The sequence below is a fragment of the Microvirga terricola genome (assembly GCF_011777495.1).
GTDB lineage: Bacteria > Pseudomonadota > Alphaproteobacteria > Rhizobiales > Beijerinckiaceae > Microvirga > Microvirga terricola.
Genome location: NZ_JAATJS010000007.1, coordinates 56,142 through 113,812, shown reverse-complemented (window position 1 = coordinate 113,812; position 57,671 = coordinate 56,142). Strand labels below are relative to the sequence as shown.

Sequence of the window (57,671 nt, the reverse complement as noted above, 5' to 3'; positions counted from 1 at the left end):
CCCGCTGTCGCTCGTCGGCGTGTGCTTCGTTCTGTTCGTCTTAGGGTACTCGATCAACCTGTTGACGCTCCTCGCGATGGTGCTCGCCATCGGCCTCGTGGTCGACGACGCCATCGTCGTGGTGGAGAACATTCACCGCCACATCGAAGAGGGGCTCAAGCCCGTGGATGCGGCTGTCGTCGGCATGAAGGAAATCTTCGTGCCTATCGTCTCCATGACGATCACGCTGGCGGCGGTCTATGCGCCTATCGGGTTCACGCAGGGGTTGACGGGCACGCTGTTCCGCGAGTTCGCATTCACCCTTGCGGGCTCGGTGATCATCTCGGGCATCATTGCCGTGACGCTTTCGCCGATGATGTCGTCGAAGCTTCTGAAGCCGCACGAGCATGGCGGGCAGAAGGGCTTTGCTGGGTTCGTCGACCGGACGTTCACGCGCCTGGAGAACTGGTATGGGCGCAGGCTTTCCGGCTCGCTTGATTACCGGCCAGTCACGCTCGTGATCGTTTTTGCGCTGCTCGCGACGACGGCCTTCATGTTCACGAAGACGTCCTCCGAACTTGCGCCGGAAGAAGATCAGGGCGCCTATCTCGGCATCCTCAACGCGCCGCAATATGCGACGGCTGACTATACACAGGCCTTCTCGTCTCAGTTCACCGGCGCGGCCGAAACGATTCCGGAAATCGAGGACTCGTTCTTGATTGTCGGCATCGATGGCGGTGGTGGCGGTTTCTTCGGCTTCAAGCTTAAAGAATGGAGCGAGCGAAAGAAGAAGGGTGCAGTCACGAAGCAGGAGATTCAGAACCTGCTGAACCAAAATGCCGGCTTGCAGGCTTTCGCGTTTGCGCCTCCATCCCTGCCCGGCGCGGGTGGCGGTCTGCCGATCCAATATGTCCTGCGTACGATCGGCGATCCCTCCCAGGCCTATGAGGTGGCCGAACAGGTCAAGCAGAAGGCGATGCAGTCCGGCAAGTTCATCATCGTCCAGAACTCGGTGTCCTATCAGACGCCGCGCGCGCGCATCATCGTCGACCGCGACCGTGCGGCAGCGCTCGGTGTTCCGGTCAGCGAGATCGGCAACACGCTCGGCGCGCTGGTGGGTGGCGCTCCCATCTCGAAATTCGACCGCGACAACCGCAGCTATGACGTCGTTAGCCAGGTGCGTCAGGCGGATCGCCTGAACCCGGAGCGTCTCGGCGAGTACTATGTGCGCGCTGCCGACGGGTCGATGGTGCCGCTCTCCGCGTTGGTACGCATCGCCACCGATGCGGCCCCGGCCTCCATCGAGCAGTTCAACCAGCTGAACGCGGCCACGCTGTCCGCTCTGCCGCTGCCTGGTGTGACGACCTCGGAGGGACTCAAGACCCTTCGTGACGCGGCGAAGCAGATCATGCCGCAGGGCTTCTACGAGGATTACGCCGGTCAGTCGCGACTGGAAGTGCAGGAGGGGAGCTCCATCGCGCTTGCCTTCGGTCTCGCGGTCATCGTGATTTATTTGGTGCTGGCGGCGCAATTCGAGAGCTTCCGCGATCCGTTCATCATCATGATGTCGGTGCCGCTCTCGATGTTCGGCGCTGTGATGTTCCTGAATATCGGGCTGGCGACGCTCAACATCTACACGGAGGTCGGGCTCATCACCCTCGTCGGGCTCATCACCAAGCACGGCATTCTCATGGTGGAGTTCGCCAACGAGCTGAAGGAGAAGCGCGGCATCAAGAGGCGCGAGGCCATTCAGGAAGCGGCCCGTGTTCGTCTGCGCCCGATCCTCATGACCACTGCGGCCATGGTGCTAGGCGTTGCTCCGCTCCTCTACGCCAGCGGCGCGGGCGCGGCAGCGCGGTTCTCCATGGGCCTCGTCATCGCTGCCGGTATGTCTGTCGGCACGGTCTTCACGCTCTTCGTGGTGCCGATGTTCTACACCTACTTCTCGCGGGAAACCGAGCGGGCGAAGCTCCCGGCGGAAGCAGCCACGCCGCACCGGGCTCTTGCAGCCGAGTAAAGAAAAAGGCCGGGCAATGCCCGGCCTTTTTCATGTCTTGCAGATGGGGCGGTTCGCCGCTTACCGGGCGAGCTCGCCCTCGACTTCCATGAAGGGCGACAGGTTCTTGAAGCCGGCCTGCTCAGCGGCCTTCTTGACGGCTTCCGCAACCTCGGCCGAGTGCACTTCCACGGTCTGGCCGGTCTTGGTGCAGACGAACATGATCTTCATCGCGTTCACTTCCGGCTGGCCGTGCGAGACGATGTAGGAGTTCTGCGTCGCCAGCCGGTGAACCAGGCCGGCATCCCGCAGGAAGTCGAGCGCCCGATAGATCGTGACGGGGGCCAGCCGCTTCTTGTCGCTGCTCAGCCGGTCGACGAGGTCATAAGCCCCGACCGGGCCGCCGCTCTGGACGAGCTCGCGATAAACCCGCTCGCGAATCGGCGTCAGACGCAGATTGTTCTCGCGGCACAACTCGTCCGCACGACGGAGGAGAACCTCCTCTTCATCCTTCTTAAGGGCCCGGGCGCTCATGAACCTCGCTCCTGTTATTTCAAAACCTACCCGTTTATATAGGTAAAGCGCGGCTTGCACAATGTGGTATCGTTGCAATTTATGCTTGCAGTTGTGCACATTCCGTTGCGTGATGTGGTTGTAGCACGCGCAAGCTGGAGCTAGGGCCGAAATCCTTTGCCGCCATAGGAAAAAAGAATAAGGCCGCGCTTGAAGGTGGCGACCGCCGGCACGCGACCGCTATTTGGAGCAGGCCTCGCAGAGCCCCCGGACTTCGACCGTCACCTTCTTGGGGTTGAAGGCGTGTGCGTCGCTCCAATGGGTCAGACCCTCACTGATTTGCGGGTCCGTGAACTCCTTCACCATCCCGCAGGTCTCGCAGATGGCGAAGGCCGCCATGTCGTGATGGTGGGGGTGCTTGCAGGTCACATAGGCATTGAGGCTCTCGAGCCGGTGGGCCAGCCCCTTCTCGATCAGCTTGTCGAGAGACCGGTAAACCGTCGGCGGCGTGACTGAGCCCTTGGCCCGCATCCTGTCCAGGACCTCGTAGGCCGAGAGGGGATTCCGCGCGGCCGACAGAATCCGGTGAACGCGCTTCTGCGTCTCGTTCAACTCGTCCAGGGCATGATCGTGATGCGTCGCCATCGGGAATCCACCAACTCTTAGGCTGCATATAGTATCTTATACGCCAATTGCGAGAAGTGCGACCGAACATGGCTGTTTGAGCCGCCGAATCCAGCCTATACAGATTCGGCCCCTTTCTTTGCATGTGAGCCCATGACGAAGATTTCCGTCGCTGTTGCCGGTCAGGCCCTTCTTCATGGACCCATCGATGGAGCGGGTGCAGGGGCTCTCCGTGACATCCTGCAGCAGGCGGACGCGGCCTTCGTCAACCTCGAAGCCACGCTCGAAACCGAAGGCGCATGGCCGACCAAGACCAAGACGCTGCATCTGACGAACGCCGGCGGCATCGCTTCGCTGAAGGCGCTCGGCTTTGATGCTTTGGCTCATGCCAACAATCATGCCTTCGATCTCGGTCCTCCCGGAATCGCGCGGACACGATCCGTCGTCGAGAGCGCGGGGCTGCAACTCATCGGCAGCGGCATGAGCCGGGACGAGGCGGCGAAACCTGCCTTCATCCAGGGGCGCGCCGGCACCGTCGCCGTGCTCGCGGTTGATCTCGGGCCGCAACCGGACATCGTCTATGCGTCCGCCGACCGCGCGGGAATCAACCCGCTGCGGATGCGCCGACACGTCGCGGTCCCTCCCGCCCAACATGCGATGTTGCGCGAACTCGTTGCTGCGCTCGGCGACGACAAGCGCGAGGCCGCGCGCGCTGCGGTCGGCTATCGCGTGGATCACGCCAAAGACCTAGAGGTTTTCGGCACAGAAGTGGCGGAGGGCGCTCATATCGAGAGCGGATTTGCGGCCGATCCTGCTGACTTCGCGGCCTTCGATCTGGCTCTCACGGCTGCCCGCGCCCAGGCCGATATCGTTGCCGTCGCGATCCACAATCACCATTGGGACCCGAACTGGAAACAGATGCCGGCCTGGGTCGCGGACTTGTCGCGCAGGCTGATCGATCGCGGCGCCGACCTTATCGCCGGAACCGGCGCGCCCGTGTTGCAGGGCATCAGTTTCTACAAGGGCAAGCCGATTCTCGCGGGCCTCGGCAATCTGATTTTTCACACGCGCAGAAGCGAAACCTATGATCGCCAGGGCGTCGATGTGTGGACGGGCGCTGCTTGCCGCTGCGTGTTCGATACGGCGGAGAACGGCGCGCGAGTCGAAATTCTCCCCGTCGCCGTCGGTCGCCCGGCGCGCCAGGTGGGTGAGGTCGCGCCTGCGCCCGTGCCGTTGGAAGGCGAGGCTGCACGGCACGTTTTCGACGCCATGACAGCCGATCTGTTGGAAGAAGATCGCGCGCGGGTCGTACTGATCGACCCAGCGCGCCGTTAAGCGCTTTTAGCCAGAGGCCGAAGCGACTTGATGAGCGAAGGTTCTGCCGTCGGCAGGATGATGCGGGACGGGTGAGCCGCATCGACGAACACGCTGTTGCGCGCGATCTTCTGCGTCCGTCCCATGCCTTCGGGATCACCGGTATTCGAGTTCACATCGAATTTCGGGAAGTTCGATGAGGAGATGTCCACCCGGATGCGATGCCCTTTGGCAAATAGGTTCGCGGTTGCGAAGGGCTCGATGGTGATCTTGAAGATCTCGCCCGGCACCAGCGGCTCAGGCTTCTCCCAGGACTTGCGATAGCGGCAGCGGAAAATGCCGTCGGTGAGGATCATCGCATAACCGGTCGGATAGTCTTCCGATGGCGGATAGACGTCGATCAGCTTCGCCGTGAAATCCGTATCGAGTGCGTCTGACGACACCCAGAGCTCCGCGGTGATCGGTCCGATCACCGCGAGGTCGCCCTCAAGCGGCGCGGTCTCGAAAGACAATACGTCGCGTCGCGCAGAAAGAGGCAGGCCAGGTTGGTGGCAGCCATAGAACTGCGCCGCCTCGCGCTGGTCAAAGGCGCCGCCTTCAAAGACCGGTTGACCGCTCGTCAGCGCGCCGCCGATGGTCGGCACGGGATCGGATGGGTCGAAATCGTAACTCAGCGGCAAGGCATCCGCTGTAGGCAGTTCCTCGGACAAGCGCCCGCCGCGATTGAGATAGAAGGATTGAGCTGTCGCCTCGGGAAGCGGCCACTGTGTCGTCTCGATCCAGCGGCCGCCGTGATTGAGATGGCCGGTGTCCGTCTTGCGGCCCGTGCCGCCGCCCATGAGGAACAGGCGCACGCGCGGCTCCTCCTCGACCTTGTTGTTGACGCCTTTCAGCCAGTGATCGAACCAACGACGACGGAATTCAAGCCATGTTGGCGTGACGTTGTCTGCGATAGTGGCTTGAGGGCCGAATTCCGCATCGCCGGAACGCGTGGAGTTGCGGTTGCCGTGCAGCCACGGCCCCATGATGAGGGAGAGCGGGCGCTTGCCGCCACGCGAAAATCCTTCGTAATTGTCGAAGGTGGTGCGCACATAGGCGTCATACCAGCTCGACAGGAGCGCAATCGGAACCTCCGGGAAGGTGTCGTAAGAGCCCTCTGCGTAAATGCCGACCTTCTTCCAGAATTCGCCGAAGGTGCCTTGGCGCCATTGTTCGAGCACATAGTTCTCATAATCCGGCACCCAACGGACCGGCGAGCGCCCTTCCGACCACGGCAGAACCGAGAACCATGCCGTGATATCTTCGCCATCGAGCGCATTGCGGACAAGCGGGTCCGCCATCGCCTCGGGGCTTTCCTTTGCATTGTTGTAAGCCCAGGTGAGCTGCTTCAGCTCGAAAGCGCCACCCTGGCGAATGCCGGTACGATACGCGCTGGAGAAGCCGCCTGAGTCCATCACCATGCAGGCAAGGCCGGGCGGATTGAGGCAGGCGAGCGCGGCTTGCGTATGCGCCGCGTAAGAAAGCCCCATCGTTCCGATGCGACCATCGCACCAGGGCTGCTCCACGATCCAGGCGCAGGTGTCGTAGCCGTCGGGGCCTTCGGAGAGGTATTTCGTGAATTCTCCCTCCGAATTGTAGCGGCCCCGGCAATCCTGATAGATCACCACGTAGCCGGCGCGCACGAAATACGAGGCGACTTCCGCGCGCGTCATGGGCTGGCTCATGCCCGGTTCGATTTCCGAGCGTGAGCGTTGCGTCTTGCCGTAGGGCGTCCGTTCCATGATTACCGGCAGCCTCTCGTCGACGGGCTGCCCACCAACTGCGGGTCGGTAGACGTCTGTCGCGAGCGAGATGCCGTCGCGCATCCGAACCATCACGTTGCGATGAACGACGATGTCGTCAGCGAGGATTTCGATCTCGGGAGAGATGGAACGATTCATGGAACGAAGCGCCGCAGAAGTCATTGCGCAATTCCTGCGAGCGTCGCCATCAGATCTTCGCCACGATTGGCGGTGTAGGTGATGTTCTCCTTCGAGGCCCAGTAAACCTTCGGCCAGAAGAGCGGGACGAAGCCGACATCTTCGACGCCGATCTTGGTGGCCTGCTTGAGGAGCGCGATGCGCTTGTCGAGATCGAACTCCGACAAGGCTTCCTTCATCTTGGCGTCGAAGGCGGGGTTCGAATAGCGCGTGCGGTTGAAGGAGCCCGTGCCCGCATCCTTGTCCGGCGTCATCAGGAGATTCCGCAGGCCCGTCGCCGAAGTCGGCGTTGTGTTACCGAGCGAGAAGATGAACGCGCTGAACGACTGCTTGCCTGCCGCGGAAGCATAGACATTGTAGGGCTGCGCCACGACACCGTTCACCTTCAGGCCGCCTTGGGCAAACATCTGGCCGATGGCTTGGGCGCTTGCGGCATCACCCGCGAAGCGGTCGTTGGACGTGTGGATGGTGATGCCGAATCCGTTCGGATATCCGGCATCGGCCAAAAGCTTTTTGGCGCCTGCGACGTCCTGCGCCAGAGGCGGCAGATCGGGATCTGAGCCGCCGACACCCACGGGAACGAGCTGGCCCGCCGCATCGCCCGCGCCATCGAGAAGCCGCTCGACGATCAGTCGGCGGTTGATGAGCTTGGAGAGAGCGAGGCGGACGCGCTGGTCCTTCAACGGATTGGGATTGAGAGTCTTTCCATCCGGCCCGACGATGAACGGAGATTCGTCGCGGCTGCCGTCGAGCGCGAGATAGACGACGCGGGCGGACGCGGTGGAGGTCAGGCGAATACCCTTGGTCTTTCCGAGAGTTCCGACATCATTCGGCGGCACCGCGTCGATGAGATCGACGGAGCCGGAGCGCAGGGCCGCCACGCGGGCGGCGTCATTCGCGATGAACTTGATCGTGACGTTTTCAAACGCCGGCTTCTTGCCCCAGAATTTGTCGTTTCGCACGAGTGTGATGTGATCGCCCGGCACCCATTCCTTGATCTTGTAAGCGCCGGTTCCCACTGCGGCGGAACCGTTGTTGAACGCCTCGATGGTCTTGCCCTCGGCGAGCTTCTTCTGGACGATGTAGACGAGACCGACCTGTTCGATGAAGTCCGGCGCCGGACCCTTGGTCTTGAATTCGATGGTCTGCGGATCGACCGCGCTCATGCTGGCAATGGCGCCGACATTGCCGGTAAAGGGGGCGGGGCTGTTGGGAATGTCTTTCGCGCGGGTGAGCGAAAAGATCACGTCCTCCGGCGTCAGTGGGCTGCCGTCCTGAAAGGTCACGCCTGCGCGTAGCTTGATGCGCCAAGTGGTGGGATCGACATTCGTCCACGATTCAGCGAGCGCGGGGCGAATCTGCAGATTGGGATCGGGCTCGACGAAGCGGTCGAAAATCTGCGCTGCGATATTCTGATTGTTTCCGGTGCGCGAGAAATGTGGATCGAGCGCGGAGGGCTCCGTCGAGCTGCCGACGATGAGATCGGCGGCCTGCGCGGGCGCGAGGCCCAAAAGAGCTGCGATGGAGACGGTGAGGGCGAGCCCCTTGAGAGTGGCGGTTGATGTCATGGCATTCTCCTTCTGGATCAGAGTGCGGCGCTTTTTTCTCGCGGTGCGGCCGTTTGGGCTTCGTTGAGGTGGCAGGCGCTGATGTGGCCCGGCGCGATTTCGCGGAGTTTCGGAGCCTGCTGCCGGCAGCGGTCGAAAGCGTGCGGGCAGCGGGGATGGAAATGGCAGCCGGTCGGCGGATGAAGAGGCGAGGGAATCTCGCCCTTGATCGGCGAGAAGTTGCGTCGCCGATGGGCGATGGTGGGCACCTCTTCTAGGAGCGCAATCGTGTAAGGGTGGTTCGGCTTCTCGAAGAACGTCTCCGCCGGCGCGCTCTCGACGATGCGGCCGAGATACATGATGGCGACGCGGTCGCTGATGTGCTTCACCACGCCGAGATCGTGGCTGATGAAGAGATAGGTCAGACCAAGTTCGCGCTTCAGTTCCATGAACAGATTGATGATCTGCGCCTGGATCGAAACATCGAGCGCAGCGACGGATTCGTCGCAGACGATGAATTGCGGCTTCACCGCCAGCGCTCGAGCGATGCCGATGCGCTGACGCTGGCCGCCGGAGAACTGGTGCGGATAGCGGTTGCGATAGGAAGGATCGAGACCGACGCGCTCCATCAGGGCGGCGACATACGCATCCTTGCCTGAGCGTGGCACAAGACCGTGCGCGACCGGGGCTTCACCGATAATTTCGATGATGCGCTTGCGGGGGTTGAGCGACGACATCGGGTCCTGAAAGATCATCTGGGCCGAAAGCCGTGCCTTGTGAGCCGCCGCAGGATCAAGCTTTCGCCGGTCCTGACCTTGCCACAAAACCTCGCCACCGCTCTGCGGATTGATGCCGGCGAGAACGCGCCCAAGGGTCGACTTGCCGCAGCCGGATTCACCGACGAGGCCGACGACCTCGCCCGGCATGATCTTGAGATCCACATGATCGACCGCATGAACGGTCTGCGCTTCGAGCTTCACGCCGAGGAGGCGCGCGAGGCGCTCGGCATAGTCAAGCTCGCGCACGAACTTCTTTGAAACCTGAACGGCTTCGACGAGCGGGGTCATGCGGCCCTCCGCGCTTGGGGATGGAAACAGCGCCAGGCGACGGCCCCGGCCTCATCGAGCGGCGGTTCGGCCTGGCAGACATCCGTCGCGAAGGCGCAGCGGTGGCGGAAGGCGCAGCCGCTCGGGCGGTGCAGGGGCGAGGGCGCCATGCCGGGAATTGCTTTCAGTTTCGCACCGCGCGGCATGTTCGCCGGGACCGATTGCATGAGCCCGATGGTGTAGGGATGCCGCGGATGGTCGAGAATGTCGTCGGTGGGGCCGATTTCGACGATGCGGCCCGCGTACATCACGGCGATGCGATGGGCCAACCCGGCGACCACGCCGAGATCATGGCTGATCCACACCAGCGCCATACCGAACTGCTTCGTGAGCGTTTGGATCTGCGCCAAGATCTGCGATTGGATCGTCACGTCGAGCGCGGTCGTCGGCTCGTCCGCGATGATGAGATCGGGGCGGTGCAGCAGCGCAATGGCGATGGCTACGCGCTGGCGCATGCCGCCCGAGAATTGATGCGGATAGGATGCAAGGCGTTCATCGGGCGAGGGGATGCCGACCATGCCGAGGGTGTCCCGCGCCCGTTCGCGCGCTTCTTTCCGGCTCACCTTTTCATGAGCCTGCACGGTCTCGATCATCTGGGTTTCGATGCTGAGAACCGGGTTTAGGGTCATCATCGGGTCTTGGAAAATCATGGCGATCTTCCGCCCGCGCAAGGAGCGCATGTCGTGCGCGGGAAGCCCCACGATGTCTTGTCCCTGGAACAGGATGCGCCCACCAGAAACCCGCCCTGGCGGATCGACGAGGCCGAGGATCGAGAAACCGGTGATGGATTTTCCTGAGCCGGACTCGCCGACGAGGCCCAACACCTCACCGCGTTTGACTTCGAAACTGACGCCATCGACGGCTTTGATGATGCCTTTCTCGGTGAAGAAATGGGTTTGGAGTTTCTCGATCTTGAGGGTCGGTTGAGTCATGTGCCGTCCCTCAATGCTGGAGCCTGGGGTTCAGCACTTCGCGCAGGCGATCGCCCACGATGTTGATGCTGAACACGACGGCGACCAGAAGCAGGCCGGGATAGACGCTGATCCAATACTGCCCGGACATCAGCACGCTGTAGCCGTTGGAGATGAGAAGCCCGAGCGAAGGCTCGGTGATCGGCAGTCCGATGCCGAGGAAGCTCAAAGTCGCTTCTGCCGAGATGGCATTCGCCACCTGCAGTGTTGCGATGACGATGAGAGGCGGCAGACAATTGGGCAGAAGATGGCCGAAGAGGATGCGCGCCTTGCTCAGGTCAAGGCAGGTCGCGGCCTCGACATATTCCTTGCTCTTTTCGACCAGCGCCGCGCCGCGCACGGCGCGGGCGAAGAGCGCCCATTGCACGAGAACGAGCGCCACCATCACCTTGCCGACGCCTTGCCCGATGAGCGCGAGCAGCATCAACGCAACGAGAATAGTCGGAAAGCCGAGCATCAGGTCAACGAGGCGCATGATGAGCGTGTCGACGCGTCCGCCGAAATAGGCGGCAATGAGGCCAAGCGACGTCCCGATGCCGAGCGCGACGACACCGCTGACGAGGCCCACTGCAAGGCTCGTACGAAGCCCGTAGAGCATGGCCGAGAGCATGTCACGACCCTGTCCGTCGGTGCCGAGCCAGTAGATGCTGCCGGTCATGCTCTCGGAGCCGGGCGGCAGCTTGGCGTCCATGATGCTGATCTGCATCAAGTCGTAAGGGTTCTGCGGCGCAAGCCACGGGCCGATGGCGGCAAGAATGAGGAGGAGAATGCAGACGATGCCGGCAATCGTCGCCTTCGGGCTTTTCAGAATGCCGTTGAGGGCGCGGACGACGAGGCTGTCCTCTCCGAGCGAGCGAAGCGTCAGGGCGATCATGAGGCGCTCCCGATGCGAATGCGGGGATCGAGGAGGGAATAGAGAATGTCGACGATGAAATTGATCACGATGAACAAGGTCACGACGACGAGGAGGTAGGCAACCACGACCGGGCGGTCGAGCCGCATGATCGCGTCGATCAAAAGCTTGCCCATGCCGGGCCATGCAAAAATCGTCTCGGTGACCACCGCGAAGGCGATGAGCCCACCGAATTCCACACCGACGACAGTGACAATGGGAATCATGATGTTCTTGAGCACGTGAACCGAGACGATGCGCCGTTCGGAAAGGCCCTTGGCACGCGCGAATTTCACGAAGTCGAGCGGCATGGTTTCGCGCACGCCGCTGCGGGTGAGGCGGATGACGAGCGAGATCTTGAAAAGAGCAAGATTGATCGCCGGAAGGATCAAGTGCGACAGACCGGACCAGGTGGCGAGACTGGTGCGGATGCCGAAAATCGTGCCAAGTTCGCCGCGGCCTGTGGAGGGCAGCCAACCAAGCCAGACCGAGAAGATCATGATCAGCATCATGCCTTGCCAGAAGTTTGGCAGACTGAAGCCGAGGATCGAGCCGGTCATGACCGTCTCGTCGAGCGCGGAATTGGGCCGCAGTCCCGCCCAGAGACCAAGGGGAATGCCGATGAGGAGGGAGAGCGCGAGCGCGACGAAGGCCAGCTCCAGCGTCGCCGGCATCCGGTTCAGGATGAGATCGATGGACGGCTGGTTGAACACGAAGGACCGGCCGAGATCGCCGTGCAAGGCATTCCAGAGGAAGGTGCTATATTGTTCCAGAAGCGAGCGGTCGAGGCCGAGGGAGCGAATGGCCTGCTCCCGCTCCGCCAGTGTGGCGTCAGGGGCGATGAGAATGTCGATGGGGTTGCCGATGGCATAGACGCCGGCAAAGACGATGATGGAGGTGATGAAGAGGATCAAAAGGCTTTGGGACAAACGGCGGATGACGAAGACTGTCACAGGCCATCTCCCTGGTCATGGCGTATCATTGACGGCAATTCTCCCCTCTTTGGCCTCAGGTTACGCATCGCTTTGAAATTCGCGCAATAATATGATCAGAGCGGGTAGGGTGATGACATTTTAGAAACCGGCTGAGAGGTCACGGGGACGGAACGCTGCATGAACCTGAAGCAACTTGAAGTCTTGAAGGCCGTCATGGCGGTCGGGTCGACCGTCGGGGCGTCTGCGATCCTGAAGATCTCGCAATCGGCCATCAGCCGGCACCTCACGGCGCTGGAGGCCGATATCGGCTTCGAGTTGTTCATTCGAGACAAGGGGCGCCTGATTCCTCGGCCCGAAGCCCGCGCTCTCGTTCCCGAAGTGGAGGAGCTGACGGAGGTTCTAGCGCGGGTGAAGCGCAAGGCCGCCGATCTCAAGGCGGGAGCCGGCAGCGACACGTTGTTACGGGTCGCCTTTCCTCATAGCATGACGACAACGGTGCTCCCCGGCGTGCTCACGCGCTTCTTCGAGGATCGCCCCCGCGTGGTCGTGGAGGTTCTGCCGGGGCCTTACGGCGCCATCGAGCAGATGGTGCAATCCCGCAGCGCGGATCTCGGCTTCGTGCGCCTACCGACCGAGGACCAGGGATTCGACATTCATCCGCTGCTTCGCGGCGGCACGACTTGCGTGATGGCGAAGGATCACCCGCTCGCGGAAAAAGAGGTCATCGAACTCAAGGACCTCTCAAGCACAGATCTCATTCTTCTCGGGCGGCAGAGGAATGCGAGAAACGAACTTGAGGATGAATTGCGTGCATCACGTGTTCCGCATCGCTGCCGAGTGGAGGTCCACTCGGTCGAAGCGGCTTGTGCTTGCGCGGCGAGTGGCCTCGGCATCGCCATCGTACCGGGCTTGATCGCAAGCTTTTTTCGTTCTCTCCCCATTGCCCTTCGGCCGTTCCGTCCGGCGCACGCTTCCGATTACGGACTCATCACGTTGCCGGGCATGCCACTGTCGCGGACGGCAGAGGCATTCATCGAGATTTTTGTTGATGAGATTCTCGCGAAAGCGGCAGAGACAAGCCGCATAGATGCCGCGGGGATAGAGTGCTGAGGCTCTCTCCGGCGAGCACCTAGAGAAGAGTTCCGCTCAGGATCGCGAGGGCGACGGAGAAGTAGATGACCAAGCCTGTGACATCGACCAAGGTCGCGACGAACGGGGCCGATGCGCTGGCGGGGTCATAACCGATCCGTTGAAGGATAAAGGGAAGCATCGAGCCGGCGAGCGACCCGAATGTGACGATGCCGACGAGCGTTGCCGCGACCGTGAGCGCAATGAGCATCCAGTGTTCGCCATAATCATAGAACCCGAACCATTGCCACAAAGCGATCCGCGTCGCGCCAATGGTGCCGAGGATGGCCCCAAGCGTGACGCCGGTCGGCAGTTCACGAAGGACAACACGCCACCATTCCCGCAGCCGTACCTCCTGCAAGGCAAGCGCACGGATGATGAGCGACGTGGCCTGCGAGCCCGAGTTACCGCCAGAGCTCATGATAAGCGGGATGAACAACGTGAGAACGATGGCTCTTTCCAGTTCGCTCTCGAAATGCTGCATCGCGCTAGCCGTGAGCATCTCACTCAGAAACAGCGCGCAGAGCCAGCCCGCACGTTTCCTGATCATCTCGACGAAACCGATTTGCATATAAGGCTCGGTCAGCGCTTCCATGCCGCCGAATTTCTGTACGTCCTCCGTGCTTTCCTCGACGATGGCGTCGATGATGTCATCCACCGTGACGATGCCGATGACGCGGCCGCGCTCGACGACCGGGACGGCGAGCAGATCGTATTTGGAGATGAGCCGCGCGACATCTTCCTGATCGGCAAGGGGAGAAACGGTCACGGGCCGCCGGGGCGTCGCTACGGAGAGCACCGGCGCATGAGGCTCTCCCGCGATCAGGCGGCGCAGGGACACGGTCTGAACGAGCTTTTGGGTGCGCGGATCGAGAATGTAGATGGCATAGACCGTTTCGCGCGTGCGCTCGACGCGGCGGATATGATCCAACGTCTGCTCCACCGTCCATGTCTTCGGCGCGCTGACGAATTCCGTCGTCATGATGCTGCCGGCCGTACCAGGCGGATAGGTCAGAAGGCGTTTGACGGCTTGCTTCGTTTCAGGGTCGAGGCGCTCGAGCAGCGTAGAACGGCGCGGCTCTTCCATCTGCCGGAAGACACCCGCCACGCGGTCGGCGGACATGCCCATGAGCAGCGCGGTCGCGCGGTCGTCCGGCAGGGCGGCGATCAACTCGTCGGCAGATTCGAGATCCGGCTGGTCGAGAACTTCGATAGCCTGTTCAGTCGGCAAGCCGAGAAGGATTTCAGCCGCCGCCTCGGTCGGCATTCCATTGAGCGCCTCGGCGATGTCGGCGACGTGCTCGTGCGCCAGGCCGGCGGCGTTCACGACAGGGTCGAGAATAACCTCTGCGGGGATTTTGTCTTGCATGGCTCACCTTTTCGATCGCCGTGAACGGCAGATCGTGGCGAGCCGATCAAACGATCAGGCGTCCACGATGAGCCGTGACGGCACGGGCAATCGACTGTGACTGTCGCTTGGCATTGGGTTTTGGGTTCCTATGGGCCGCGCGGTCCCGCCGGTAGGCGAAGCTGTGCGGATAACCGGGCAAATGCTCCTCTCGCGGCGTCGCGTCAAGAGGATTTCGCGGCGAAGGTTGCGTTTGGTACGATCAAATTGCCGTGGCTAGCATTCCGACGACGGCAACGCCCATTATGATGGTGGAAGCCCATCCAAGCGCGAGGAGCCTGCCCCGGACGGCGAAAGGGCCCATGATGTCGCGGCGGACCGACATCAGCATCATCGTTACCATGACGGGGACAGCGATCACGCCGTTGAGAACGGCGCTCCAGTAGAGAGCTTTGATAGGATTAATGGCCGTAAAGTTGATGATCATGCCAACAATCGTTGCGAGAGCAATCGTGCCATAGAAGGCCTTCGCCTCCTGCCACCTGCGTGAGAAGCCAATTGGCCAACGGCGCGCCTCACCTATGGCGTAGGCGGCCGAGCCCGCGAGGACAGGCACCGCAAGAAGTCCCGTCCCCACGATTCCGATGGTGAAGACCCAGAAGGCGAAGGGTCCCGCGACCGGCCGCAACGCTTCGGCTGCCTGCGCGGAGGTCGCGATGTCGGTGATGCCATAAAAATTGAGATTCGCGGCGGAGGTGATGATGATTGCGAGCGCGACAAGATTCGAGAGAGCCATCCCGACCATCGTGTCGATTTCGATTCGATGGAGGGCGCGTTTGCCTTGCTCCGGCGCATCAAGGAGATTCACGCGGCGGGGATATGCGTGGATATCCTCGACCTCCTCGGCGGATTGCCAAAAGAACAGGTAGGGGCTGATCGTGGTGCCAAGAACCGCGACGATGGCGGTCAAATAGTCTGTTGACCAATGCACCTGAGGGATGACGAGATGGGAAGCGAGCTTGCCCCAATCGACTTCGGTCGCGATAAGAGCCGCGAAATAGGCGAATAGCGCGAGCGTGAGCCACTTCAACACGGCAACATAGCGCGTGTATTGCAGGAAGACCTGCATGTAGATGCAGATTCCCGCGAAGAGAATAATGTAGAGTGGGCGTGGTCCGGGCAGGAGCAGATTGAGCGCGGCCGCCATTGCGCCCAGATCTGCGCCGAGGTTGATCGTGTTTGCCACGAGCAGGAGCACCACGACCGCCTGTAGCAGCCAGTTCGGATAGTGGAGCCTCAGGATTCCGGCAAGGCCGTGACCCGTGGTGCGCCCGATGCGAGCGCTAATCATCTGGGCGGCGCTCATCAGGGGATAGCTGAACAGCATCGTCCAACTGAGAGCATAGCCAAATTGGGCGCCGGCCTGGCTGTAGGTCGCAATGCCGCTGGGGTCGTCGTCAGACGCGCCGGTGATCAATCCGGGGCCGAGAATTTTCAGAAGGCGGGGCTTGGTGGGAGGCACAACCGGGCTAAGATCCTCCGGGTCGAAATCGTCGGATAGTGCCATATATGAGCCGTCCCTGGGGCGAGCGTGGCCAATCTGCCATCGTCATAGCATGGCCACTCTCTCCCTCCAGGGGCTCTCGGTCAGTTATCCTCCTCTTCCTCCTCCTCATGCATGCCGGGCATCATCCCATGGCCGGGGTGCATCATCTTGAATTGCATGGCCATTCCCATACCCATTCCGTGCACGAGGACGCGCAGACGTCGCTTCTGGGCGTCATCGAAGGTGGCATAGAGCGGGGTGGCTGCATCGGCGAGCTTTCTCAAAGCATCTGCGCTCTGAGAAAGCCTGTCTGCCAGGGCCTTGATCCGGCGCGGCGCGTCCTCATCGGCAATGCCACCCTCCATCATCAATTTCATGTGCTCGCGGTGGACTTTTGCCAGATTGCGAATGGCGTCCTCCACCGGCGGCCAGAGCTTTTCCTGATCCGGAGTGAGCTTCAGACCAGCGTGAAGAGCGGCAATGCGCGCATCGCGGAACGCATCCATGTCCTCCGGCGAAGGCCGCCCCATCGGACCCATGCCGTCTGGGCGCGTCATGCCCCGCTGCTGCGCGCTCGCCGCTCCGCCCATCGCGAGAAGCGTGCCAGCAAGCAAAGTTCCAACAATCCAGCGTTTCATGGACAATCTCCTTTGACTATGGATTTGCGGCCCGGTCGGGAAATTCATCGTGCCGAAGCGCGTCCGCTCGGCCAAAGCGGCAGTCTAGGGGTGCGCGGTTCTTGGCGAATTGCGGAAGATCAACGCCGCACTATCTCAGCTCCCTTAAGCTGAATTCCGATCCACGAGACGGGTCATGGCCAAGGATGTTGTGATTGGCGTAGCCGGAGAGCCGGGCGAGGAGGATCGAACCCACCTTCCAACCCGCTTCGGTACGTTGGCCCTCGGCTCCGTCGGCGTCGTCTATGGGGATATCGGGACAAGTCCCCTTTACGCTTTGAGAGAAGCCTTGTCCGCGGCGGCAGCGGGCGGCGCGCCAACGTCCGAGATGGTTTACGGCGTCGTGTCGCTGATCCTATGGGCGCTGATCGTGATCGTCACGGCGAAATATGTGCTGTTGATCATGCGCGCCGACAATCACGGCGAGGGTGGCATTCTCTCTCTCATGGCGCTGGCGCAAAGCGCACTCGGACACAGCGTCTTACTGGTGCCGGTTTTAGGCGTTGCGGGCGCTGCACTCTTTTATGGCGACGCTATCATTACACCGGCGATTTCCGTTCTTTCTGCCGTCGAAGGCCTCGATCTCATCACGCCGGCGCTGAAACCTTACATTCTTCCGCTGAGCATCGGGATTTTGGTTGCGCTCTTTCTCGTGCAAAGCAAAGGCACGGCGCGTGTCGCATCCTGGTTCGGGCCGATCATGGTCGGCTGGTTCGTCGTGCTCGCCCTGGGCGGCCTGCTGCGCGTGGTTCAGGATCCGACCATTCTCGCTGCCATCAACCCGATTCACGGATTCCGCTTTCTGGAAAGTCACGGCTCGGCCGGATTAATCGCACTAGGCGCCGTGTTTCTTGCTGTCACAGGCGCAGAAGCACTTTATGCGGATATGGGCCATTTCGGACGCAGGCCAATTCAGGTGGCATGGGTGGCGCTTGTGCTGCCGTCGCTCGCCCTGAACTATCTCGGGCAGGGAGACCTGCTTCTCGCGGAGCCACAGAAGTTGGAGAACCCGTTCTTCCTCCTCTACCCCGACTGGGCTCTCCTGCCGATGGTCGTCCTCGGAACGATTGCAACCGTCATCGCCAGCCAGGCGGTGATTACGGGAGCGTACTCATTGACACAGCAGGCGATCCAGCTTGGCCTTCTACCGCGCATGACGGTGCTGCGGACGTCGGAGACCGAGAAGGGGCAGATCTACATTCCGCGGATCAACTTTCTCCTGCTTCTGGCCGTTCTCATGCTCGTCGTCGTTTTCAAAACATCGAGCGGACTGGCATCAGCCTATGGCATCGCGGTGACCGGGACGATGGTCATCACCACCATCCTCGCCTTCCTCGTGATCTGGCGGGTCTGGGGCTGGTCGCCCGTGATGGCCTCGCTCCTGATCGTGCCGTTTCTTCTCATCGACAGCATCTTCCTTTTGGCAAACGGCCTCAAGATCGTTCAGGGCGGCTGGATTCCGCTTGCTGTCGGCGGCGTGCTCATGACCGTCATGCTCACCTGGCGGCGTGGGGTGAGGCTGCTGGCGGAAAGAGCCAAGCGCGAAGAGGTCCCAACGACGGACTTCATTCGGATGATCGAGGCGCGCCCCGTCGAGCGTGTGCAAGGCACCGCCGTCTTCCTCACATCCGATCCGAGTCATACGCCCAGTGCCTTGCTGCACAATCTCAAGCACAACAAGGTGCTTCATCAGAAAAACGTCATCCTGAGTGTTGTGACCGAGGACACGCCTCGCGTGAACAGGAGCAGGCGCACCGAGGTCGCACGGTTGTCCGATGATTTCCTGCGGATCACCTTGCGGTTCGGGTTCATGGAAGTGCCGAATGTTCCGCGAGCGCTGCCAGCGTGCCGCAAGCAAGGTTTCCAGTTCGATGTGATGAAGACGTCGTTCTTCCTGTCGCGCCGGGCTCTCAGGCCGTCGCTGAAGTCGGAAATGCCGCGCTGGCAGGATCAGCTGTTCATCTGGCTGTCGCGCCGCGCCAGCGATGCGTCCGAGCATTTCGGCATACCGACCGGCCGTGCGGTGGAGGTCGGAACCCAGATCACGATCTGAGCAACCTTTCACGACGCTCCCGGCGGCACGAAGAAGCAGATGATGGTCTTGTTCGCCGTTTCGCAGAGGTGAAATTTTTTGTCCGGTGACGGCTTGGCAATTCCACGCGCGATGATTCGGCCGTCCCAAAGCTGCCAGCCGTTGGGAGTTTCGTCGACCGTCTCCCCCTGGTCCTCGGCCAGTTCCCGGCAATCGCGGTCGCTACAGCATTCGATAGGATACCAACTGTGGGCCATCGCCTGGGGCGCGCTGAGAAAAAGAGTGACGCTTGAGACGATGGCGAGAAACCTTTGCCGTGCCATGGGCTGCTCCAGCACCGAGGTCATAACGCTGGCCATGAACCGTAACCGTTCTGGATGGTCTTCGGTTCCCGACGAACCGCTATAGGTACCTTGACCTTGCTACCGTTGTAAGCCTCATCCGAGGGCAAAGTGATGGAATCCCCGCATGCTCCGACCAAAGCCGGGGCGTGCGATCCGGAGAGGATGATCCGTGCGGCGCTTCGGCACGATGATTGCGATCTTGCTGGCCTTGACCATGGCGGTCTTTCCCGTCCGTGGCGTGAGCGCGGCTGTCGCGATGTCACTTCAGAAAGAGACTGTTGCCGCCGCGGCGCATCATCATGACCATGCCTCGTATGATCGAGACGGTCAGGGTGAGGCTTCTGTCACCAGGGACGTGGGATCCCCCTCGCGCCACACACCGCACCATGCGGCCCCGGCCACTTGCTGCGACATGATCTGCCACGCCATTACGACGACAATGGCGGTCGTGGTCGGCAGATTGACACCCTTTGCCCGCCTGCGCGCGATCCTGAGCGATGAGCAGGTCGAGAGTCATCTCTCGGCGCGGCACGAACGTCCTCCCCGAACGGCTTGATCCAGGCGCGGGCGCGTGAGCCCGCACGAACCGGCGCGCCTTCTCAACAGGCCCGGCCAGACCTTCGCTCAATCGGCGCGACACTTCCGCATATCGGCTTCGAGTAGGCTTTTCGCCCGGAAACGGAACGACATGGCCACTTGCTGCCCTTTGTGCGGCGCATAGCGCCAAAGGCAAAATTCAATGATGAAAACAATAATGGCGGCCGGGCTGGCAGCTATCCTCGGCGCTTGCCTGCCGACCGCGCCGCAACATCTCGCATCTCCTGCCGATCCCACCATCGGCACGCGCAGTATTGTGACGCCACGCGTGACCGCAGGCGTGGTGCCATTCGAGGTCACTGGCCCGAAAGACTGGCATGAGATCAACCGGCAAGTCGCCCCCAAGCCAACCGAATAAAGAAACCCAATGTCTACGTATTCTCTCAACAATCGTGGGGGCACCTCTCCCATGGCGCATCGCCGCTTCCTGCTTGCGGGGGCCGCATTCCTGCCACTGGCGCTTGCAGGGTGCGCCACCTTCTCGCCGGATAACGGCCTGTCGCTTGCACGCGGCATTACCCAGCAGGAGCTCGGCAAGGGCGTTGTGAAAACAACGACAGAAGTTGACGCTGCCGCAGCGCAGGCGCGCGCGGAGGCGCTGCTGAAGAAGCCCCTCACCCCCGACAGCGCCGTGCAGATCGCGCTGCTGCAGAACCGGGGTCTGCAAGCCGCCTTCAACGACCTTGGGGTCTCGGAGGCTGTGTATGTGGAAGCGACTTTGCCGCCGCGGCCGACTTTCGCTCTGTCACGTCTCGCCGGCGGCCTCGAGCTTGAGGTCGAGCGGCAGATTCTGATCGGACTCTTCGAGCTTGCGACGCTTCCGGGTCGCGCGGCGATTGCCGAACAGCGCTTCCGCGCTGCGCAGTTCCGGACGGCGGAGGCGGTCCTGAGGCTCGCGGCTGAGACGCGCCGTCAGTACTATCGCACCATTGCGGCCAATCAGCAGGTCGCCTTCCTCGAACAGGCCCTTGCGTCGGCGGAGGCGATGTCTCAACTCGCCCAGCAGCTTGGCGAATCGGGTGCGCTCAACAAACTTGAGCAGGCTCGCGAACATGCCTTCTATGTGGAATTGGGAGCCCAGCTCGCTCGCGCCCGGATCGAACAGAAAGTCGCACGTGAGCGCCTGACCCGCCAACTCGGTGTGTGGGGCCGCGAGATCGATTTCCGTCTGCCGAACGCGCTACCGTCCCTGCCGGCGAGCCTTGTCAGCGCGAAGGATATCGAACGACGGGCGCTTGAAACGCGTGTCGATCTGCGAGCGCTACGTGCCGATCTGAATGCGGTGGCGGGGCAATATGGCCTGACTGGTGCGACCCGGTTCATTTCCGACATCGAGCTTGCGGGCCTGCAGAAGTACGACCGCAAGACGTTCATCGATGCGGCGGAAGGCAAGGTGGAGCGTGAGAAACTCAATCGGCGTGGATTGGAAATCGCCTTCCAGATTCCGATCTACGATTTCGGCGAAATCGGCGTTCGGAACGCAGAGGAAACCTATATGGCGGCCGCAAACCGTGTGGCCGAACGCGCGGTCAACGTCCGCTCGGAGGCGCGCGAGGCCTATCTGCGCTATCGCGGCCACTATGATCTCGCTCAGCACTATCAAAGCCGCGTTCTGCCTTTGAGGCAGGCGATTCAGGACGAATCGCTGCTCCAGTACAGCGGCATGCTGGCCGATGTCAGCCAGCTCATCATCGATGCTCGTGCACGCATCCTCAGCAACCTCGACGCCATCAATGCCCGACGCGATTTCTGGATCGCCGCAACCGATCTGAAGGCCGCACTCGTGGGCGGAGGAGCCGGCGGGAGTGACGGCGACGGCAGCACAACCGTCGCAGCCGCGGCCGGCGGCAGCGCCGGCGGGCACTAGAACCAGGGAGCGAACCATGACAGATCATCTTTCTCGCAGAGGTTTTCTCGGTGCCGGAGGCTTGGTGCTGGCCGGTGCGTCCATGATCAGCGGACGCGCCCAGGCCGCGAGCCTGCCCGAGGCGCCGACGATGACCGAGGCGACGATGCAGCCGCCACTTTTCCCCAGGAGCGGGCCTGACTATCAGCCCGTCGTGACGTTGAACGGCTGGACGCTGCCCTGGCGCATGAATGGCGGCTGGAAGGAGTTCCATCTCGTCGCGGAGCCGGTGGTGCGCGAACTTGCTCCCGGCATGAAGGCGCATCTCTGGGGCTATAACGGCCAGTCGCCGGGACCGACCATTGAAGCGGTCGAGGGCGACAAGGTCCGCATCTTCGTCACGAACAGGTTGCCGGAGAACACCGCGGTGCATTGGCATGGACAGATCCTGCCGAACGGCATGGACGGTGTCGGCGGCTTGACGCAGCCGCATATCCCGCCGGGAAAGACCTTCGTCTACGAATTCGCGCTGAAGAAGAGCGGTACGTTCATGTACCACCCGCATTCTGACGAAATGGTGCAGATGGCGATGGGCATGATGGGCTTTTTCGTCGTGCATCCGCGCAACCCTGCGGAGCGCCGCGTCGACCGCGACTTTGTGTTCCTGCTCAACGCCTTCGATATCGAAGCCGGGTCGTATGTGCCAAAGGTCAACACGATGACTGACTTCAATCTGTGGTGCTGGAACTCCCGTGTCTTTCCGGGCATCGATCCCTTCGTCGTGGGGCAGAACGACAAGGTCCGCATTCGGTTCGGCAATCTGACCATGACGAACCATCCGATCCACATGCACGGCTACGACTTCAAGGTCACGGGCACGGATGGTGGCTGGGTGCCCGACGGCGCGGCCTGGCCCGAGGTCTCGGTCGATGTCGCCGTCGGACAGATGCGGGCCTTCGAGTTCGTGGCGGATGCACCCGGTGATTGGGCGATTCATTGCCACAAGTCTCACCACACCATGAACGCCATGGGACACAGCGTGAAGACATATATCGGCGTGAACATGAAGCGCACGGCACCCGCGATCAAGAAAGTCGCGCCGGGCTACATGCCGATGGGTTCGACCGGCATGGGCGAAATGGGCACAATGGAAATGCCGCTTCCGGACAACACGCTGCCGATGATGACCGGTTACGGCCAGTTTGGCCCAGTCGAAATGGGCGGCATGTTCTCCGTCGTGAAAGTGCGGCCCGGCCTTTCCGCCAACGATTACAAGGACCCGGGTTGGTACAAGCATCCCGAGGGAACGGTGGCCTACGAATGGACCGGTGAACCGCTCGCCGATCCCGCCCGTGCGACATCCCCCGACAGCCGTGTGAAGGCGACGGAATTCCGTGCTGTCGATCCTCGCAAGCGTCCTTCGGCTACCGCCGGCAACGGCCACAGCAATCACTGAAATCATCATCCAGTAAGGAGAATAGATACGATGAAGCGCACTCTCCCTCTTCTCGGAACCCTGTCGGCCCTCCTTCTCACAACCGGCCTCGCGATGGCCGGCCCCGGAGCTGCGGGCCACGGTCACGGCGAGGAAGCTCCCGCCGGCACGCCGGGAGACCCTAAGAAAGCGGCTCGTGTCGTCCCCATCACCATGAAGGAAACCGACGACGGCAGGATGGTGTATTTCCCTGAGAAGGTCGAAGTTCGCGTCGGCGAGCAGATCAGGTTCGTCCTGAAGAATGCGGGTAAGGCCGATCACGAGTTCGTTCTCGATACGGTCGAGAACAACGCCAAGCATCGCATCGCGATGCAGAAGAATCCGGACATGGAGCACGACGACCCGAACGCGCGGCGCCTCGCCGTCAGCAAGGGTGGAGAGATCCTCTGGCAGTTCACCAAGGCCGGAGAGTTCGAATATGCGTGCCTCATTCCCGGTCACTACGAGGCCGGCATGAAAGGCACGGTCGTCGTCAAGTAACGTCGAAACCTTAATTGGGAGATTGAAAAATGAAGCGTCTCGTTTTCACCATTGCCGCCCTCGGCCTCTCGACCTCCGTGTTCGCGCAGAACGCGCCGCTGGTCCTTGGCGTCGTTCAGAAAATCGACGAAGCCCAAGGTAAGGTCACATTGCAGCACGGGCCCATCAAGAACCTCGACATGGATGGCATGACGATGGTCTTCCGTGCGCAGGACCCGGCCATGCTCAAGGAGATCAAGGTCGGCGACAAGGTTCAGTTCACGGCTGACCGGGTGAACGGTCAAATTACCGTGACATCCCTCAAGAAGGGTCAATAATCTCGGAGCGCCCCCGCGATCTGCGACGGGGGCGCTTCATGTCTTTTCAAGGCTGGCAACGCGCCGCCCTGACAGTTTTTATATATTCCTTATTTCCCCTCCTTCATTTTCCAATCGAGCCTTGATGGCGCTCGGAGTTAGCGTGCGACACTGAACTTATGTGGTGTCGTTATGCTTGACATTGTCTATCTTTCCCTGGGCATCGGCTTTTTTGCGCTTATGGCGCTTTATGCCGTCGCCGCGGAACGGCTTTGAAGAGAGGCTGCCATGTCTCTCGATCTTCTCCTCGGCGGTTTGGTAGCTGCCGGCCTTGCGGTTTATCTCGTCATGGCTTTGCTCAAGCCTGAGCGCTTTTAACGGGAGCGTTCACCCATGACTCTCAACGGTTGGATGCAAATCGGCATCCTCTTCTTCGTCGTCCTGCTCACGGCGATTCCGCTCGGCGCTTTCATGGCCAATGTCTATGCCGGAAAGCGCAATCTTCTCAGCCCGATTCTCTACCCGATCGAACGGAGCGTCTATGCGCTCGCCGGCGTCGAGCCGGGACGTGAGCAGGGGTGGCGCTCTTATGCCATGGCGATGCTGGCGTTCAACGCAGCGGGCCTTACTCTCCTTTACACGATCCTGCGTCTGCAAGGCTATCTGCCGCTGAACCCGCAGGGCTTCTCAGGCGTCGCCCCCGATCTCGCCTTCAACACGGCCGTTTCGTTCGTAACGAACACGAACTGGCAGGCCTATGGTGGCGAGACGACCATGAGCCATTTTTCGCAAATGGCGGGCCTCACGGTCCAGAACTTTTTGTCTGCCGCAACAGGCCTTGCATTGGCCATGGCTCTCGTGCGGGGCTTTTCCCGCTCACGCGCGACGACCGTCGGCAATTTCTGGGTCGATATGACCCGCTCCGTCCTCTACATCCTCCTCCCGCTCGCTTTCGTTACGGCGGTTGCGCTCATCGCGCTTGGTACGCCGCAGACGCTGCAAGCATCGGTCGATGCGACAACGCTTGAGGGCGCCAAGCAGACCATTGCGCTCGGACCGGTCGCCAGCCAGGTCGCGATCAAACAACTTGGGACGAATGGCGGCGGATTCTTTAATTCCAATGCCGCTCATCCGTTCGAGAACCCGAGCGAGCTCACGAACTTCATCCAGATCTGGCAAATGCTGGTGATCGCCGTCGCGGTCGTGTTCGTCTTCGGCCGGCTCGTCGGCGACCGCCGACAGGCATGGGCCATTATCGCGGTTATCGGCATTCTGCTTATCACGGGTGTTGCCGTCACCTACGCAGCCGAGGCTGCGGGAACGCCTCTGCTGAAAAGCGTCGGTATCAACCTTGCTGATGGCAACATGGAAGGAAAAGAGGTTCGCTTCGGGTTGGCTCTGTCGGCCTTGTTCGCTGCGGTTACGACGGGCCTTTCGTGCGGCGCCGTGAATGCGATGCACGCGAGCTTCACACCCCTCGGCGGCCTCGTTCCGATGTTCCTCATCCAGCTCGGTGAGATCCTGCCCGGCGGCGTGGGATCGGGACTCTACGGCATTCTCATCATGGCGATCATCGCCGTCTTCGTCGCTGGCCTGATGGTGGGGCGCACGCCGGAATATCTCGGCAAGAAGATCGAGGCGAGGGAGGTCAAGATGGCGATGCTCGCAGTCCTCATCCTCCCTACCGCCATTCTCGGCTTCTCCGCCATCGCCGTCGTCATTCCCGAAGGGCTCGCAGGCATCCTCAATCCTGGACCGCACGGGCTGTCGGAAGTCCTTTATGCCTATTCGTCGGCAACGGGGAACAACGGCTCCGCCTTCGCGGGCCTGAGCGCCAACACGCCGTGGTACAACACGACCCTCGGCTTCGCGATGCTGCTCGGGCGCTTTGCCTACATCGTGCCGATGCTCGCCATTGCCGGATCGCTTGCCGCAAAGACGCGAGTCGAGGCGTCCAGTGGCACCTTCCCGACCCACGGGCCGCTGTTCATCGGTCTTCTCACCGGGGTCATCCTGATCCTCGGCGGTCTCCAGTACTTTCCCGCGCTCGCCCTCGGCCCCATCGCCGAACAGGTGCTGATGCTCGCCGGCAAGACGTTCTGACAGGTGTTCCATGAGCAAACATGTTCAACCCACCATCTCACTGTTCGATGGAGCGATCCTGCGGCAAGCTTTCGTCGACTCCTTCAAGAAGCTCAATCCCGGGGTTCTGGTCCGCAATCCGGTCATCTTCGTCACCGAGGTTGTGGCGCTTCTGGTGACGGTTCTCTTCGTTCGTGATCTCATCTCCGCAAAATCGGCTTTCTTTTCCGGCCAGATCGCGGCGTGGCTTTGGTTCACCGTGCTTTTTGCGAACCTCGCAGAGGCCGTCGCGGAGGGAAGGGGCCGTGCACAGGCGAATACGCTGCGTCAGGCACGGACCGACACCATCGCAAAAAGGCTTTTGGACCCCGATCGCAAGGAATTGTTCGAGCGCATCCCCGCAGTCGAGCTGCAGGTCGACGATCTCGTCCTTGTCGAAGCGGGGGATCTTATCCCCGGCGACGGCGAGGTCATCGAAGGGATCGCCTCGGTGAACGAAGCTGCGATCACGGGCGAGTCCGCGCCTGTCATCCGTGAATCGGGCGGCGACCGCTCGGCTGTCACGGGGGGCACGACAGTTATCTCCGATTGGGTTGTCGTGAAGATCACGACGGCGGTCGGCTCCTCGTTCCTCGATCGCATGATCGCTCTTGTGGAAGGTGCTGAGCGGCAGAAGACGCCGAACGAAATCGCGCTCAACGTCCTGCTCGCCGGAATGACCATCATCTTCCTGATCACGGTGGTTTCTCTCGCAGGCCTCGGCCGATACTCGGGGGCCGATGTCCCCATTCCGGTTCTCGTCGCGCTTCTCGTCACCCTCATCCCGACGACCATTGGCGGCCTTCTCTCGGCCATCGGCATTGCTGGGATGGATCGTCTCATCCGGTTCAATGTGCTCGCCATGTCGGGCCGCGCGGTCGAAGCGGCGGGCGACGTGGACACGCTCCTTCTCGACAAGACCGGCACGATCACATTCGGAAACCGCATGGCTTCCGAGATTCTGCCTGTGCCGGGTGTCAGCGAGCGCGAGGCTGCGGAGGCGGCGCTTCTGGCGAGCCTGGCCGATGAAACGGCTGAGGGGCGGTCTATCGTGGCGCTAGTGCATGAGAAATACCGTTTGCGTGCGCCCGACCACCCGCCCACCGACGCGCGTTTCATCGAGTTCTCGGCAACGACCCGATTGTCCGGTGTCGATCTCGGCAACCGTTCATTGCGCAAAGGGGCCGTGGATGCCGTGCTGCATTTTGCTCAGGATGCCGGTGGCCGATCGGTCTCGGATGCCGCCTTCAACGCTGCGGTCGACCGCATCGCCCGCTCAGGCGGCACGCCGCTTGGCCTTGCGGAAGGCGGAAAGCTTCTCGGCGTCATTCACCTCAAGGATGTGGTGAAGCCCGACATCAAGGAGCGCTTTGCCGAATTGCGCCGGATGGGAATTCGGACAGTCATGGTGACAGGCGACAACCCCGTCACCGCGGCGGCGATTGCATCCGAGGCGGGTGTCGATGACTTCATCGCGGAAGCCACACCGCAGGACAAGCTCGACTATATTCGCGGTGCACAGAAGGAGGGGCGTCTTGTTGCCATGTGCGGCGACGGAACCAACGATGCCCCAGCCCTGGCACAAGCCGATGTCGGCGTCGCCATGCAGACGGGCACGCAGGCGGCGCGCGAGGCCGGCAACATGGTCGATCTGGACTCCAACCCGACAAAGCTCATCGAGGTCGTCGGCATCGGGAAGCAGCTTCTCATGACGCGCGGCTCGCTCACCACTTTCTCTATCGCCAACGATGTCGCCAAGTATTTCGCCATCATCCCGGCGCTGTTCATCGCTGCTATCCCGCAGCTTTCGGTCTTGAATGTCATGGGTCTCACAACACCTCAAAGTGCCATCCTCTCGGCGGTGATCTTCAACGCACTCGTCATCATTGCGCTGATTCCACTTGCTCTTCGTGGCGTGTCTTATCGTCCGTTGCCGGCGGCCTCTCTCTTGCGCCGCAACCTGCTTCTCTATGGCCTCGGCGGTCTCATCGTGCCGTTCATTGGCATCAAAGTCATCGACCTCGCCGTTGCGGCAATCGGCTGGGCGTGAGGGAGGAAGCCATGTCTCATCTTCGTCCCGCTTTGGTTCTGGTCGTTCTGTTCACGATCGTGACGGGCCTCGCCTATCCGCTCGCTGTGACCGGTATCGGCCAATCGCTTTTCCCCGCCGAAGCCAATGGCAGTCTCGTGACTGTCAACGGACGTGTGGTGGGTTCCGATCTCATCGGCCAGAACTTCACGTCGGATCGCTATCTCTGGCCGCGTCCTTCGGCAACGACGGCGCCTGACCCGCAAGATCCGTCGAAGGCCATCGATGCGCCCTATAACGCGGCGGCCTCGGGCGGCTCGAACCTTGGCCCGACCTCGCAGAAGCTGGCGGAGCGCCTGACCGCCTCGGCCGAGGGGTGGCGGGCCGCGAAGATGCCACAGCCGATTCCCGGAGATGCCATCACTACCTCGGGCAGCGGCCTCGACCCCGATGTCTCGCCGGCCTACGCCCTTGCCCAAGTTCCCCGCATCGCGGCGGCGCGCGACGTTCCCGAAGCGGCGGTGAGGCATGTGATCGACCGGCTCGTTGAAGGGCGCACTTTCGGCTTCCTGGGCGAGCCCCGAGTCAATGTTCTCAAGGCCAATCAGGCGCTCGACGAGATAGGGCCTTAACGGTTCGCAGCATAGCGCCTATTTTTGAGGGCATGGAGATGCCGTTCCGATGGGTTTGACCGATAAACCGCGGGCTTCGCCCGAGGCGCTTCTGGCTCTCGCCAACCGCGAGGGCAGGGGGCGCCTCAAGATTTTTCTCGGGGCGGCCCCTGGTGTGGGTAAGACCTACGCCATGCTCCAGGCGGCTCGGGTGGCGGCCCAGGAGGGCACCGACGTGGCGGTCGGACTCGCCGAAACCCATGGCCGCAGGGAAACGGAACTCCTCCTCGAAGGTCTGAGAATCTTGCCCCGCACATCCGTGCCCTATCGCGGGCGGATGGTGCAGGAATTCGACCTCGACGCCGCGCTAAAGTGCCGCCCCGAACTGATTCTGGTCGATGAATACGCCCACACCAATGCTGCGGGAAGCCGCCATCCCAAGCGGTGGCAGGATATCGAGGAGCTGCTCGATGCGGGCATCAACGTCTGGACCACGCTGAACATCCAGCATCTGGAAAGTCTCAACGATGTCGTGCAACGCATCACGCGCGTGCGGGTGCGCGAGACCGTGCCCGATGCCAATTTCGACAAGGCCGACGAGATCGTCCTCGTCGATCTCCCGCCCGACGAGCTCTTGAAGCGGCTGGCGGAGGGCAAGGTCTATGTGCAGGACACGGCGGCCAGGGCCGTCGACAATTTCTTCCGCCCCAACAATCTCGTTGCCTTGCGTGAACTGGCTTTGCGCCGCGCGGCCGCACGCATCGACAGCGATTTGCTCGAGCGCATGCAAGGCGGCGGTGTCGAAGGCCCGTGGGCCGCGGGCGAACGCATCCTTGTCTGCGTTGGGCCGGATGAGACCTCCTCGATGGTCGTGCGCCATGCCAAGCGATTGGCAGACATGATTGGTGCACCCTTCATCGCCGTGACCGTCGAATGGCCGTCCTCCCGCTTTAGCGAGAAACAACGCCACCGCGTGACCGAAGCCCTGCAGCTTGCGGAAAGCCTCGGGGCCGATGAGGTGAAGACCCTCGTCGGAACCGACCTCGTCGATGAATTGCTGCGCTATGCTAAGTTCGAGAACGTCACGCAGATCGTCGTGGGTCGCTCCCGAAGCAGCTGGCTGGCGGAGCTTTTGGGCCGCTCTTTCCCACATCAGCTCATCCGCGCCGCCGAGGACATCGCGATCCATGTGGTCACGCCGGTCTCAACGGAGCGTCGCAGCGTCTGGCAAGGCCTAGAATGGCGCTCGTTGTCCAAGAAAACGAGCCTCGCGTTCCTGTGGTCCGCTGTTGCCGTCGTCCTTGCGATTTTCGTTGGACGGGTGATTGCTGCTGCGGTTCCGCTTCCCAATGTGTCGATGGTCTTCCTGTTGGCGGTGTTCTTTTCTGCCGTCCAGTTTGGCATCTGGCCCGCAGTCTTCGCGTCGGTTCTGTCGTTCCTGGGCTACAATTTTTTCTTCATCGCTCCCTTCTACACGTTGACGGTCGCGCGGCCACACGAACTGCTGGCCTTGTTCATCTTCCTCGGCGTCGCCGTGCTCTCCTCCGCTGTCGCCGGGCGGGCGCGGGAGCAGGGGGCGGCGGCGGCGAGCCGCGCACGCGCGACGCGGCGTCTGTTCGAATTCGCTCGGCGTCTTTCGAGTCTTGCCGAGCCCCAGACGGTGGCGGACAGCACGGTGGCGGAAGTGCACCGGGACCTCGGCCTGCCGGCGGTCATTCTGTTCCCGCAAGGCGATGATCTCGTCGTCACCGCCGCTTGGCCGCCCGAGGATCAGCTTGGAACGGCGACGATGACGGCGGCCCGCTGGGCGTTCGAGCGGGACGAGCCTGCCGGCGCGGGAACTGGAACGCTGCCCAATGTGCCGTGGTACTTCTTTCCCCTACGCGCCTCGCACGGCCGTGTCGGCGTCATCGGTATCGCGTGCGGCGGGAAGGATGGCGCGGAGCTCGACGCGGAGGAACGCGCCTTGTTCGAGACACTGGCCGAGTTGACCGCCACGGCCCTTGAACGCTCCCAGCTCGCGCGGGAGATCGTGGTGGCGAAAAGCGCCACCGAGGCGGAAAAGGTGCGCAACACCTTTCTCGCCTCCATCAGCCATGATTTTCGCACGCCGCTTGCCTCGATCCTCGGTTCGGCGACCAGTTTGATCGAGTATCGTGCGAAACTGCCGGATGCTGCGAAGCTTGATCTACTTTCGCAAATCAAGGATGAGGCCGAACATCTCGATGGTATGGTGCGCAACCTGCTCGCCATGACGCGCGTCGAAGCAGGAGCGCTGGAATTGCGGCGCGATTGGATCGATGTACGCGAGTTGCTCGACCGTATCGTTGCCTTCGCCAAGCGTCGCGGTGCCGTGCAAGGCTTCACCGTGCGAACGGAGGACGATTTGCCTTTCGCGCCCGCCGACCAGACCCTTTTGGATCAGGCCATGACGAACGTGGTCGGAAACGCTGTGCGTTACGGTGGGCCTGATGCGCAAATTGTCGTTGAAGCGAGGCGCGTCGGCGATGACCTGCTTATCTCCGTCGCCGACGACGGGCCGGGCGTTGCGCCCGACATGTTGCCGCATATCTTCGAAAAATTCATGCGCGGCAAGGATCTGGGAATGGCCGACGGCGGCGAGGGCGCGGGCCTCGGTCTTGCCATCGCGAAAGGCATTGTGGAAGCCCATGGTGGAACGATTTCGGCTGATAGCCATGTCATCGATGGCCATGGCACGCGCGTAACACTGCGGTTGCCGCTCGGCACAGGACAGACACTATGAATCAAACGCCACGCGTTCTTGTGGTCGATGACGAAACGGCCATTCACCGCTTCCTGACACCCGCCCTGATGGCGAATGACTATGCCGTGCTGAAGGCGGTCACCGGCGCCGAGGCATTGAAGCGCATCGCGACTGACGCGCCCGACATCGTCGTGCTCGACCTCGGCCTTCCGGACATCGACGGCAAGGAGGTGATCCGGCGCGTCCGCGAATGGTCCGATGTGCCGATCGTCGTGCTCTCCGCCCGCGACCGGGAGGCGGAAAAGATTGAGGCGCTCGATTATGGGGCCGACGATTTCGTGAACAAACCTTTTGGCGTCGGCGAACTGATGGCGCGGCTGCGGGCGGCGCTGCGGCATCGCATGCACCGTAGGGGCGAAACGCCGGTGGCGCGGGTGCACGGTGTTGAAATCGACGTCGCGCGTCGTCGCGTGCTGCGCGAGGGGGAGGACGTCAAGCTGACCCCGAAGGAGTTCGACCTTTTGGCGCTCCTTACCCGTCACGCAGGGAAGGTGATCACGCACAAGCAGATTCTCTCCGTCGTCTGGGGCCCCGCGCATGAGCATGACACGCAGTATCTTCGCGTTTATGTCGGGCAACTGCGCCAAAAGATCGAGGCGGACCCGTCCTCGCCGGCGATCATCCTGACGGAATCGGGTGTCGGCTATCGTCTGGCGGATACGGAAGATTGACACGCTGCCAGTGCAAAAAGGCGCTTACCTTTCAACCCTGCGCGGTATAGGTACGCTTGAATCGATTTGGACTTTTCAGCAGTGGACGAAGCAAGAATGGAGGGTGTTTACGGCACCCCGCCGGCCGAACTGGCCGCTACCCCGAACGATGCGATCCAGTTTTCGCCTCTGATTCCTGGCTCCGAGGCCCTTGAGGCGCTCGGTGAAGGCACCCTGGCGAGTCTTGTGATGCTCGCCCCGCCCGGCACGCTGGAGCGGCGCTATACGATGGCTCTTGCTCTCAAGGCGTTGGCTCAGGGCGGCAGGCTGACCGTGCTTGCGCCCAAGGACAAGGGCGGCTCGCGGCTCGGCAAGGAGCTGGCCGGATTCGGTTGCCAGGTGGCCGAGACGGCGCGGCGGCATTACCGGATTTGCGTCTGCGAACGCGCTGCCGTTCTCAATGGCGTGGACGAGGCGGTGGCGGACGGAATGCCGCGGCAGGTGGAGGAGCTGGGCCTCTGGTCGCAGCCGGGTGTTTTCAGCTGGAACCGCGTCGATCCGGGCAGCGCTCTGCTCCTCAAGCACCTGCCGGCCTTGTCCGGTCGGGGGGCAGATCTTGGATGCGGCATCGGCTTTCTCGCCATCGACATTCTTAAGTCGCAAAAGGTGCAGCACCTGACCCTCGTCGATATCGACCGGCGTGCGGTTGAGGCGGCAAGACGCAATGTGAACGATCCACGCGCCGATGTGCGCTCGGCTGATGTGCGGGACGGCATTGATCTCAAGGGCCTGGACTTCGTGGTGATGAACCCGCCATTCCACGACGGTGGTGCAGAAGATCAGGCGCTCGGCCAAGGTTTCATCCGCCGCGCAGCAGAAGCCTTGCGTCCCAGCGGCGTATGCTGGCTCGTCGCCAACCGGCATCTGCCCTATGAAGCGGTGTTGAAGTCGCACTTCAAACGCGTCGCGCTGAAAGCCGAGGGCGAAGGCTATAAAATCTATGAGGCTCATCGGTGAGTAAGCCCGGCACGACGACGCTTCGTCTCGACCGCCTCCTGTCCAATCTGGGCTACGGCTCGCGGCGCGAAATTCAGCAGATGGTGCGCGCGGGCCTTGTGACGCTCGACGGCGAAGAACTCGATAGCGCCGATCAGCGCATCGCGGTGACGCGGGATTTGTCTGAACGCATGCAGGTCGACGGCGTGCCGCTCGATCCGCCGCCGGGTCTTGCCCTGATGCTGCACAAGCCCCTCGGCGTGACCTGCTCCCACAAGGAAGCCGGTCTGTTGGTCTATGGACTTCTTCCTTTAAGGTGGCGACACCGCGATCCGGCGATATCGACCATCGGGCGGCTCGACAAGGAAACATCCGGCCTGTTGCTTCTGACCGATGATGGCGTGCTGCTTCATCGCATCATCTCGCCGCGCAACCACGTGACCAAGCGCTATCACGTGACGCTCGATCGCTCGTTGCGTGGTGACGAGGCGGCGGTGTTCGCCGCTGGAACATTGCTTCTCGAAGGAGAAGAAAAGCCGCTTCTGCCAGTGCAGATGGAGGCGTTGTCGTCGACTGAAGCCTACGTGACGCTGACCGAGGGACGCTATCATCAGGTCAGGCGCATGTTCGCTGCGGTCGGCAATCACGTCACCGCGCTACATCGTGACCGCGTGGGTGATCTCGCGCTGCCGGACGATCTTGCGCCCGGTGAGTATCGGGTGTTGAGCGACGCCGATATCGCTTTGGTGCTGCCGCCGAAGTAGGGCGCTACTTGCGTCTCGACAGCAGAATGCTCGTCTCCGTCGACGAGATGCCGCTGATCTCACGAATCCGCCGCAGCACCTGATCGAACTCCTCAAGCGTCGCGACTTCGATTTCGGCCACGATGTCCCAGCGCCCATTGGTGGTGTTGATGCGCGAGACTTCGGGAAAGCCGTGCAACCGCTTGATGACCTTATCCGCGCCCTGGCCTTCGACCTCGATCATCGTCACCGCGCGAATGTTGTTGGGCCGCGCGCTGGAGCCCAGCGTGACGGTAAAGCCCTGAATGGTGCCGTTTTCCACCATCCGCTCGGTCCGCGTCCGCACGGTGGCGCGGGAGACCTTCAGCGTCGCCGCCAGGCTCGAGACCGGCTGTCGCGCATCGGCGCGGAGAAGCGCCAGCAGTTTTTGATCCAGTTCGTCCATCGCCTTTGACCATTTTGGAAGGCGAAGCTTACCATATTGGTCCATCCTCTATCCAGATTTATCGCTTCTCCCTCTTCAAGCTGCCACCTGCGGCATCGGATAATGCTGCTTGAAGAAGGGAATAAATGCCGATGCCTCACCTTGCGTCCCAGAACGCCGAAAAGCCCCGCCTCGCTGTTCTCGGCGCCCCCGTCGAAGTGGGCGCGGGACGCCGCGGCACGCTGATGGGACCGGCCGCGCTGCGGACCGCCGGGCTGGTTGCCGGCCTCAAGGAACTCGATCTGCACATCGAGGATCGGGGCGATCTTGCGGTTCCGGTCTTTTCAGAAGGCAACGGCGCCGGCCGCAACGCACGTCATTTCGATGAAATCTCGGCCTGGGCACGCTGCCTCAGCGATCACTCCTACGACCTTTTGAGCGGCGGCTATTTCCCGATCTTCCTTGGTGGGGACCACAGCCTCTCGATGGGATCGGTCCACGGCGCCATGCGCCATTGCGCGCGACACAAGCGGGAGTTTTTCGTGCTCTGGCTCGATGCCCATGCCGATTTCAACACGCCGGAGACCTCGCCCTCCGGCAACATGCACGGCATGTCGACCGCCTTTCTCTGTGGCGAAGATGGATTCCACGGCTTTTTCGAGCATGACTCGTTCGAACCGCTGCCGCCCCAGAACCTCTATATCTTCGGCCTTCGCTCGGTCGACCGCGACGAGCGCGCGTTGCTGCGGGAGCGCGGCGTCAATGTGTTCGACATGCGCCACCTCGATGAGTTCGGCGCATCGGTTCTGATGCGAAAGATCATCGAGGAAGTCGGTGCGCGAGACGGACATCTGCATGTCAGCCTCGATGTCGACTTTCTCGACCCTTCCATCGCACCTGGGGCGGGAACGCCTGTGCCCGGAGGAGCGACCTATCGCGAGGCGCATCTCATCATGGAGATGCTCTACGATTCCGGCCTCGTTCGATCGCTGGACGTGGTCGAACTCAACCCATTCCTCGATGAGCGCGGGAAGAGCGCCTGCGTCCTCGTCGACCTCATCGGCAGCCTTTTTGGGCGCCAGATCATCGAACGGATTTAATCCGGAACCTTTTCAGCGAGCAACCGATGCTGTCCATCACAGACACCCTGATCGAAACCGAAAACCGGCTTGGCGCGCACAACTACAAGCCTCTGGACGTCATGCTCTCCCGCGGCGAGGGGGTGTGGGTGTGGGATGTTGACGGCAATCGCTATCTCGATTGTTTGTCCGCCTATTCGGCGGTGAATCAGGGGCATTGCCACCCCAAGATCATGGCTGCGATGATTGAGCAGGCGCAGAAGCTGACGCTCACATCGCGCGCCTTCCGCAATGATCAGCTCGCGCTGTTCTATGAAGAAATCGCTGCTCTCACCCGCTCGCACAAGGTTCTGCCGATGAACAGCGGTGCGGAAGCGGTCGAAACCGCCATCAAGGCCGTGCGGAAATGGGGCTATGAGGTCAAGGGCGTGCCCGTGGGCCAGGCCGAGATCATCGTTTGCAGTGAAAACTTTCACGGCCGCACGCTCGGCATTATCGGCTTCAGCACCGATGAGACTGCACGCGGCGGGTTTGGGCCATTCGCACCCGGCTTCAAGGTCGTCCCCTTCGGAGACGCTGCTGCTTTCGAGGCTGCGATCACGCCTCACACTGTGGCGTTTCTGGTCGAGCCGATCCAGGGCGAGGCCGGGGTCATCATTCCGCCGAAAGGGTACTTCGCCAAGGTCCGTGAACTCTGCACCCGTCACGGCATCACGTTAATCCTCGACGAAATCCAGACCGGCCTCGGCCGAACCGGGAAGCTTCTGGCGGAGGAGCATGAAGGCATTGAGGCCGATGTGACGCTCATCGGCAAAGCCCTTTCCGGCGGCTACTACCCGGTCTCGGCGGTTCTCTCCAACACCGATGTTTTAGGTGTTCTCAAGCCCGGCCAGCATGGCAGCACCTTTGGCGGCAACCCGCTCGCCTGCGCAATCGCCCGCGCGGCGATGAAGGTGCTGGTCGACGAAGGCATGATCGAGAATTCCGAGCGTCAGGGCGCGCGTTTCAAGGCACAGATCGAAAGCATCCGCAGCAACGCGGTGCGCGAGGTGCGCGGACGCGGGCTCATGCTTGCGGTCGAACTGCATCCCGAAGCCGGCGGTGCACGGCGTTACTGCGAGGCCTTGCGGGAGCGCGGCATTCTCGTCAAAGACACGCACGTCAACACGATCCGCATCGCGCCGCCGCTCGTGATCAACGAAGATCAGATCGATTGGGCGAGCGAGCAGTTCAACAAGGTGCTGACGGCCCTCGAGCCGTGAGCACCCTCCAACGACCTCGCAACGATTAGCGGCCTCGTCACTCGACAAGGCGCGAAGCGTGGCCTCAGCACGGATAGACGTCGTAATAGTAGGGGTAACCGTAATAATAATAGTAGTAAGGCGACACGCTATAGCACTGGTTGCCGCCGTCGGTTCCTCTTATGAAGGCTCTGCCGAAGCGGTCGACACCAAAATGCCCACCATGGCGCCCCCCCTCGAACCCACCACGTCCGCCGCCGCCGGGCGAAAGGCTTCCGGTTGTTCCCGGCCCCATTCCGCCATGGCCGCCAAAGCCGCCACCGCCAAAACCGCCGCCGAAGCTACCCCCTCCGAAGCCGCCGCCCCCTGAGTGGGAGCCGCCGCCTCCGCCGTGGCCGCCCCCACCGCCGCCGCCTCCACGGGCGATCGCGGTGCCGGTGACCAAGCTAAGCCCAATCAGGGCAGTGCCGATCCCCAACAGGATCCGTTTCATGACACGTCTCCATCCAACAAACCCGATACCTGTTAGGTGAGGGGGCGAGGGGTAGCCGCAAAGAGGACTTGTGCGGCGGCTGTGTCGTTGCGTCACACGACATTTTGGCGGGTCGTCCGCGCAGCGCGCACGGTAAGGCGCGAACCCTGAAGGCCAGACAAAACCCGACCATTCGTTCCCTCGCGAGCCCCGCGCCAACACCTATTTCCAGGTTCTGGCGACTCAGGACAGCCTGCGCATCGCTAGGGAGAACATCGCCTCGGCGACGCATACTCTCCGACCCAATCCAGCAGCAATTCAATGCCGGCACGGCCTCACAGCTCGATGTCTCGCAACAGGAAAGCCTTGTCGCGACGCAGCGCGCCATGATCCCAGGCCTTCCATCCGATCTCCTGATTCGGCGGCCGGATATCCGCCAGGCCGAGATGCAGCTCGCTTCCGCGAACTACGATGTCGAGAGCGCGCGGGCGGCCTTCTTTCCGACCATTCAGTTGACCAAGCCCTCGGTGGAGGCTGGTCGTCGGATCCCGGCGCGGTGGCCAATATTTGAGGCGCCTGAGCGCTGCCGCTCACGCTCAGGTCTTGCCGACCGCCTGATTGGGTAGGCGTAAGTCCACAAGGTTTTTCATCTCAACGATTGACGGGCCGGGAAAGGCGAAGTTTTCGTGGTGGAGAACGGGGCGGACAATAGAGTTCTGGTAATCTAGAGCTTTATTCTGCCGCGCCATTCGAGCAATACTACTCATATGCCTAGGCTCAATCGAGAGGAGTTCCCAGTGGCAAAGACTGCAACCAAGACTGCGACCAAGAAAGCCCCGGCTCGCAAGGCTGCTGCGAAGAGCACGGCAAAGAAGGCGGCGAAGCCCGCGAAAGCTGTAGCTTCGAAGGCTGCGGCGAAGACTTCCGCGAAGAAGGCGACGAAGGCCACTGCGGCCAGCCCCATCCTGACGCTGCGCAACATCGCCGAGACGCTCTCCGAGCTGCACGAGCTGCCGAAGCGCCAGACGAACGAGATGCTGACCCAGGTCGTCGAGATGATCACCAAGAGCCTGAAGAAGGGCGACAAGATCCGCCTGAGCGGCCTTGGCATTCTGCAGGTGCGTAAGCGCGCCGCCCGCATGGGCCGCAACCCGCAGACCGGCGAGCCGGTGAAGATCAAGGCCTCGAAGAAGATCGCCTTCCGGGCGGCCAAGGATCTCAAGGAAGCTATCTAAGCTTCGCATAGCAGTGCCGCATGGACGATGCGGCACTGCTCACCCCGCACGGACCAGGCAGTTATGATTGCCGAAGGAACGGGTCGCGTGAGCGTGAGAAAACGATAGGCCGGCATTTCGTGGGGAGGTCACCCACATCTTCGGGCCGAAAGATGCCGATTGACGGCGAAAAGCGCTTAAAGACAAACCGGTGTTAGTCTTCAGCGGGCCGAAGCTCATGCTGGTACGTCGCAGCACAAAGCCAACAGCACGCGACTTTCGTTTGGCTCTTTGACAGCTATCATTGAGTCGAAGCTCTCGCGCGCCCTCACGGTTCCGGTGATCTTAATCGATCATTTTGGGTCGTCCGTCTCCCGCGGTGGTCCCATTAAGATAGGCTGGAACAGAACAGCCGCGGCGAGTGTGCAAACAAGCGAGAGGGCAAGTAACTTGCCCATGCTTGATGTGCCGGGATGGTGGGAAAACCACAAGCTCCCGAAGGCAGCAGCGGTCGTCGCGGCGCTGAAAAGCACTGCACGGGTGAGGCTTGAGGCCAAAAGATTGCTCTCGCCTGCGCGCCAAGCCATCACATAATAGACCTTGAAAGCTACACCGACGCCGAGCAGCAGCGGTAACGCGATGATGTTGGCGAAGTTGAGCGGCATGTCGAGGAGCACTGTGAGTTCCAGCGTCACGACGCCGGCGAGCAGCAGCGGTATCAGGGTCAGCAAGACATCCGTCACACGCTTCAACACGATGAAGAGCAGGATCGTAATACTGACAAGCGCAAAGGCGCCTGCTCTTAAGAAAGCACTTACAACAGTCTCGCTCGCCTCCTGGATGGTGACGGGGTACCCGGTTGCGTCCGGCGCTACTGCACGGACGGCGGCGGCGAACCGTCTCAAGACAGCATTGTCGTTTGAATTGCCGCGAGCGAAAACCTGGACGGCGGATCGCCCGTCCGATGTCGTCCAATCGCGTTTGAGTTCGTCCGGAAGGTCCGCCACGGTAACGGGCCCTGCTCTGAGGCTGTCCTTCAACAGCGACAGCATTGCCGGAAAGGAAGAGAACAAGGCATCTTGAGCGCGGGCCCGCATCTCCGGCTGCGCCTCAGCAAGTTCTGTCAACGCTGTCCTGAGATCGGCAAGCGTCTTGTCGTGGCCGGACGGTGCGCCGAGCGCGGCGGCGGCCTGTCGAAGTGAGGTGACGATCTCGCCGTCGGGGCGGGTAACGGATGAGGAGCGTGTGGCGAAGATCGGCTCGAGGGCTGCTCTCGCTTGTGCAATCGCCGCAAGCTTCTCTTCCTGATCGGCAGGGATGAAGGAGGCGAGCGTCAGCGCTCTGCTTACCTCAGGCAGACTGTCGAGCTTCTGGGCCGTCTCCTCGGCACCCTGCAGAGTAGGGCGCAAAATGTGAATGGTCGCGGCGCTATTGTCCGGATCCTGTGCAAGGTCGATGAAGGTCGCCACGGACTCCACAGAGGCGCTGCGCAGATGAATCGGATTGAAGTCCACACGGACATGCCAGAGTAAGGGGAGGCCGGCGGCCACGACGGCGAGGGTGCCGAACAGGATCGGATATCGATGGATCGCCGTGAAACGATCAACTGAGGCGAGAAAAAGAAAGCCGATAGGTTCCCTTTCTCCCGATGGCCGCAAATTCCGAATGAGGGCAGGTAACACCGTGATGCTGGTTATGAAGGCGACAATCATTCCGGTTCCGGCGATGAGCCCAAGTTCCGAAAGCCCCCGATAGGATGTCGGCAAGAAGGAGCAGAAACCTGCAGCCACAGCCACAGCGGCCAACGCCAAAGGGCGACCCACCTTCAGGGCGGTTTGTTCCAGAGCAGTGATGAGATCGTCCCCAAGGTATCGCTCCTCGCGGTAGCGCACACTGAACTGGATGCCGAAGTCTACGCCGAGCCCTACGAATAGAACAGCGAAGGCAATTGAAATCAGATTGAAGGAACCGACCATCAGCAGCCCCAAAGCGGCTGTGACGGCAAGGCCGATGACGAGGCTGATGACGACTGCGAAGATGATACGGCCCGATTTCAACGCTAACCACAAAATGGCGAGAACAGCCAAGGTCGTGAGTGTTCCATTCAGGGCGGCGCCTTCCGCAAGCGTGCCGAATTCATCATCGGCCATAGGCACGTCGCCTGTCAGGCGTACACGCACCCCAGCTTCCGGCAGGAGCTGCAAATCTTTTGCTGCGGCCCTGATCGCGTTGGAGGCAAGGCGCCCCGGTTGAAGGCTTCCAAAGTCCAGAATCGGACGAACGAGCAGGATACGATGCGTTCCGCGCTTGTCGGCGTTGCCGATCAAACTCGTCCAGTCGAGGGGCGTGGGATGGCCGGACAACACAGAATTGATTGTTGAGGTCATCGATATCAAAGGCGCTGCATCAAGCGCCTCGGGACGCATTTGTCCTGTTGAAAGAGCGATGCCGAGGCCAGACAGCATATGCCCCAGGCCTTCAAGGTTGGGTTCAGCTGCAAGAGGCTGCAGAAACGGCTGCGAGCGCATCAAGGTGGACGTCACGCGCTTCACTTCGTCCGTGGGCTTGTAGAGCAAGCCATTGCGTCTAAAGAACTCTCCACTCCCGGTCTGACGAACCGAGCGGATCGTATTCGGCATAATAGCCAGCCGAGCCGCCAGCGCCGTCGCCGCAGCATCCGCCTGATCCGGCGTCTGTGCGTCGATCACGACGATGACCCCCGACGCTAAATTCGGGAACGCAGCGTTGAAGGCTGCCTCGTGTTGCCGCCATGTGACATCGGGAGAAATCAGCGTGCTAGAGTCGGTGTTAATCGCGAAGCGAGCGACCGCGTAGCTCGCGGCGACGGCGCAAACGAGCAGAGCAATAATCAAAGTAAGCAGGGCGTGTCGGATGCAGGCCTGGACGACGCGTAAAACAAAGTTCTCAACCATCTCGCTTTCATATCTCCATTTGCCGATCGAGAAAGCGGTGCTGTTTCAGAGCTTAGAGGAGTAACGCCTGCCTTCAATTGAGGACGCAAGAAAGCTGGAAATTCCGGATTATCTCGCATTCTGAGTAGGACCGGAGGCGTGCGGTTGTTAGGTTCAACTCGATCTAGGAGATAGGCCTGTCGATGAAGATCATTCTCGCCACGCCTCGTGGATTCTGCGCGGGTGTCATCCGGGCAATCGAAATTGTTGAGCTTGCCCTTAAGAAGTACGGCCCTCCGGTCTATGTCCGCCATGAGATCGTGCACAATCGGCATGTCGTCAAAAGCCTTGAGGCGAAGGGTGCTCGCTTTGTGGAGCATCTGGGGGACATTCCAGCTGGCGCGATTACCATTTTCAGCGCCCACGGCGTGGCGCAGTCGGTTGAAGATGAGGCTCGCAATCGCGGTCTTCCAGTACTGGATGCAACGTGTCCGTTGGTCGCTAAGGTGCACAACCAGGCTAGGCGATACAACGCTCAGGGCAGGACGGTTGTCTTGATCGGTCACGCTGGTCATCCGGAGGTCGAAGGGACAATGGGTCGCGTTGAGGGCGATGTTCATCTCGTCCAGGCGATCGAGGATGTCGAGGCGCTACCGCTTCCTGACCATACGCCGATCGCCTATGTCACGCAGACGACGTTGAGCATCGATGACACGCGCTTGATCATTGCGGCGCTGAAACATCGCTTTAGCGATGTTGCCGGTCCGGATATCCGCGATATCTGCTATGCGACACAGAACCGGCAATGGGCTGTTCGCGAACTCGCCAAGGATGCGGATGTGATCCTCGTGGTCGGATCCAACAACAGTTCCAATTCGAACCGGCTGAGAGAGATTGGCGAGGAATGCGGCGTTCCGAGCTATCTGATTGCCGACGAAAGCAAGATTGATCGGGAATGGGTCAGGAACGCGCGCAGCGTCGGCCTCACAGCAGGGGCTTCCGCTCCCGAAGTCTTGATCGAAAGGGTCATCGACCGGTTGGCGGAGTGGGGTCGGGTCGACGTTTCCACACTGTCCGGCCGTGAGGAGCGTATCCAATTCCGCCTTCCGGCCGAGCTTATCGGCGGGTGACGGACCAGCCGAAAGCATTTTGAGCACTTAAGGATCGCTTCGTGGGCATTCCTTTCAACCAGATGGCGCGAATCGGCGTCTACATTTTGAAAAATGAAATCAGAGGCACGAAGCGTTATCCGCTTGTCTTAATGCTCGAGCCGCTTTTCCGCTGCAACCTCGCCTGCGCGGGGTGCGGCAAGATTGACTATCCTGCGCCGATCCTGAACCAGCGCCTCTCGGTTGATGACTGCCTCGGCGCCGCGGATGAATGCCCGGCCCCGGTCGTGGTTGTTGCAGGCGGTGAGCCCTTGTTACATCGCGAGTTGTCCCAGATCGTCGAAGGGCTTCTGGCGAGGGGCAAGTTCGTCACAATCTGCACCAATGCCCTGTTGCTGGAAAAGAAACTCGGTCAATACAAGCCGCACAAGAATTTCAACTGGTCCGTTCACCTCGATGGCGACGAGGCGATGCACGACAAGTCGGTGTGTCAGGCTGGGGTTTATGAGAAGGCTGTCTCGGCCATTCGGGTCACCAAAGCGGCAGGCTTCAGGGTGAACATCAACTGCACCCTGTTCAACGACGTGCAGCCCGAGAAGGTGGCTCGTTTCCTCGACACAATGAGGCCCCTGGGTGTCGATGGGATTACGATATCCCCCGGCTACGCCTACGAGCGCGCGCCAGATCAGCAGCACTTTCTGAACCGCAGGTCCACCAAGACGCTGTTTCGTGAAATTCTGAAGCGCGGTCGCAACGGCCGGAACTGGAACTTTTTCCAGTCCGGCCTTTTCCTCGATTTCCTGGCCGGCAATCAGACATATCACTGCACGCCGTGGGGCAACCCGACGAGGACCGTGTTTGGATGGCAGAAGCCTTGCTACCTGCTGGGGGAAGGTTACGCCAAGACCTTCCGCGAGCTCATGGACACCACCGACTGGGATACTTACGGCACCGGGAATTACGAGAAGTGTGCTGATTGCATGGTCCATAGCGGATTCGAAGCGACCGCGGTGAAGGACGCGGTGAGGCATCCCTTGAAGCTTCTTGCCATCACGCTGAAGGGGGTCCGGACAAACGGCCCCATGGCGCCGGAGATTCCACTCGATCGCCAGCGATCCGCCGAATACGTATTCTCGCGCCACGTTGAACAAAAGCTAGAAGAGATACGGACAAGCAAATCCAATGCTGAGATCTCGACGGATGCGGCTGAGTGAGCCGTATGCTCTACGGGCATCGAGCGCGACGCGGGCAAGAGCCGGAAGCTGGGTTGGGATACTGGCGAGCGAGACGAGCACGCCTGCCATGTCGGGCCGCCCGTCTCGCTTGAGTGGAACCAGCGCGACAGGCGGAAGATCTCTACTCGCAGAATCTGCGACGGTGCGGATAACCGCGAAGGGGAGGGCGTATCTGCAAGCTATCTGAGCCACGATGTGGGATTCCGTGTCGACGATCGATGCTCCGCTCAATGCGTGCAACTCTCGCTTGGCGCCAGCGCTGCCGATGGGAAAGTCACTTCCGACCACGACGGCTGAAATTGCATTACGACAGATCCGCCCAAGCGCGTTCAACCAACCGGCATCCGCATCCCACTGACCATCCGGCCCGACGACCCGCCGACCTAAGACGAGAGTCCCCGGCTCAAGCGCCGCATGCAGCCCTCCTGAAATTCCAAAGCTGACCAAACCGGCCACGGTCCCCGTCGCGAGAGCCGATGTCAGCCGTGCCTCGAGCAAGGTGGAATGCCCGCTTCCGCAGATCGTCGTGATAAAGGAGCCACGCGCGATGCGCTCTTCTGACTGCATGCCGCATACGGCGATCACACGGACTGTCGATGGCAAGGAGCTTTGCATGCGGCCAGTCCCTTCTCTCACATGCCGCAACGCACCCGCACGTCATTGCTGCGCATCAAGTTGCGGTAGCGGGAGATGGCCCAGAGCGGAAAGAATTTCGCGTAACCATGATAGCGTAGGTAAAAGACACGAGGAAAACCGGTGCCGGTATAACTTTCCTCAAACCACAAGCCATTAGCGGTCTGTTGCCTGAGAAGCCATTGTATGCCCTTTGCCACGGCAGGATGGTCAACCTCCCCGCCGGCCATAAGGCCGAGCAAGGCCCATGCCGTTTGAGATGCGGCGCTAGCGGTTCGCTCATATCCTACATAGTCGAGCCTGTAGCTTGCGCACCTCTCGCCCCATCCGCCGTCCTCATTCTGGATGGACAGAAGCCATGCGATAGCCTTTCTGATTTCCGGCGCAGCGTGATCGACACCGACAGCGTTGAGCCCAGACAGGACGGACCATGTGCCATAGATGTAGTTAACCCCCCAGCGTCCGTACCAGCTACCATCCTTTTCCTGTACCCTCTGCAAGTAGACGCGCGCGCGCGCAACGGCTTGGTTCGCTTTTTCGGTCCCGCCGAGTTGGCCGAGCATTGAAAGGCACCGTCCGGTGACGTCTGCTGTGGGGGGGTCGAGCAACGCTCCGTGATCCGAGAAGGGGATGTGATTCAGGTATTCGTGGGTGTTGTCCGCGTCGAAAGCGGCCCAACCGCCGTTTCGACTCTGCAGCCCCTCCACCCATTCCCACCCTCGTGAAATCGCCACGGCGAAATCACTGCTTCCAGCGTTTCTCTGGGCGCGATCCATCGCCATCACGACCACGGCGGTGTCGTCCAGATCCGGATAATGATCATTGGCATATTGAAAGGCCCAGCCACCGGGCCGGGCATGGGGTCGAGCCTTGGACCAATCACCTCTGATACTGAGAATTTGTCGCGACTTGAGCCATGCAAGGCCGCGATGAGCCTTAGGTGACGGCATGTCACCGCTTGCTTCAAGCAAAGTGTGGCAAACAAGCGCCGTATCCCAAATAGGTGACACGCATGGTTGGCAATACGCCTCCGTCTCTCCAATCATCAGCAGCTTTTCGATGGCGCGCCGTGCAGTCACCAACGATGGATGATCGGGGTCATAGCCAAGAGCATCAAGCGCCATGACGGCGTTCGCCATGGCCGGAAAAATGGCGCCGAGCCCTTCTTCGCCGTTCAACCTCTCAATGATGAACGCCTCGGCCTCGGTTATGGCTCGCTTGCGCGATCTGCCGCCAAAGACTGGATCGGCGACGCGTAGCGCGCGGTCAATGCCGCCGAAGATTTGGGAATATGGCGCCCGTTGATGCGGTCCCTTCGGCCACTTTCGCACCCGCGCAGGGGGCACGCGAAACAACTCCTCGATACCGATGCGGCGCGGGTTTTTCGCCATCGGCTTCAGTGCCTGAAGGATCAGGAGCGGTACGATCACCGTGCGCGCCCAATAGGAGATTTTGTCGAGATGGAACGGGAACCAGTGAGGCAGCAGCATGACCTCGACCGGCATCGCCGGAACCGCTCGCCATGGCACAATCTGATAGAGGGCGAGGAGTATGCGGGTGAAGACATTGCATTTTGCTGCGCCGCCATGAGAGATGATCGTATCTCTCGCGCGCTTCATGTGTGGAAGATCTGGGCTGTCGCCTATCATCTTGAGAGCGAAGTAGGCTTTGACGCTGGCGCTTACATCAAGCGGGCCTTCGGCGAAGAGTGGCCATCCGCCGTGATCGCTCTGTTTCCGCCGAAGGTAGGCGCCAATCTTGAACTCGAGTTCAAGATCATCCGGCTCTCCACGATAATGGCGTAACAGAATGTATTCGGCAGGTATGGTGACATCGGCTTCCAGTTCGAAGATCCAGTGCCCGTCCGGACGCTGATGGGACAGTAGAGCCTCTCGACCGGCGCGCACGGCGGCGTCGAGATCGCGCAGAGCTATCTTGGTTCTCTCCGCTTTCATAACGATGGTCATGCTTTGCCGGCCTTCCTGCGATGAGGACGCCAATCTCGCGTACGGCGGCCGGCAGAATGCTGCAACAGATTGGCTGCGGTAACCCCGGACCGGATGGCGCCCTCAATTGTCGCCGGTAGCCCAGTTGCTGTGTAGTCGCCTGCAAGGACAAGGTTGGCCCATCGCGTTCGGGAGGTCGGGCGTCGTATCTCCTCACTCGGGAGAGTGGCAAACGTCGCGCGCCTTTCTTTCACAACCTGCCAAGGCGGCATGGTCTGGCTAAATCCGAGCGCTCTCTCAATGTCGCTCCAAAGCCGCTGCGCAAGCACGTCGCGTGGCATATCGATTAGGCGGTCGGCGCTGCTTGTCGTCGTCGAGATTCGGTCACGATAGCTAAAGATCCACTCGACATCGCCGCCGATGACACCGAGAATCGGTGGGAGGTCCGATGGGGGTTCGATCTTGAAATGCCCGTTGATGATTGCGCGATGCTCAACCGGCGTGTCCACCTCCGGCAGAAGCTGCGATAAAGCCGTTCCAGAGACGGCCAGAACAACTTGATCATCGTGGGTGACCTGAACGGAATGGTCGCCAAACAAGAGCCGATCTGCGCGATCAGTCTTGAGCGATATGGAACGAAGGCGACAACCGAAGTGTATCGCGGCGCCGCGCTGCTCCAGAAGTCTGATGGCCGGATCGATGAAGGCTGCTGATAGACCGTCGCGGGTAACCAGCAGGCGGCAGGCCTTTCCTCCGCGCCCGAGAGTTTGGCGGATGACGGCGTTGGCGAGTCTGGCACTGGCGAGCGGTGGCTCGGTGTTCAAGGCAGCCAGTAGCAAAGGCTCCCAAAGCCGCTCGTAAAGCGTTCCATGACACCCCAGTATATCGCTGATCCGAGTTCGGTCGTTGCTGAAACGCAAGCCCAGAAGCTTCAAATAGTCGAACGGACGGGTTCCTGGAACCCGTTTGGCCTCATTGAAAATCCACCATGGAATCCGGCCTTCATTCAACTCAATATGCCATCTCTCGTCGCTGCGCAGATCGACGAAATCGAAGGCGGGGCGATCTGGTTCTATGAGCGAGTCTCGTGCGCCGATGCGATCGAGATAGGCGAGCGCGCTATGATTGCCGGAGAGAATGACATGGTTACCGTTGTCGATCGTCGCGCCGATGGTCTTATCGACATAAGAGCGGCAACGCCCCCCCGCCTGCGGGGCGGCCTCGTAGAGCTGAACGAACCATCCTCTCTCGGCGAGCGCAGTTGATGCAGACAGTCCGGCTAGTCCGGCGCCGATGACGTGGACGGTTCGTTGCGCCATCAGAATAGACCATGCCGGATGAGCAGGCTGATCAAGGTCAAACGATCAAGCCTTACTCGGTTGCGCGGCGGCTGGAAGCCTCGCGCTTCCAACTGGCCGAGGAGCCGTGCATAAACGGCGCCCATGAGCCGGGGCGCACGCGTTTTCGCACGGGGAATGCGACGCCACGCCGCATTGGCCTCTCGAAAATGCCAGCGAGCCTGTGCGACTATGGGTTGGCACGCCCGGGCAATAGCGGGATGGGAAATCACTTCATTCGGAACGCAGCTGGCGATGCTCGCCTCGGTCAGCGCCTCGCGGGGCAAATATAACCGTCCAAGATCGGCATCCTCGTCGAGGTCGCGCAGAATATTCGTCAGCTGCAAGGCTCTGCCGAGATGGTGGGCCAGGAGCAAGCCATCGTTGCCGCGAATGTCAAAGATCTGATTGGAAAGGCGACCGACGGCGCTTGCGACGCGGTCACAATAGAGATCGAGCATCGCCATGTCTGGCGCTCTCATATCTCTTTCTGCGTCCATGGTCATTCCGTCTAGGAGCGCTACGAAATCAGTCTGCTTGAGGCCAAACCGGCGAACTGTTGATGCAACTGTCGCGAACCGGCCCGGCGGACCGCCCGTATACAAAGCGTCGAGATCGCGCCGCCAGTTGGATAGTTCAAGGAGCCGTTGCTGCGGCGCGCACTGTTCGTCGGCGATGTCGTCAACAGCACGGCAAATATTGTAGATGGCATACATCGCCTGTCGTTGATCACGGGGCAGGATGCGCATTGCAGCATAAAAGGAGCTGCCCTTGGCGCGACTTGCGGCGACAACAGGAGCTTCTCTCATATCCGCACCTGATGCGCCCCTTGGCGATCTGAATGAGCGCTCATTCGTCGAGCGAGCGCAGAAATTGTGATGCCTAGTGCGCTGGTCCTTCCAATGTGAACGCGCCTGCTCAATGGATCCTGATGCTGGAGAAGTTGCGTGAGTCTGAGCGCTAGGCGATGAATCACGGAGACCTCAAGGGACAAGCGCCAGTCGCGAATATCCCCAGCAAACGAAGAGGTGGGGTCTAGAAAGTTCTCGGTTCGAGCTGCCAGACCCGCTAGGCAACGGCGTAACCCCGGAGACGATCGGTGGGCGTTCAGATCGGCAACGTCGGCTCCAGCGGCTTGCATGGCGTCCAACGGCAGATACACGCGATCAAGCGTGCGAAAATCTTCGCCGCAATCCTGAAGGTGGTTGATAATCTGCAGTGCGGCGCATAGCGCATCATTGGCCGGCCACGAGGCCTCGCTCTCACCGTGGACATCAAGAACGTAGCGCCCGACAGGCATGGCCGAGAGGCGACAATAATCGATCAGCTCGTCCCAGGTGCTGTAACGCGCTTTGCGTATGTCTAGACGGAAGGCGTCGAGGAGGTCGAGCGCATGCTTGGGGGTGAGGCCGCGCTCGCGCAGTATCGATCTCAGGGGCAAGGCGACTGGTTCGGTGTCGTTATGCCCTAGCAGGCTTGCTTCCAGCTGGTCCAGAAGGCGGAGTTTTTCTAAAGGTTGGAGCGTGGGATGATCCGCGACATCATCCGCCGTCCGCACGAACTCGTAAAATGCAAGGATGGGCGCTCGGTACTGGGAGGCAATCAACCACGATGCGACGGGGAAGTTTTCGTCGCGCGTGCTCTTGCGAGTTCTGGCGGAAGAAGCGGTGTCCATTACACATCTCGCGGAGCTTGCACCCGTCCCTTCCACAGCCCCCCGCGCCCGGCGACATGTTGCGCTGCTGAGTCGAGGGTAAAGGCTGCGTAGCAAAGGGCGATGACAGGTAAGAGGGCACTCCACAGCCAGGATGCCTTGTAGAATCTTAAGGTCGGCACGAAGGCAAGCGCCATGGCAGTCCATGCGAAGATCGCAACGTAACGAGCTGGAGGGGTAGAAGCTAAGGCGACTGCAGGCGGTGTGACATAGACAATCACCATACCGACCAACGTACAGAGCAGAAGCGTGGGCGAGTAGCGAAGCTGCGCGTAGGCTGAGCGGGCCACCATGCGGCGGATATCGTTGAGACGATCGTAAGCCCGAATGCTTTCGGCCCGATGCGTCAGGCCGATCCAGATCCTGCCGGTGTTCCGCTTGAGATGCGCCGCGAGCGTGCAGTCGTCGATAAGAGCGTCGCGGATTGCCATGAGACCACCGATGTCCGCCAAAGCCGCTCGACGAACCAGGATGCAGCCGCCTGCTGCTGCAGCAGTCCGTGACCCGGCCTGGTTCACCCAGCGAAAAGGGTAGAGCATCTGAAAGAAGAAGATGAACGCGGGGATCAGCATTCGCTCGGCGAAGCTCTGGCACCGTAATCGCGCCATCAGGGACACGGCCGAGAGGTTATTCTTGTCGGCGCGTAAGACCATCGTCCTCAGGGTATCAGGTGTATAGACGATGTCGGCGTCGCTGAACCAATAATAGGTCGGCTCCGTCTGGCTCGCGGCCTCGACGCCCTGGTTCAGGGCCCATAGCTTGCCGGTCCATCCTTTCGGTAAGTGCCGTCCTCGAATGACGGAAAGGCAGTCTTCACGATTGACTCCAATGGCCGCCCATTGAGCGACTTCGGAGGTGCCGTCGTCACTGTTGTCGTCGACAAGGATGACGCCGAAGGAGCCTCGGTAATCCTGCACGAGGATGGACCGGAGTGAGTGCGCAACGACGCCCGCTTCATTGCGGGCCGGAACAACTGCTATCACGCTTGGCCAGGTATTGTTGGGGCTCTCAATGACCGACGTGTCAAAATCAAGAGCGCGCCAGAAGTCACCCCGTGCAGTCAGCAGGTAAATCCAGACCACGGCGGTGATCAGCGCTATGACGATCATCGCAGATAGCCCGCCAATTGAAACCAGGAAACGGCATCGACTAAGGCCTCTCCATAGGGGCGCGCACTATAGTCGAGCTCTCGCTCTGCCTTGGCTGACGAATAGAACATTTTGTGGCGAGACATTCTCAGAGCGTCCCGACTGACAAAAGGCTCCCGTCCAGTGGCGCGTGCCCACGCTTCCGCCGCAAACGCAAGCGGCATCACGACGCCGGGCCGGAGTTGCAGGCGAGGGGGATTCCGGCCAACGATTGCCGCAATGTCTGCGAGCATGCGCTTGAGCGTCACGTTCTGGCCGCCCAAGATGTAGCGCTCTCCGATGTTGCCGCGCTTAAGGGCTACTAGATGCCCGCGCGCTACATCATCGACGTGAACCAGGTTAAGCCCGGTATCGACGAAGGCCGGCATTCGTCCGGATGCAGCCTCGACAACAATTCGGCCGGTTGGCGTTGGGCGAATGTCCCGAGGACCGATAGGGGTCGAAGGATTGACGATGACGGCTGGAAGCTTGTCGTCGTGCACCATTCGTTCGACAAGCCGCTCTGCGGCGATCTTGCTACGCTTATAGGCGCCGACCGCTTCGCTCTCATTGAGGCGACTCGCTTCATCGCTCGGTCGCGCACTAGAGGGGGGTGTTATGGTCGCGACGCTGGAGGTGTAGATGACGCGTTCCACCCCCTCGGCCAGGGCGGCACGCATGACGTTCTCGGTCATGGTGATATTGTTTCGGCGGATTTCGTCCGGGTCGCGCGCCCAGAGTCTGTAATCTGCAGCTACATGGAACACCGCTTGTGCCCCCTTCATCGCCCGCGCAACGGCGGTGGCGTCGCGGAGATCACCGGCAATTTTTTCGCAATCGACCCCAATCAGGTTCCGATGTGGCGCCGAGGCTCGCACGATCGCGCGCACGCGATAGCCTTCTCCGGCAAGATGACGCGATACTGCGGAGCCGACAAAGCCTCCGGCCCCTGTCACAACGACTACAGTCATTCTGGAGACGGCTCCACTGGCGGACTGTCAATGAATCAAAGCACTCGACGACAGCGAGTTCAATGGAGCAATCGGGACTGACCGTGCGAGGTACTCCGGATTTGTTCTTGGAAGCGTAACCGTAGGGTGGCGCGACACGGTGTTCGACGCGAGGCGAGTGTGAAATATCGGTATCCAAACCTCGTGACAAAACGCCGCTTGGCGGGTTGTGAAACAACTCGGCGCTATAACTGACCGGGAAGCGCTCGCATCCTGTTACTAACGGAGAGTCGTGCGTGAGCCTGTGGCGACTGATCCGGATTGTAGCCGCTGTCCTGATGGGGATGGCGTCTGCGGGGGTGACCGCGCGGGCTGATGATCTCCGAGACGGATCGAAGCAGCTCGCCGATTCGATCTCGGTCACCGGTGCGATTGGTCCTGCAACAGCCAAGTACGTCAAAACATCCCTTGCTCTTGCCGCTCAAAAGCGGGCCGAGGTCGTCATCCTGCATCTCGATACTCCCGGCGGGCTCGCCTCGAGCATGCGCGAGATCATCGCCGATGTTTTGGCTTCGCCGGTTCCCGTCGTTGGCTTCGTTGCGCCAGCCGGCGCGCACGCGGCGAGTGCGGGCACATACATCCTCTACGCGACGCATATCGCGGCCATGGCTCCCGGCACCAATCTGGGGGCGGCAACTCCGGTACAGATCAGTGCCCCGCCCATGCCCTCGACCGAGAAGGGCGGTGACAGCGATAAGGGCAAAGACGCTATGACTGCGAAGGTAACGAATGACGCGGTCGCCTTCATCCGCAGCTTGGCCGAGTTGCGCCGCCGCAACGCCGATTGGGCCGAACAGGCCGTGCGGGAAGCGGCAAGCCTCTCGGCTCAGGCCGCTTTGGACAAGGGTGTGATTGACATCATCGCGCGTGATGATGCTGATCTCCTCTCGCGCATCGACGGGCGCGAGATCGAGATTGCAGGCGCGCGCCGTCGGCTTGCTACTGGCGATCTTTCGATCGAGACGCTTGAGCCGGGCTGGTTCAACCGTCTCCTCTCCGTGGTGACCGACCCCAACATCGCCCTCATTCTAGTGATTGTCGGCCTCTACGGCCTTGTCTTCGAGTTCAGCAGCCCGGGCGCGATTGCTCCCGGCGTCGTCGGCGGCATCAGCCTCGTCTTGGGTCTCTATGCCCTGAACATGCTGCCGGTCGACTATACCGGCCTCGCGCTCATGCTGCTCGGCATCGGATTCCTCACCGCGGAAGCGTTCACGCCGACCGTGGTGCTCGGCGTTGGCGGCCTCATCGCCTTTCTTCTGGGGGCGACGATGCTGATCGACACCGATGCGCCGGAATTCCGGCTGTCCTGGACCGTGATCGGAAGCGTGGCGGCGCTGTGCGTCGGTTTGTTCACCCTGACACTCGGCTATGTCTGGCGGATGCGGCACCAACCCGCCCGCACGGGCGCTGCGTCGATGCTCGGGCAGCCTGCGGAGGTCCTCGACTGGGCAGGTGAGGAGGGCCATGTGCTGGCCTTCGGAGAACGCTGGCAGGCACGGGCCGCGCAAGCGCTCGCGCCCGGCAATCGTGTCGAGGTGACGGGAGTCGATGGGCTAACACTTGTGGTGCGTAGCAGATCAGAGGTGACAGCAAGAGGAGGAGGATCGCCATGATCTTCGACTATTTCACCTATCTGGTTCTCATTCTCCTCGTCGTGATTTTTCTGAGCGCCGCGATCCGCGTGTTGAGGGAATATGAGCGGGGCGTCATCTTCACGCTTGGCCGCTTTACGGGCGTGAAGGGCCCGGGCCTGATCATTCTCATTCCCGCTGTGCAGCAGATGGTGAGGGTCGATCTGCGCGTCGTCGTCCACAATGTGCCGCCGCAGGATGTCATCTCCCGCGACAACGTCTCGGTGAAGGTCAACGCCGTTCTCTATTTCCGCATCGTCGATCCCGAGCGGTCGATCATCAAGGTGGCGGATTTCATGGCGGCGACGAGCCAGCTCGCACAGACGACCTTGCGCTCGGTTCTCGGCAAGCACGAACTCGACGAGATGCTCGCCGAGCGAGACCGCCTCAACGCGGACCTCCAGCAGATCCTCGACCTACAAACCGACGCCTGGGGGATTAAGGTGACGAATATCGAAATCAAGGACATCGACCTCAACGAGAGCATGATCCGTGCCATCGCCAAGCAGGCCGAGGCGGAGCGCCTGCGGCGGGCGAAGGTCATCAACGCGGAGGGCGAGCACCAGGCGGCGGAGAAACTCGTCGAAGCCGGCAAATCGCTCGCACGGGAACCGCTCGCGATGCAATTGCGCTATTTCTCGGCCCTTCACGATATTGCCAGCGATCGCTCGTCGACCATCGTGTTCCCCTTACCCGTCGATCTCTTGGCTCACCTCAGCACCGCAGTGTCTGAACATATGACCCGGTCTGGACCGGACGCGCCTCGAGACTGAAGGGATCGAGGAGGGCTGCGGTGCCAGGACGTGGTTGGTATCGGTGCCGGCACGCCGGCTGTAGAGAACCTTATTTCCCCGTGTGTTCGTATGGGGACTTGCTCTCGTCCATCCGATTTACCTGTCAGCTACCGTTTCGGCATGTTCTGATCTTGTTTCTTACCAAGCGAACCCACATGCGGCCGCGGTGAGGGAGGGGTAGCCCTTGCGGCGCACCTGCGCTTCCCAGCGAGAGCCGCGTTTACGAATGGATCGTCTACTCGTCGGTACGGCACGAGTTGTGGCGGAGCGATCTGTTCGGCTGCTGAGGTGCTCTGATAAAAGCCCTTTTAAATCAAGGGCCTAATGGCGGTGGAAGCGGTCACCTGCGAACCTGTCTCCAGTAGCGTTCCCTGTTTTCGGCGAAAATACTGGGAAATTCGCTTAATCGGCCTGGCTTCAACCAGGTCTAGTTGCGGTATTCCATAACAATATCAGCTGCTTGTCCTGTCAAAGCTGCGCAAGATAACAGGGAAAGAGTTTAGCTAAACAGGGAAGCTATATGGGTAGAGCAGGGTTCTGAGGTTGAGTCCCTCGCATCTCAGGGTTTTCCGGCATTCAGCAGCAAAGGCCAACGAGCGCTTAGTAAGTGTCTGAACCGGAAAGATTCCGGACTCCTCGATGTACCGTGCTGAGATGCACTATGGATCAGGCCGGGAAGTGACGAACTGAAACACCGCTTAGCCGACGCCGAAAGCAGGCTGGCCGACGCAGAGAGCACGAACGCCCATCTCCAGATCCCTGCCGACTCAACAACATCCTCTTCAATCTGGAATGCTGGCGCCGCCAACCTGGAGTCTTGCATGACGATAAAGGTCGCGTCGTCGACCTTCCAGAGATCGCCACCCGCACAATCGCTCAGTCTCCAAGAGCGAGCCTGTTGTTTGCACTGCCCGCACTGGCAGTGCCCGACCGGGGGTGGTGCCGTTGCTAGGCCGGCAGGACGATCACCTTCGTCTTGACCGGTGTTCTTTCGTACAGGTGCATCATGTCCTGCGTAAGGAGGCCGACGCAGCCGCTCGTGATGCCGTTGCCGATCGATTCGGCGTCGAGGCTGGCGTAGATCGTGTAGAGCGTGTCGGCGCCGTTCTGATAAAGATAAAGCGTGCGGGCGCCGAGCGGATTGTCGAGGCCGCCCGGCATGCCGCCGGCCCATTTGGCCGCCTCAGGCTGGCGTTTGATCATCTCCTTGGGCGGGGTCCAGGTTGCCCACTCGCCCTTGCGCCCGACATAAGCGTCACCACTCCATCGGAACCCGTCGCGGCCGACATTGGCACCATAGCGGGTGGCGGTTCCGTCGTCCTCGATGCGGTAAACATAGTAATTGCCGGGATCGACGATAATCGTACCGGGCGCCTCTTTGGTGTCGTAGCGAACGGTTCGGCGATAATATTTCGGATCGACCTTGCTGACATCGACCGCCGGGATCGGGAATTTCTCATCGGGCACCGGCCCGTAGACCTTCGCCGCCTCAGCAAGGCTCATGCCGTCGGATGCGCAACCGGCCAGCCCCAGCGCGCCGACACCGGCGGCCGAGCCGACCAGAAACGACCGGCGGGTGAGAAGCCCCGCCCGACGCCCGAGCAAAACTGCCTCGTCTCTCTCACCAGCACCGGCATTCCCACCGTCCATGATCATGGCAGTTTCCCTTGTCCTATTGCCCGACGAGAAAAATAGTCCGGCTTACACCCGTTGAACGTCTTGTTGAGCTTAAAATTGCCGCCACGCGGCTCGGTTGGCAAGCCCGGGCCTTCGCTGCGCGGAGCTTGCCATGCATCAAAGTCAGTAACGTCTACGCGGTCTCGCATCTCACTTCGCATGGCGCTCGGGGTGGCTCAATCGGACCGTCCCGAAGCCGGGCCGATTGGCCTGATCGCCACCACCCTGATCCACGTTAAGGCACTCGCGTTGTACATCTGACCCGCGGGCGTTCATCAACTCAAACTATCGATTCCGCAAGAGGTGCTGGGTCGACTCGGTTCCGACCAATGCTAAGGTCCATTCCCTGTCATCCACAGGTTGAATTAGTCCCTCAGGTGACAACCTAGTGGAGGTCAAACATTCTGGGCCAACCCTTCCATAAGGCTCTCCATGTTTGACAACCTACTTCTTGGAACTTCTCTCTTCTCAATAGCTGCTGCCGGAACGGCGGGTTGGGTCCTTTACAGGAAAACGGCTACCCTGAAGCAACGTCTTGAAGCTGAAATCGATGCCAGGATCGCTGTGGAAGCGAAACTCGCACGGTATGCTGATATCATGGATACTGAAGCAGAAGTCGAACGACTCATCGCAAGCGCTAGAGAAAAGGCAAACAGCGGTCTTCAGCAAGCGCGAGAAGAAGCAGCCCACCTTCTTGAAGCCGCACGACATCAGAGCGACGCGCTTGTCCGTTCCGCCGAGGTCGTACAGCAAGAGGCGAAGTCGATCCTCTCGACGAGCCAGCTTGAGTCGCAGATTATCATTGAGGCGGCTCGCAGTAGTGCTGAAGGGATCACTTTACGCGCTCGCGAAGAGGCTAAGGCTATCATCACAGGAGCTGAGAGCAGGGCTGCTGAGGTCTTGCAAGCTCTTACCCGTGCGGAGGCTCTGCGCCGGGAAGTGGAGGCGCTGGAGGCAAAGATCAAAGGATATGGGAATGCGCATGTCATCCCAGGGCGGAGCCTTCTCGATGACCTCGCAGCAGAATACGACCATACCCAAGTGGGTAGAGAACTGAAGGAGCTTAGAACTAGGATCCGGTCATACACGGAGAAGGGCATGGCCGCCACGTGTGACTACGTCGAGTATGTTCGTAGAACCACGGCTATAAACTTCATCACCGATGCGTTTAATGGCAAGGTCGAGGATATCGTTACCAGAGTTAAAGTCGATAACTACGGGGTCTTGAAACGAGAGATCGAGGACGCCTTCGTCCTCGTAAACCGCAACGGGCGCGCCTTCCGTGATGCTCGGATCGAGCCGAATTATCTTGAGATGCGCTTGGAAGAGTTGCGCCTCGCAACTGTCATCAAGGAACTCAAAGAAAAGGAGCGTGAGGAGCAACGCATCATCAAGGAACGGATTCGAGAGGAGGAGAGGGCGCGGAGAGAGTACGAAGCGGCAATCAAGCAAGCTGTGAGGGATGAGGAAGTCATCCGCAAAGCCCTTGAGAAGGCACGCAAGGAAGCCGAAGCAGCCTCCGAGTCTCAGCGTGCCGTGTTTGAGGAGCGTCTCAGAGACTTAGAAGCAAAGCTTCAAGAGGCCGAAGCACGAAACCAGCGTGCTTTGTCAATGGCGCAACAAACGAAGTCAGGCCATATCTATGTTATTTCCAACATCGGCTCGTTCGGTGAGGACATCTTCAAGATAGGAATGACGAGGCGCCTTGAGCCCTTGGATAGAATCAAAGAGCTCGGCGATGCCAGTGTCCCGTTCGAGTTCGATGTCCACGCGATGATCTACTCTGAGGATGCCCCCAGGCTCGAGAACGAGCTTCACAAGATATTCATTGAAGCTCAGGTGAACAAGGTCAATTCGAGAAAGGAGTTCTTCAAACTCTCCCTGACGGATCTTCGGCAGCAGCTGTATCAGCTTGGACACACGGAAGTGCACTGGACGATGATTGCGGAAGCCCGCCAGTATCGAGAGACCTTGGCCATTGAAGAGCGGTTTGCCAAAGATCCGGATGCTCGCTCAAAGTGGATTCGAGAACACCGTAAGCTGGAAGATATCATGGCATACGATGAAGAGGTCGTGGCCGAGTGATGCATCCTTTGTAATCTAGGTGTCTATGAGAGACGGCTGGGTGATTTTTGCCTGAGGTCGCCTATGCAGAGATCCGAGAGGCACTTCGCTGCCTCCCACTATATCTCTAGTGCTCTTCTCTCAGAATAAGACTCCAAGATACCATGCCTGAAAAGTTAAGCATCTTTCCCCGTATGATCTCCGACTTCTGCCGCATACGGGTCTCAAAAGCTCTTCCTCCCCATGAAGTCGAGCGGCTGCGCCAATATATGCTCGATCTGTTTGCCTCAGATCAGGTAGCTCCGACGCCTTGCACAATGATAGTTACTGCGGTTGGGCGATTTCTCACGGAACCACTCACCTGTATGGCGCCACGCTAGATGATTAGAAAATCCTTGTAGATCAGCGCGAGTTTCTTGGCGATCTTGGCGAAGGGGACGCCCGAGCTGCTGGTCCCAAACAGCTTGAGGGA

49 protein-coding genes and 1 pseudogene (1 of these 50 only partly in view) are annotated in these 57,671 nt (G+C 60.8%); 27 read left to right on the top strand and 23 right to left on the bottom strand.

Annotation, left to right across the window (positions count from 1 at the left end; all coding sequences use genetic code 11):
* A protein-coding gene (locus HB375_RS16915; protein WP_167674188.1) for an efflux RND transporter permease subunit crosses the window boundary here: on the top strand, positions 1–1,996 show its 3' portion. Its footprint begins 1,094 nt before the window's first position; only the last 1,996 of its 3,090 coding nucleotides appear in the window; the start codon falls outside the window, past its left edge; it ends in the stop codon at positions 1,994–1,996.
* A gap of 60 nt (positions 1,997–2,056) precedes the next feature.
* Here HB375_RS16915 and HB375_RS16910 read toward each other — a convergent pair whose 3' ends face one another.
* Positions 2,057–2,509: a Fur family transcriptional regulator gene (locus tag HB375_RS16910; protein ID WP_167674187.1), complete on the bottom strand. Its 453-nt coding sequence runs from the start codon at positions 2,507–2,509 to the stop codon at positions 2,057–2,059.
* 219 nt (positions 2,510–2,728) lie between these two features.
* Positions 2,729–3,133, bottom strand: coding sequence for a Fur family transcriptional regulator (locus tag HB375_RS16905; protein ID WP_167674186.1), 405 nt, complete (start codon positions 3,131–3,133; stop codon positions 2,729–2,731).
* 132 nt (positions 3,134–3,265) lie between these two features.
* Between HB375_RS16905 and HB375_RS16900 the strand changes: the two genes are divergently transcribed.
* Positions 3,266–4,447, top strand: a complete 1,182-nt coding sequence (locus HB375_RS16900) for a CapA family protein (RefSeq protein WP_167674185.1) — start codon at positions 3,266–3,268, stop codon at positions 4,445–4,447.
* Here HB375_RS16900 and HB375_RS16895 read toward each other — a convergent pair.
* From HB375_RS16895 to HB375_RS16870, 6 genes are read right to left on the bottom strand one after another with little or no spacing between them, the layout of a single operon-like run.
* A complete protein-coding gene (locus HB375_RS16895; protein WP_246728553.1) occupies positions 4,444–6,366 on the bottom strand; it encodes a CocE/NonD family hydrolase in 1,923 nt (640 codons plus the stop codon). The genes HB375_RS16900 and HB375_RS16895 overlap by 4 nt on opposite strands.
* A gap of 20 nt (positions 6,367–6,386) precedes the next feature.
* The gene (locus HB375_RS16890) at positions 6,387–7,973 is read right to left on the bottom strand and encodes an ABC transporter substrate-binding protein (RefSeq protein WP_167674184.1); all 1,587 of its coding nucleotides are present in this window, start codon (positions 7,971–7,973) and stop codon (positions 6,387–6,389) included.
* Between the two features lie 17 nt (positions 7,974–7,990).
* Entirely contained in the window at positions 7,991–9,019 is a 1,029-nt protein-coding gene (locus HB375_RS16885) for an ABC transporter ATP-binding protein (protein ID WP_167674183.1), read from the bottom strand.
* Positions 9,016–9,990 (bottom strand): ABC transporter ATP-binding protein, encoded by a 975-nt coding sequence (locus HB375_RS16880; RefSeq protein WP_167674182.1) that lies wholly within the window; start codon positions 9,988–9,990, stop codon positions 9,016–9,018. Before HB375_RS16880 ends, HB375_RS16885 begins: the two co-directional genes overlap by 4 nt.
* 10 nt (positions 9,991–10,000) lie before the next feature.
* Entirely contained in the window at positions 10,001–10,903 is a 903-nt protein-coding gene (locus tag HB375_RS16875; RefSeq protein WP_167674181.1) for an ABC transporter permease, read from the bottom strand.
* Positions 10,900–11,874, bottom strand: coding sequence for an ABC transporter permease subunit (locus HB375_RS16870; RefSeq protein ID WP_167674180.1), 975 nt, complete (start codon positions 11,872–11,874; stop codon positions 10,900–10,902). Before HB375_RS16870 ends, HB375_RS16875 begins: the two co-directional genes overlap by 4 nt.
* Before the next feature lie 159 nt (positions 11,875–12,033).
* Here HB375_RS16870 and HB375_RS16865 point away from each other — a divergent pair, with 159 nt between their 5' ends.
* On the top strand, positions 12,034–12,966 hold the full coding sequence (locus HB375_RS16865; RefSeq protein WP_167674179.1) for a LysR family transcriptional regulator: 933 nt from the start codon (positions 12,034–12,036) through the stop codon (positions 12,964–12,966).
* A gap of 19 nt (positions 12,967–12,985) precedes the next feature.
* Here HB375_RS16865 and mgtE read toward each other — a convergent pair whose 3' ends face one another.
* From mgtE to HB375_RS16850, 3 genes are all read right to left on the bottom strand, one after another.
* Entirely contained in the window at positions 12,986–14,353 is a 1,368-nt protein-coding gene (gene mgtE, locus HB375_RS16860) for a magnesium transporter (protein WP_167674178.1), read from the bottom strand.
* A gap of 241 nt (positions 14,354–14,594) precedes the next feature.
* Complete coding sequence (locus HB375_RS16855; protein WP_167674177.1) at positions 14,595–15,899, bottom strand: NRAMP family divalent metal transporter; 1,305 nt, start codon at positions 15,897–15,899, stop codon at positions 14,595–14,597.
* Between the two features lie 80 nt (positions 15,900–15,979).
* Complete coding sequence (locus tag HB375_RS16850) at positions 15,980–16,516, bottom strand: Spy/CpxP family protein refolding chaperone (RefSeq protein ID WP_167674176.1); 537 nt, start codon at positions 16,514–16,516, stop codon at positions 15,980–15,982.
* Between the two features lie 175 nt (positions 16,517–16,691).
* Between HB375_RS16850 and HB375_RS16845 the strand changes: the two genes are divergently transcribed.
* The gene (locus HB375_RS16845; protein ID WP_167674175.1) at positions 16,692–18,608 is read left to right on the top strand and encodes a KUP/HAK/KT family potassium transporter; all 1,917 of its coding nucleotides are present in this window, start codon (positions 16,692–16,694) and stop codon (positions 18,606–18,608) included.
* Positions 18,609–18,616: 8 nt separating this feature from the next.
* Here HB375_RS16845 and HB375_RS16840 read toward each other — a convergent pair whose 3' ends face one another.
* Entirely contained in the window at positions 18,617–18,934 is a 318-nt protein-coding gene (locus HB375_RS16840) for a hypothetical protein (protein ID WP_167674174.1), read from the bottom strand.
* A gap of 166 nt (positions 18,935–19,100) precedes the next feature.
* Here HB375_RS16840 and HB375_RS16835 point away from each other — a divergent pair, with 166 nt between their 5' ends.
* The 14 genes from HB375_RS16835 (at position 19,101) to HB375_RS16770 (ending at position 33,601) form a co-directional block, all read left to right on the top strand.
* Positions 19,101–19,487 (top strand): hypothetical protein, encoded by a 387-nt coding sequence (locus tag HB375_RS16835; RefSeq protein ID WP_167674173.1) that lies wholly within the window; start codon positions 19,101–19,103, stop codon positions 19,485–19,487.
* Positions 19,488–19,670: 183 nt separating this feature from the next.
* On the top strand, positions 19,671–19,886 hold the full coding sequence (locus HB375_RS16830) for a hypothetical protein (RefSeq protein WP_167674172.1): 216 nt from the start codon (positions 19,671–19,673) through the stop codon (positions 19,884–19,886).
* Between the two features lie 9 nt (positions 19,887–19,895).
* Positions 19,896–21,395, top strand: coding sequence for a TolC family protein (locus HB375_RS16825; protein ID WP_343232434.1), 1,500 nt, complete (start codon positions 19,896–19,898; stop codon positions 21,393–21,395).
* A 16-nt stretch (positions 21,396–21,411) separates the two neighbouring features.
* Positions 21,412–22,830, top strand: a complete 1,419-nt coding sequence (locus tag HB375_RS16820) for a multicopper oxidase family protein (RefSeq protein WP_167674171.1) — start codon at positions 21,412–21,414, stop codon at positions 22,828–22,830.
* Positions 22,831–22,860: 30 nt separating this feature from the next.
* The gene (locus tag HB375_RS16815; RefSeq protein ID WP_167674170.1) at positions 22,861–23,349 is read left to right on the top strand and encodes a cupredoxin domain-containing protein; all 489 of its coding nucleotides are present in this window, start codon (positions 22,861–22,863) and stop codon (positions 23,347–23,349) included.
* A gap of 29 nt (positions 23,350–23,378) precedes the next feature.
* Positions 23,379–23,666, top strand: coding sequence for a copper-binding protein (locus tag HB375_RS16810; RefSeq protein ID WP_167674169.1), 288 nt, complete (start codon positions 23,379–23,381; stop codon positions 23,664–23,666).
* 267 nt (positions 23,667–23,933) lie between these two features.
* Positions 23,934–24,023: a K(+)-transporting ATPase subunit F gene (gene kdpF / locus HB375_RS16805; protein WP_167674168.1), complete on the top strand. Its 90-nt coding sequence runs from the start codon at positions 23,934–23,936 to the stop codon at positions 24,021–24,023.
* Positions 24,024–24,038: 15 nt separating this feature from the next.
* Positions 24,039–25,748, top strand: coding sequence for a potassium-transporting ATPase subunit KdpA (gene kdpA, locus HB375_RS16800; protein ID WP_167674167.1), 1,710 nt, complete (start codon positions 24,039–24,041; stop codon positions 25,746–25,748).
* A gap of 10 nt (positions 25,749–25,758) precedes the next feature.
* Entirely contained in the window at positions 25,759–27,816 is a 2,058-nt protein-coding gene (gene kdpB, locus HB375_RS16795) for a potassium-transporting ATPase subunit KdpB (RefSeq protein ID WP_167674166.1), read from the top strand.
* Between the two features lie 11 nt (positions 27,817–27,827).
* The gene (kdpC, locus tag HB375_RS16790) at positions 27,828–28,427 is read left to right on the top strand and encodes a potassium-transporting ATPase subunit KdpC (protein WP_167674165.1); all 600 of its coding nucleotides are present in this window, start codon (positions 27,828–27,830) and stop codon (positions 28,425–28,427) included.
* A gap of 49 nt (positions 28,428–28,476) precedes the next feature.
* Positions 28,477–31,170 carry a sensor histidine kinase gene (locus HB375_RS16785; protein WP_167674164.1) on the top strand — a complete coding sequence of 898 codons (2,694 nt, stop codon included), beginning with the start codon at positions 28,477–28,479 and terminating at the stop codon, positions 31,168–31,170.
* Entirely contained in the window at positions 31,167–31,862 is a 696-nt protein-coding gene (locus tag HB375_RS16780; RefSeq protein ID WP_167674163.1) for a response regulator, read from the top strand. Before HB375_RS16785 ends, HB375_RS16780 begins: the two co-directional genes overlap by 4 nt.
* Positions 31,863–31,958: 96 nt before the next feature.
* Entirely contained in the window at positions 31,959–32,858 is a 900-nt protein-coding gene (locus HB375_RS16775; protein WP_167674162.1) for a class I SAM-dependent methyltransferase, read from the top strand.
* Complete coding sequence (locus HB375_RS16770; RefSeq protein WP_167674161.1) at positions 32,855–33,601, top strand: pseudouridine synthase; 747 nt, start codon at positions 32,855–32,857, stop codon at positions 33,599–33,601. Before HB375_RS16775 ends, HB375_RS16770 begins: the two co-directional genes overlap by 4 nt.
* A gap of 4 nt (positions 33,602–33,605) precedes the next feature.
* Here HB375_RS16770 and HB375_RS16765 read toward each other — a convergent pair whose 3' ends face one another.
* Positions 33,606–34,025, bottom strand: a complete 420-nt coding sequence (locus tag HB375_RS16765) for an Lrp/AsnC family transcriptional regulator (protein WP_167674160.1) — start codon at positions 34,023–34,025, stop codon at positions 33,606–33,608.
* Between the two features lie 125 nt (positions 34,026–34,150).
* On the opposite strand from HB375_RS16765, the gene rocF reads away from it, so the two are divergent.
* Entirely contained in the window at positions 34,151–35,104 is a 954-nt protein-coding gene (gene rocF / locus HB375_RS16760; RefSeq protein WP_167674159.1) for an arginase, read from the top strand.
* 26 nt (positions 35,105–35,130) lie between these two features.
* Complete coding sequence (gene rocD / locus HB375_RS16755; RefSeq protein ID WP_167674158.1) at positions 35,131–36,345, top strand: ornithine--oxo-acid transaminase; 1,215 nt, start codon at positions 35,131–35,133, stop codon at positions 36,343–36,345.
* Between the two features lie 64 nt (positions 36,346–36,409).
* On the opposite strand, the gene HB375_RS18445 is transcribed toward rocD, so the two are convergent.
* Positions 36,410–36,817 carry an RNA-binding protein gene (locus HB375_RS18445; RefSeq protein ID WP_167674094.1) on the bottom strand — a complete coding sequence of 136 codons (408 nt, stop codon included), beginning with the start codon at positions 36,815–36,817 and terminating at the stop codon, positions 36,410–36,412.
* Between the two features lie 193 nt (positions 36,818–37,010).
* On the opposite strand from HB375_RS18445, the pseudogene HB375_RS18440 reads away from it, so the two are divergent.
* Together HB375_RS18440 and HB375_RS17970 are read left to right on the top strand one after the other, a co-directional pair.
* Positions 37,011–37,314 (top strand): annotated as a pseudogene (locus HB375_RS18440) (TolC family protein); the annotation flags it as partial.
* A gap of 279 nt (positions 37,315–37,593) precedes the next feature.
* A complete protein-coding gene (locus HB375_RS17970) occupies positions 37,594–38,031 on the top strand; it encodes an HU family DNA-binding protein (protein WP_167674157.1) in 438 nt (145 codons plus the stop codon).
* Between the two features lie 332 nt (positions 38,032–38,363).
* Here HB375_RS17970 and hpnN read toward each other — a convergent pair whose 3' ends face one another.
* Positions 38,364–40,943, bottom strand: a complete 2,580-nt coding sequence (gene hpnN, locus HB375_RS16735) for a hopanoid transporter HpnN (RefSeq protein WP_167674156.1) — start codon at positions 40,941–40,943, stop codon at positions 38,364–38,366.
* 182 nt (positions 40,944–41,125) lie between these two features.
* Here hpnN and ispH point away from each other — a divergent pair, with 182 nt between their 5' ends.
* Together ispH and hpnH are read left to right on the top strand one after the other, a co-directional pair.
* Positions 41,126–42,052 (top strand): 4-hydroxy-3-methylbut-2-enyl diphosphate reductase, encoded by a 927-nt coding sequence (gene ispH / locus HB375_RS16730; RefSeq protein WP_167674155.1) that lies wholly within the window; start codon positions 41,126–41,128, stop codon positions 42,050–42,052.
* Positions 42,053–42,093: 41 nt separating this feature from the next.
* Positions 42,094–43,245 (top strand): adenosyl-hopene transferase HpnH, encoded by a 1,152-nt coding sequence (gene hpnH, locus HB375_RS16725; RefSeq protein ID WP_167674154.1) that lies wholly within the window; start codon positions 42,094–42,096, stop codon positions 43,243–43,245.
* Here hpnH and HB375_RS18610 read toward each other — a convergent pair.
* The 7 genes from HB375_RS18610 to hpnA all read right to left on the bottom strand — a co-directional run bounded on the left by HB375_RS18610 (position 43,186) and on the right by hpnA (position 50,994).
* Positions 43,186–43,833 carry a phosphorylase family protein gene (locus HB375_RS18610; protein WP_425515193.1) on the bottom strand — a complete coding sequence of 216 codons (648 nt, stop codon included), beginning with the start codon at positions 43,831–43,833 and terminating at the stop codon, positions 43,186–43,188. The two genes, hpnH and HB375_RS18610, sit on opposite strands and share 60 nt — an antisense overlap.
* A gap of 65 nt (positions 43,834–43,898) precedes the next feature.
* The gene (gene shc / locus HB375_RS16715; RefSeq protein ID WP_167674152.1) at positions 43,899–45,866 is read right to left on the bottom strand and encodes a squalene--hopene cyclase; all 1,968 of its coding nucleotides are present in this window, start codon (positions 45,864–45,866) and stop codon (positions 43,899–43,901) included.
* Positions 45,863–47,164 (bottom strand): hydroxysqualene dehydroxylase HpnE, encoded by a 1,302-nt coding sequence (gene hpnE, locus HB375_RS16710; RefSeq protein WP_167674151.1) that lies wholly within the window; start codon positions 47,162–47,164, stop codon positions 45,863–45,865. The genes shc and hpnE overlap by 4 nt, the downstream gene beginning before the upstream one ends.
* Positions 47,164–47,991 (bottom strand): presqualene diphosphate synthase HpnD, encoded by an 828-nt coding sequence (gene hpnD / locus HB375_RS16705; RefSeq protein WP_167674150.1) that lies wholly within the window; start codon positions 47,989–47,991, stop codon positions 47,164–47,166. Before hpnD ends, hpnE begins: the two co-directional genes overlap by 1 nt.
* Positions 47,988–48,857: a squalene synthase HpnC gene (gene hpnC, locus HB375_RS16700; protein ID WP_167674149.1), complete on the bottom strand. Its 870-nt coding sequence runs from the start codon at positions 48,855–48,857 to the stop codon at positions 47,988–47,990. Before hpnC ends, hpnD begins: the two co-directional genes overlap by 4 nt.
* A complete protein-coding gene (locus tag HB375_RS16695) occupies positions 48,857–50,005 on the bottom strand; it encodes a glycosyltransferase (RefSeq protein ID WP_167674148.1) in 1,149 nt (382 codons plus the stop codon). Before HB375_RS16695 ends, hpnC begins: the two co-directional genes overlap by 1 nt.
* Entirely contained in the window at positions 50,002–50,994 is a 993-nt protein-coding gene (gene hpnA / locus HB375_RS16690) for a hopanoid-associated sugar epimerase (protein ID WP_167674147.1), read from the bottom strand. Before hpnA ends, HB375_RS16695 begins: the two co-directional genes overlap by 4 nt.
* A 317-nt stretch (positions 50,995–51,311) precedes the next feature.
* Between hpnA and HB375_RS16685 the strand changes: the two genes are divergently transcribed.
* Entirely contained in the window at positions 51,312–52,646 is a 1,335-nt protein-coding gene (locus tag HB375_RS16685; RefSeq protein ID WP_167674248.1) for an NfeD family protein, read from the top strand.
* Positions 52,643–53,437 carry a slipin family protein gene (locus tag HB375_RS16680; protein ID WP_167674146.1) on the top strand — a complete coding sequence of 265 codons (795 nt, stop codon included), beginning with the start codon at positions 52,643–52,645 and terminating at the stop codon, positions 53,435–53,437. Before HB375_RS16685 ends, HB375_RS16680 begins: the two co-directional genes overlap by 4 nt.
* Positions 53,438–54,406: 969 nt before the next feature.
* On the opposite strand, the gene HB375_RS16675 is transcribed toward HB375_RS16680, so the two are convergent.
* A complete protein-coding gene (locus HB375_RS16675; protein ID WP_167674145.1) occupies positions 54,407–55,114 on the bottom strand; it encodes a L,D-transpeptidase family protein in 708 nt (235 codons plus the stop codon).
* 453 nt (positions 55,115–55,567) lie between these two features.
* Here HB375_RS16675 and HB375_RS16670 point away from each other — a divergent pair, with 453 nt between their 5' ends.
* Positions 55,568–57,220 carry an SNIPE associated domain-containing protein gene (locus HB375_RS16670; RefSeq protein ID WP_167674144.1) on the top strand — a complete coding sequence of 551 codons (1,653 nt, stop codon included), beginning with the start codon at positions 55,568–55,570 and terminating at the stop codon, positions 57,218–57,220.
* Positions 57,221–57,671 lie beyond the last annotated feature (451 nt).

Excerpts from the sequence above, each read along its gene's own strand:
- HB375_RS16880 (WP_167674182.1), bottom strand. The coding sequence starts at position 9,990 with ATGACTCAACCGACCCTCAAGATCGAGAAACTCCAAACCCATTTCTTC.
- HB375_RS16820 (WP_167674171.1), top strand. The coding sequence starts at position 21,412 with ATGACAGATCATCTTTCTCGCAGAGGTTTTCTCGGTGCCGGAGGCTTG.
- mgtE (WP_167674178.1), bottom strand. The coding sequence starts at position 14,353 with ATGCAAGACAAAATCCCCGCAGAGGTTATTCTCGACCCTGTCGTGAAC.
- hpnA (WP_167674147.1), bottom strand. The coding sequence starts at position 50,994 with ATGACTGTAGTCGTTGTGACAGGGGCCGGAGGCTTTGTCGGCTCCGCA.
- HB375_RS16780 (WP_167674163.1), top strand. The coding sequence starts at position 31,167 with ATGAATCAAACGCCACGCGTTCTTGTGGTCGATGACGAAACGGCCATT.
- HB375_RS16815 (WP_167674170.1), top strand. The coding sequence starts at position 22,861 with ATGAAGCGCACTCTCCCTCTTCTCGGAACCCTGTCGGCCCTCCTTCTC.
- hpnE (WP_167674151.1), bottom strand. The coding sequence starts at position 47,164 with ATGGCGCAACGAACCGTCCACGTCATCGGCGCCGGACTAGCCGGACTG.
- kdpB (WP_167674166.1), top strand. The coding sequence starts at position 25,759 with ATGAGCAAACATGTTCAACCCACCATCTCACTGTTCGATGGAGCGATC.
- HB375_RS18610 (WP_425515193.1), bottom strand. The coding sequence starts at position 43,833 with ATGCAGTCAGAAGAGCGCATCGCGCGTGGCTCCTTTATCACGACGATC.
- HB375_RS16685 (WP_167674248.1), top strand. The coding sequence starts at position 51,312 with ATGGGGATGGCGTCTGCGGGGGTGACCGCGCGGGCTGATGATCTCCGA.
- HB375_RS16850 (WP_167674176.1), bottom strand. The coding sequence starts at position 16,516 with ATGAAACGCTGGATTGTTGGAACTTTGCTTGCTGGCACGCTTCTCGCG.
- HB375_RS18445 (WP_167674094.1), bottom strand. The coding sequence starts at position 36,817 with ATGAAACGGATCCTGTTGGGGATCGGCACTGCCCTGATTGGGCTTAGC.
- hpnD (WP_167674150.1), bottom strand. The coding sequence starts at position 47,991 with ATGAGAGAAGCTCCTGTTGTCGCCGCAAGTCGCGCCAAGGGCAGCTCC.
- HB375_RS16775 (WP_167674162.1), top strand. The coding sequence starts at position 31,959 with ATGGAGGGTGTTTACGGCACCCCGCCGGCCGAACTGGCCGCTACCCCG.
- HB375_RS16840 (WP_167674174.1), bottom strand. The coding sequence starts at position 18,934 with ATGACCTCGGTGCTGGAGCAGCCCATGGCACGGCAAAGGTTTCTCGCC.
- kdpA (WP_167674167.1), top strand. The coding sequence starts at position 24,039 with ATGACTCTCAACGGTTGGATGCAAATCGGCATCCTCTTCTTCGTCGTC.
- shc (WP_167674152.1), bottom strand. The coding sequence starts at position 45,866 with ATGACCATCGTTATGAAAGCGGAGAGAACCAAGATAGCTCTGCGCGAT.
- rocF (WP_167674159.1), top strand. The coding sequence starts at position 34,151 with ATGCCGATGCCTCACCTTGCGTCCCAGAACGCCGAAAAGCCCCGCCTC.
- ispH (WP_167674155.1), top strand. The coding sequence starts at position 41,126 with ATGAAGATCATTCTCGCCACGCCTCGTGGATTCTGCGCGGGTGTCATC.
- HB375_RS16845 (WP_167674175.1), top strand. The coding sequence starts at position 16,692 with ATGGCCAAGGATGTTGTGATTGGCGTAGCCGGAGAGCCGGGCGAGGAG.
- HB375_RS16865 (WP_167674179.1), top strand. The coding sequence starts at position 12,034 with ATGAACCTGAAGCAACTTGAAGTCTTGAAGGCCGTCATGGCGGTCGGG.
- HB375_RS16785 (WP_167674164.1), top strand. The coding sequence starts at position 28,477 with ATGGGTTTGACCGATAAACCGCGGGCTTCGCCCGAGGCGCTTCTGGCT.
- kdpF (WP_167674168.1), top strand. The coding sequence starts at position 23,934 with ATGTCTCTCGATCTTCTCCTCGGCGGTTTGGTAGCTGCCGGCCTTGCG.
- HB375_RS16855 (WP_167674177.1), bottom strand. The coding sequence starts at position 15,899 with ATGGCACTATCCGACGATTTCGACCCGGAGGATCTTAGCCCGGTTGTG.
- HB375_RS16890 (WP_167674184.1), bottom strand. The coding sequence starts at position 7,973 with ATGACATCAACCGCCACTCTCAAGGGGCTCGCCCTCACCGTCTCCATC.
- rocD (WP_167674158.1), top strand. The coding sequence starts at position 35,131 with ATGCTGTCCATCACAGACACCCTGATCGAAACCGAAAACCGGCTTGGC.
- hpnC (WP_167674149.1), bottom strand. The coding sequence starts at position 48,857 with ATGGACACCGCTTCTTCCGCCAGAACTCGCAAGAGCACGCGCGACGAA.
- HB375_RS16910 (WP_167674187.1), bottom strand. The coding sequence starts at position 2,509 with ATGAGCGCCCGGGCCCTTAAGAAGGATGAAGAGGAGGTTCTCCTCCGT.
- HB375_RS16900 (WP_167674185.1), top strand. The coding sequence starts at position 3,266 with ATGACGAAGATTTCCGTCGCTGTTGCCGGTCAGGCCCTTCTTCATGGA.
- HB375_RS16810 (WP_167674169.1), top strand. The coding sequence starts at position 23,379 with ATGAAGCGTCTCGTTTTCACCATTGCCGCCCTCGGCCTCTCGACCTCC.
- HB375_RS16830 (WP_167674172.1), top strand. The coding sequence starts at position 19,671 with ATGATGAAAACAATAATGGCGGCCGGGCTGGCAGCTATCCTCGGCGCT.
- hpnN (WP_167674156.1), bottom strand. The coding sequence starts at position 40,943 with ATGGTTGAGAACTTTGTTTTACGCGTCGTCCAGGCCTGCATCCGACAC.
- HB375_RS16905 (WP_167674186.1), bottom strand. The coding sequence starts at position 3,133 with ATGGCGACGCATCACGATCATGCCCTGGACGAGTTGAACGAGACGCAG.
- HB375_RS16895 (WP_246728553.1), bottom strand. The coding sequence starts at position 6,366 with ATGAATCGTTCCATCTCTCCCGAGATCGAAATCCTCGCTGACGACATC.
- HB375_RS16825 (WP_343232434.1), top strand. The coding sequence starts at position 19,896 with ATGTCTACGTATTCTCTCAACAATCGTGGGGGCACCTCTCCCATGGCG.
- HB375_RS16695 (WP_167674148.1), bottom strand. The coding sequence starts at position 50,005 with ATGATCGTCATAGCGCTGATCACCGCCGTGGTCTGGATTTACCTGCTG.
- HB375_RS16765 (WP_167674160.1), bottom strand. The coding sequence starts at position 34,025 with ATGGACGAACTGGATCAAAAACTGCTGGCGCTTCTCCGCGCCGATGCG.
- HB375_RS16670 (WP_167674144.1), top strand. The coding sequence starts at position 55,568 with ATGTTTGACAACCTACTTCTTGGAACTTCTCTCTTCTCAATAGCTGCT.
- HB375_RS16675 (WP_167674145.1), bottom strand. The coding sequence starts at position 55,114 with ATGATCATGGACGGTGGGAATGCCGGTGCTGGTGAGAGAGACGAGGCA.
- HB375_RS16875 (WP_167674181.1), bottom strand. The coding sequence starts at position 10,903 with ATGATCGCCCTGACGCTTCGCTCGCTCGGAGAGGACAGCCTCGTCGTC.
- HB375_RS16885 (WP_167674183.1), bottom strand. The coding sequence starts at position 9,019 with ATGACCCCGCTCGTCGAAGCCGTTCAGGTTTCAAAGAAGTTCGTGCGC.
- kdpC (WP_167674165.1), top strand. The coding sequence starts at position 27,828 with ATGTCTCATCTTCGTCCCGCTTTGGTTCTGGTCGTTCTGTTCACGATC.
- HB375_RS16680 (WP_167674146.1), top strand. The coding sequence starts at position 52,643 with ATGATCTTCGACTATTTCACCTATCTGGTTCTCATTCTCCTCGTCGTG.